This is a genomic window from uncultured Marivirga sp. (genome assembly GCF_963974845.1).
In the GTDB taxonomy this organism is placed as follows: domain Bacteria; phylum Bacteroidota; class Bacteroidia; order Cytophagales; family Cyclobacteriaceae; genus Marivirga; species Marivirga harenae.
The window spans coordinates 1-57,671 of the sequence record NZ_CAXBEQ010000004.1 but is presented as its reverse complement, the minus strand read 5'-3'; the positions used below and the strand labels follow the sequence as shown (position 1 = coordinate 57,671).

52 protein-coding genes and 2 other RNA genes (1 of these 54 running past the window's edge) are annotated in these 57,671 nt (G+C 35.4%); 25 read left to right on the top strand and 29 right to left on the bottom strand.

Annotated elements, in window-relative coordinates; all coding sequences use genetic code 11:
- A protein-coding gene (locus AAC601_RS10205) for a TonB-dependent receptor (protein ID WP_340153183.1) crosses the window boundary here: on the bottom strand, nt 1-1,085 show its 5' end (the start). 1,168 nt of this gene lie to the left of the window's left edge; the window shows 1,085 of its 2,253 coding nt (coding positions 1-1,085); its start codon is at nt 1,083-1,085; its stop codon lies beyond the left edge, outside the window.
- Nucleotides 1,086-1,235: 150 nt separating this feature from the next.
- On the opposite strand from AAC601_RS10205, the gene AAC601_RS10200 reads away from it, so the two are divergent.
- From AAC601_RS10200 to AAC601_RS10185, 4 genes are all read left to right on the top strand, one after another.
- Nucleotides 1,236-2,039, top strand: coding sequence for a transporter (locus AAC601_RS10200; RefSeq protein ID WP_340153182.1), 804 nt, complete (start codon nt 1,236-1,238; stop codon nt 2,037-2,039).
- The gene (locus AAC601_RS10195) at nt 2,036-2,659 is read left to right on the top strand and encodes a ribonuclease HII (protein WP_340153181.1); all 624 of its coding nucleotides are present in this window, start codon (nt 2,036-2,038) and stop codon (nt 2,657-2,659) included. Before AAC601_RS10200 ends, AAC601_RS10195 begins: the two co-directional genes overlap by 4 nt.
- 3 nt (nt 2,660-2,662) lie before the next feature.
- Nucleotides 2,663-3,589 (top strand): carbon-nitrogen hydrolase family protein, encoded by a 927-nt coding sequence (locus AAC601_RS10190; RefSeq protein WP_340153180.1) that lies wholly within the window; start codon nt 2,663-2,665, stop codon nt 3,587-3,589.
- Between the two features lie 200 nt (nt 3,590-3,789).
- Nucleotides 3,790-4,677: a DMT family transporter gene (locus AAC601_RS10185; RefSeq protein WP_340153179.1), complete on the top strand. Its 888-nt coding sequence runs from the start codon at nt 3,790-3,792 to the stop codon at nt 4,675-4,677.
- 20 nt (nt 4,678-4,697) lie between these two features.
- On the opposite strand, the gene pyrE is transcribed toward AAC601_RS10185, so the two are convergent.
- The 7 genes from pyrE to AAC601_RS10150 all read right to left on the bottom strand — a co-directional run bounded on the left by pyrE (nt 4,698) and on the right by AAC601_RS10150 (nt 12,453).
- A complete protein-coding gene (gene pyrE, locus AAC601_RS10180; protein WP_303270100.1) occupies nt 4,698-5,351 on the bottom strand; it encodes an orotate phosphoribosyltransferase in 654 nt (217 codons plus the stop codon).
- 63 nt (nt 5,352-5,414) lie between these two features.
- Complete coding sequence (locus AAC601_RS10175; RefSeq protein WP_303270101.1) at nt 5,415-7,340, bottom strand: ATP-dependent DNA helicase RecQ; 1,926 nt, start codon at nt 7,338-7,340, stop codon at nt 5,415-5,417.
- A 34-nt stretch (nt 7,341-7,374) separates the two neighbouring features.
- On the bottom strand, nt 7,375-8,148 hold the full coding sequence (locus AAC601_RS10170) for an enoyl-CoA hydratase-related protein (RefSeq protein ID WP_303270102.1): 774 nt from the start codon (nt 8,146-8,148) through the stop codon (nt 7,375-7,377).
- A gap of 3 nt (nt 8,149-8,151) precedes the next feature.
- The gene (locus tag AAC601_RS10165; protein WP_303270104.1) at nt 8,152-10,269 is read right to left on the bottom strand and encodes a ComEC/Rec2 family competence protein; all 2,118 of its coding nucleotides are present in this window, start codon (nt 10,267-10,269) and stop codon (nt 8,152-8,154) included.
- A gap of 202 nt (nt 10,270-10,471) precedes the next feature.
- Nucleotides 10,472-10,855, bottom strand: a complete 384-nt coding sequence (locus AAC601_RS10160; protein ID WP_303270105.1) for a MerC domain-containing protein — start codon at nt 10,853-10,855, stop codon at nt 10,472-10,474.
- Nucleotides 10,856-11,044: 189 nt separating this feature from the next.
- Nucleotides 11,045-11,485 (bottom strand): GNAT family N-acetyltransferase, encoded by a 441-nt coding sequence (locus AAC601_RS10155; protein ID WP_340153178.1) that lies wholly within the window; start codon nt 11,483-11,485, stop codon nt 11,045-11,047.
- Entirely contained in the window at nt 11,482-12,453 is a 972-nt protein-coding gene (locus AAC601_RS10150) for a PhoH family protein (protein ID WP_303270107.1), read from the bottom strand. Before AAC601_RS10150 ends, AAC601_RS10155 begins: the two co-directional genes overlap by 4 nt.
- A gap of 92 nt (nt 12,454-12,545) precedes the next feature.
- On the opposite strand from AAC601_RS10150, the gene AAC601_RS10145 reads away from it, so the two are divergent.
- A complete protein-coding gene (locus tag AAC601_RS10145) occupies nt 12,546-13,328 on the top strand; it encodes an SAM-dependent chlorinase/fluorinase (RefSeq protein WP_303270108.1) in 783 nt (260 codons plus the stop codon).
- 249 nt (nt 13,329-13,577) lie between these two features.
- Here AAC601_RS10145 and AAC601_RS10140 read toward each other — a convergent pair whose 3' ends face one another.
- Together AAC601_RS10140 and AAC601_RS10135 are read right to left on the bottom strand one after the other, a co-directional pair.
- Nucleotides 13,578-15,872 (bottom strand): acyl-CoA dehydrogenase, encoded by a 2,295-nt coding sequence (locus AAC601_RS10140; protein WP_303270109.1) that lies wholly within the window; start codon nt 15,870-15,872, stop codon nt 13,578-13,580.
- A 612-nt stretch (nt 15,873-16,484) separates the two neighbouring features.
- The gene (locus AAC601_RS10135) at nt 16,485-21,224 is read right to left on the bottom strand and encodes a tetratricopeptide repeat protein (protein WP_340153177.1); all 4,740 of its coding nucleotides are present in this window, start codon (nt 21,222-21,224) and stop codon (nt 16,485-16,487) included.
- Nucleotides 21,225-21,361: 137 nt separating this feature from the next.
- Here AAC601_RS10135 and AAC601_RS10130 point away from each other — a divergent pair, with 137 nt between their 5' ends.
- Both AAC601_RS10130 and AAC601_RS10125 read left to right on the top strand, forming a co-directional pair.
- The gene (locus AAC601_RS10130) at nt 21,362-22,432 is read left to right on the top strand and encodes an isoaspartyl peptidase/L-asparaginase (RefSeq protein ID WP_303270111.1); all 1,071 of its coding nucleotides are present in this window, start codon (nt 21,362-21,364) and stop codon (nt 22,430-22,432) included.
- Between the two features lie 530 nt (nt 22,433-22,962).
- Nucleotides 22,963-24,105, top strand: a complete 1,143-nt coding sequence (locus tag AAC601_RS10125; protein WP_303270112.1) for an acyl-CoA desaturase — start codon at nt 22,963-22,965, stop codon at nt 24,103-24,105.
- Between the two features lie 8 nt (nt 24,106-24,113).
- Here the strand turns inward: AAC601_RS10125 and AAC601_RS10120 are convergent, their stop codons facing one another.
- From AAC601_RS10120 to AAC601_RS10090, 7 genes are all read right to left on the bottom strand, one after another.
- Nucleotides 24,114-24,683 carry a uracil-DNA glycosylase family protein gene (locus AAC601_RS10120; protein WP_303270113.1) on the bottom strand — a complete coding sequence of 190 codons (570 nt, stop codon included), beginning with the start codon at nt 24,681-24,683 and terminating at the stop codon, nt 24,114-24,116.
- Between the two features lie 3 nt (nt 24,684-24,686).
- Nucleotides 24,687-25,502, bottom strand: coding sequence for an ABC transporter permease (locus tag AAC601_RS10115; RefSeq protein WP_340153176.1), 816 nt, complete (start codon nt 25,500-25,502; stop codon nt 24,687-24,689).
- The gene (locus AAC601_RS10110) at nt 25,499-26,401 is read right to left on the bottom strand and encodes an ATP-binding cassette domain-containing protein (protein WP_303270115.1); all 903 of its coding nucleotides are present in this window, start codon (nt 26,399-26,401) and stop codon (nt 25,499-25,501) included. Before AAC601_RS10110 ends, AAC601_RS10115 begins: the two co-directional genes overlap by 4 nt.
- Nucleotides 26,402-26,405: 4 nt before the next feature.
- Nucleotides 26,406-26,990 (bottom strand): DUF4252 domain-containing protein, encoded by a 585-nt coding sequence (locus AAC601_RS10105; protein WP_303270116.1) that lies wholly within the window; start codon nt 26,988-26,990, stop codon nt 26,406-26,408.
- Between the two features lie 75 nt (nt 26,991-27,065).
- Nucleotides 27,066-27,596 carry a DUF4252 domain-containing protein gene (locus AAC601_RS10100; RefSeq protein WP_303270117.1) on the bottom strand — a complete coding sequence of 177 codons (531 nt, stop codon included), beginning with the start codon at nt 27,594-27,596 and terminating at the stop codon, nt 27,066-27,068.
- A gap of 125 nt (nt 27,597-27,721) precedes the next feature.
- Nucleotides 27,722-28,243 (bottom strand): hypothetical protein, encoded by a 522-nt coding sequence (locus AAC601_RS10095; RefSeq protein WP_340153175.1) that lies wholly within the window; start codon nt 28,241-28,243, stop codon nt 27,722-27,724.
- The gene (locus AAC601_RS10090) at nt 28,212-28,745 is read right to left on the bottom strand and encodes an RNA polymerase sigma factor (protein ID WP_303270119.1); all 534 of its coding nucleotides are present in this window, start codon (nt 28,743-28,745) and stop codon (nt 28,212-28,214) included. The genes AAC601_RS10095 and AAC601_RS10090 overlap by 32 nt, the downstream gene beginning before the upstream one ends.
- A gap of 415 nt (nt 28,746-29,160) precedes the next feature.
- On the opposite strand from AAC601_RS10090, the gene AAC601_RS10085 reads away from it, so the two are divergent.
- From AAC601_RS10085 to AAC601_RS10070, 4 genes are all read left to right on the top strand, one after another.
- Nucleotides 29,161-29,733 carry a hypothetical protein gene (locus AAC601_RS10085; RefSeq protein WP_340153174.1) on the top strand — a complete coding sequence of 191 codons (573 nt, stop codon included), beginning with the start codon at nt 29,161-29,163 and terminating at the stop codon, nt 29,731-29,733.
- Between the two features lie 72 nt (nt 29,734-29,805).
- Nucleotides 29,806-30,687: a pirin family protein gene (locus AAC601_RS10080; protein ID WP_303270121.1), complete on the top strand. Its 882-nt coding sequence runs from the start codon at nt 29,806-29,808 to the stop codon at nt 30,685-30,687.
- An 83-nt stretch (nt 30,688-30,770) separates the two neighbouring features.
- Entirely contained in the window at nt 30,771-31,208 is a 438-nt protein-coding gene (locus AAC601_RS10075; protein WP_340153173.1) for a MarR family transcriptional regulator, read from the top strand.
- 31 nt (nt 31,209-31,239) lie between these two features.
- Entirely contained in the window at nt 31,240-32,349 is a 1,110-nt protein-coding gene (locus AAC601_RS10070) for an alkene reductase (protein ID WP_340153172.1), read from the top strand.
- A 150-nt stretch (nt 32,350-32,499) separates the two neighbouring features.
- Here the strand turns inward: AAC601_RS10070 and ssrA are convergent.
- Nucleotides 32,500-32,901, bottom strand: a transfer-messenger RNA (tmRNA) gene (gene ssrA, locus AAC601_RS10065).
- A gap of 245 nt (nt 32,902-33,146) precedes the next feature.
- On the opposite strand from ssrA, the gene ffs reads away from it, so the two are divergent.
- The 7 genes from ffs to AAC601_RS10030 all read left to right on the top strand — a co-directional run bounded on the left by ffs (nt 33,147) and on the right by AAC601_RS10030 (nt 41,201).
- Nucleotides 33,147-33,244: signal recognition particle sRNA small type (ffs, locus tag AAC601_RS10060), an RNA gene on the top strand.
- A gap of 217 nt (nt 33,245-33,461) precedes the next feature.
- Nucleotides 33,462-34,118, top strand: coding sequence for a fructose-6-phosphate aldolase (gene fsa, locus AAC601_RS10055; protein ID WP_303270140.1), 657 nt, complete (start codon nt 33,462-33,464; stop codon nt 34,116-34,118).
- A gap of 75 nt (nt 34,119-34,193) precedes the next feature.
- Nucleotides 34,194-34,397: a fructose-6-phosphate aldolase gene (locus tag AAC601_RS10050; protein WP_303272127.1), complete on the top strand. Its 204-nt coding sequence runs from the start codon at nt 34,194-34,196 to the stop codon at nt 34,395-34,397.
- A 106-nt stretch (nt 34,398-34,503) separates the two neighbouring features.
- A complete protein-coding gene (locus tag AAC601_RS10045; protein ID WP_340153171.1) occupies nt 34,504-35,217 on the top strand; it encodes an ATP-binding cassette domain-containing protein in 714 nt (237 codons plus the stop codon).
- 48 nt (nt 35,218-35,265) lie between these two features.
- A complete protein-coding gene (locus AAC601_RS10040) occupies nt 35,266-35,652 on the top strand; it encodes a hypothetical protein (protein WP_340153170.1) in 387 nt (128 codons plus the stop codon).
- 281 nt (nt 35,653-35,933) lie between these two features.
- Nucleotides 35,934-37,448 (top strand): tail fiber domain-containing protein, encoded by a 1,515-nt coding sequence (locus AAC601_RS10035; protein WP_340153169.1) that lies wholly within the window; start codon nt 35,934-35,936, stop codon nt 37,446-37,448.
- 33 nt (nt 37,449-37,481) lie between these two features.
- Nucleotides 37,482-41,201: a T9SS type A sorting domain-containing protein gene (locus AAC601_RS10030; protein ID WP_340153168.1), complete on the top strand. Its 3,720-nt coding sequence runs from the start codon at nt 37,482-37,484 to the stop codon at nt 41,199-41,201.
- A gap of 45 nt (nt 41,202-41,246) precedes the next feature.
- On the opposite strand, the gene AAC601_RS10025 is transcribed toward AAC601_RS10030, so the two are convergent.
- The gene (locus AAC601_RS10025; RefSeq protein ID WP_303270146.1) at nt 41,247-41,720 is read right to left on the bottom strand and encodes a cytidine deaminase; all 474 of its coding nucleotides are present in this window, start codon (nt 41,718-41,720) and stop codon (nt 41,247-41,249) included.
- 97 nt (nt 41,721-41,817) lie between these two features.
- Between AAC601_RS10025 and AAC601_RS10020 the strand changes: the two genes are divergently transcribed.
- Both AAC601_RS10020 and AAC601_RS10015 read left to right on the top strand, forming a co-directional pair.
- Nucleotides 41,818-42,213, top strand: a complete 396-nt coding sequence (locus AAC601_RS10020) for a hypothetical protein (RefSeq protein WP_340153167.1) — start codon at nt 41,818-41,820, stop codon at nt 42,211-42,213.
- Nucleotides 42,214-42,284: 71 nt separating this feature from the next.
- A complete protein-coding gene (locus AAC601_RS10015; RefSeq protein WP_340153166.1) occupies nt 42,285-42,788 on the top strand; it encodes a hypothetical protein in 504 nt (167 codons plus the stop codon).
- Here AAC601_RS10015 and deoC read toward each other — a convergent pair whose 3' ends face one another.
- Entirely contained in the window at nt 42,789-43,439 is a 651-nt protein-coding gene (deoC, locus tag AAC601_RS10010) for a deoxyribose-phosphate aldolase (protein WP_340153165.1), read from the bottom strand.
- Between the two features lie 23 nt (nt 43,440-43,462).
- On the opposite strand from deoC, the gene AAC601_RS10005 reads away from it, so the two are divergent.
- Nucleotides 43,463-44,719 carry an aspartyl protease family protein gene (locus AAC601_RS10005; protein ID WP_340153164.1) on the top strand — a complete coding sequence of 419 codons (1,257 nt, stop codon included), beginning with the start codon at nt 43,463-43,465 and terminating at the stop codon, nt 44,717-44,719.
- On the opposite strand, the gene AAC601_RS10000 is transcribed toward AAC601_RS10005, so the two are convergent.
- Nucleotides 44,712-45,191 carry a hypothetical protein gene (locus tag AAC601_RS10000; protein ID WP_340153163.1) on the bottom strand — a complete coding sequence of 160 codons (480 nt, stop codon included), beginning with the start codon at nt 45,189-45,191 and terminating at the stop codon, nt 44,712-44,714. The two genes, AAC601_RS10005 and AAC601_RS10000, sit on opposite strands and share 8 nt — an antisense overlap.
- Before the next feature lie 145 nt (nt 45,192-45,336).
- Here AAC601_RS10000 and AAC601_RS09995 point away from each other — a divergent pair, with 145 nt between their 5' ends.
- Nucleotides 45,337-46,806 (top strand): SDR family oxidoreductase, encoded by a 1,470-nt coding sequence (locus tag AAC601_RS09995; protein WP_340153162.1) that lies wholly within the window; start codon nt 45,337-45,339, stop codon nt 46,804-46,806.
- On the opposite strand, the gene AAC601_RS09990 is transcribed toward AAC601_RS09995, so the two are convergent.
- Nucleotides 46,767-47,795 (bottom strand): glycosyltransferase family protein, encoded by a 1,029-nt coding sequence (locus AAC601_RS09990; RefSeq protein ID WP_340153161.1) that lies wholly within the window; start codon nt 47,793-47,795, stop codon nt 46,767-46,769. The two genes, AAC601_RS09995 and AAC601_RS09990, sit on opposite strands and share 40 nt — an antisense overlap.
- A 233-nt stretch (nt 47,796-48,028) precedes the next feature.
- Here AAC601_RS09990 and AAC601_RS09985 point away from each other — a divergent pair, with 233 nt between their 5' ends.
- From AAC601_RS09985 to AAC601_RS09975, 3 genes are all read left to right on the top strand, one after another.
- Entirely contained in the window at nt 48,029-48,328 is a 300-nt protein-coding gene (locus AAC601_RS09985) for a hypothetical protein (RefSeq protein ID WP_340153160.1), read from the top strand.
- A 112-nt stretch (nt 48,329-48,440) separates the two neighbouring features.
- Nucleotides 48,441-50,018: a SulP family inorganic anion transporter gene (locus tag AAC601_RS09980; RefSeq protein ID WP_303270155.1), complete on the top strand. Its 1,578-nt coding sequence runs from the start codon at nt 48,441-48,443 to the stop codon at nt 50,016-50,018.
- Between the two features lie 8 nt (nt 50,019-50,026).
- Complete coding sequence (locus AAC601_RS09975) at nt 50,027-50,659, top strand: carbonic anhydrase (protein WP_303270156.1); 633 nt, start codon at nt 50,027-50,029, stop codon at nt 50,657-50,659.
- A 60-nt stretch (nt 50,660-50,719) separates the two neighbouring features.
- Here AAC601_RS09975 and AAC601_RS09970 read toward each other — a convergent pair whose 3' ends face one another.
- From AAC601_RS09970 to AAC601_RS09940, 7 genes are all read right to left on the bottom strand, one after another.
- On the bottom strand, nt 50,720-51,367 hold the full coding sequence (locus AAC601_RS09970; protein WP_303270157.1) for a protein-L-isoaspartate(D-aspartate) O-methyltransferase: 648 nt from the start codon (nt 51,365-51,367) through the stop codon (nt 50,720-50,722).
- 117 nt (nt 51,368-51,484) lie between these two features.
- Complete coding sequence (locus AAC601_RS09965; RefSeq protein WP_340153159.1) at nt 51,485-52,222, bottom strand: phenylalanine 4-monooxygenase; 738 nt, start codon at nt 52,220-52,222, stop codon at nt 51,485-51,487.
- A 242-nt stretch (nt 52,223-52,464) separates the two neighbouring features.
- Nucleotides 52,465-52,902 (bottom strand): hypothetical protein, encoded by a 438-nt coding sequence (locus AAC601_RS09960; RefSeq protein WP_303270159.1) that lies wholly within the window; start codon nt 52,900-52,902, stop codon nt 52,465-52,467.
- Nucleotides 52,899-53,867, bottom strand: coding sequence for a hypothetical protein (locus AAC601_RS09955; RefSeq protein ID WP_340153158.1), 969 nt, complete (start codon nt 53,865-53,867; stop codon nt 52,899-52,901). Before AAC601_RS09955 ends, AAC601_RS09960 begins: the two co-directional genes overlap by 4 nt.
- Nucleotides 53,836-55,017 (bottom strand): DUF4221 family protein, encoded by a 1,182-nt coding sequence (locus tag AAC601_RS09950; RefSeq protein ID WP_340153157.1) that lies wholly within the window; start codon nt 55,015-55,017, stop codon nt 53,836-53,838. The genes AAC601_RS09955 and AAC601_RS09950 overlap by 32 nt, the downstream gene beginning before the upstream one ends.
- 148 nt (nt 55,018-55,165) lie before the next feature.
- Nucleotides 55,166-55,360: a hypothetical protein gene (locus AAC601_RS09945; RefSeq protein WP_303270162.1), complete on the bottom strand. Its 195-nt coding sequence runs from the start codon at nt 55,358-55,360 to the stop codon at nt 55,166-55,168.
- 287 nt (nt 55,361-55,647) lie between these two features.
- Nucleotides 55,648-57,441, bottom strand: coding sequence for an SLC13 family permease (locus AAC601_RS09940; protein WP_303270163.1), 1,794 nt, complete (start codon nt 57,439-57,441; stop codon nt 55,648-55,650).
- Between the last annotated feature and the right edge of the window lie 230 nt (nt 57,442-57,671).

The window sequence follows — 57,671 nt, the reverse complement described above, 5'->3', positions numbered from 1 at the left end:
TTTACAAATCTTTTATCGCCAAACAATTCCCAGCGATGGGTATAAATACTTTCTCCATAAATCTGATCACTACCTCTTAATTCTTTATAATTCTTGTCTTTTACATATTCCAAAACCCCATTTCTTCTATCTTCAAAGTAATACTTGCCGCCAATAGAAAACTGCTTACTTTCATTTTCTGAAAAATTGAAGGCTGAAAATCGATCTCTCAAAACTACATCTGAAAACAAATCCCCATTTTGATCTACAAATTGATTGGCCATATCCCAATGCATCCCAGAAAAACTCTTCCACTTTTTCTTCCCATGCTGAGCGATCAGATTTCCTTTCCATTCTCCGAGTTGTGAGAAACTGGAATTAAGACTTAATATATTTTCTTTTGCGTGTGGAGTAATAATATTAATAACTCCTGCCATGGCTTCTGAACCATAAAGTGTAGAGCCTGGCCCTCTGACCACTTCCACTTTTTCCATCATGTCAGTTGGTATGCTGTTCAAACCATAAACTGTGGCCAAATTACCATATATTGGAATCCCATTGATTAAAAGCGAGGTGTAAGCACCCTCCAAACCATTAATACTGATTTCATTGGTATAACATACTCCACAAGCTACATTTTCTTGAATACCATTAATCATAGAGATGCTTTCCATCAAATTTCCAGAACCTTGTGAGAAATCATTCAAAAAACCAGCCCGGAAAACTTCTACTTTTACTGGGGAATTCCTCAAACTTCTGGCTTGTAATTGTCCGCTGACCACTACTTCATTCAAGCCCAATTTATCCGGAATAAGTTGAATAATATGAGTTTCAGACAAATTATAATTTTCTAAAGTTACCTCCTGCTTTTGGTATCCAACATGAGAAACCCATATATGCTTCGTACCTTCTTTGATTTTCAAAGAAAACTCCCCAACATCGTTGGCGGTAGTTCCATATCCACTGTCTTGAGCAAGCGCAGTGGCAAAAGGAAGAAACTTTCCATTTTCATCGGTAACAACAGCTTTAAATATTTGAGCCTTAGAAATATGCACAACCGACAAAAACAATAGAACCTGTACAACTATCAGTAATACGCTTCTCATGATTATATTTTTAGATTAATCTAAATTTATTTTAATGCAAATATATTAATTATAATTAGATTACTAAATTTATTTAAATTGGTTTTTCGAAAAAATCAAGATTATCAACTATTAAAATTTTGTTAACTTGCAAATCTTAACCAACAACTCATGAGATATATTTACCTCTTTACTTTGTCGTTTTTCACATTTAATGCGCTGGCTCAAGAAGACAGTATTCAAATTGGGACCGACAGACCTGGATTTTCAGAATATCCGCAAAGTATTCCTAAAGGGTATTTCCAAATAGAGGCCGGCTTCTCTTTTGACAGTGAAACGGTGAACCCGAGCGACAGAGTACAAATCATTAATTGGAACAATACTTTGGTTAAGTATGGATTAATGAAAGGCATGGAGCTAAGGTTAGGACAAACCTATCAAAGTGAAAGATTACTAGAGGGAGGTCAAAGCCCACAGTTTGTTTGGCAGAGTTTCTCCGGACCTGTGGTAGTGGGTACTAAAATAAACTTATGGAAGGAATCTGGTTTTATACCCCAAACAGCCGTAGTGGCAGAGTACGGATTCAACACACTTGCCCCAGAAACATTCCAAAGAAATAGTTTCTATAGAATTCAATTGACTTCGAAATACCAACTGAATCCAGCATGGTATTTAATGGGAAATTTCGGCTTTGATAAACGTTTCAATGACTTTGGACGGCTTCGGTTTACCGTCAATTCGGGCTATAGTTTAACCGATAAATTATCCGTCTATGCAGAAATCTACGGATTTAGATCTGAAGCTCGAACCCCATTAAATTACTTTGACGGTGGATTTACCTACTTAATAAATCCGAAGTTCCAATTGGATCTGCACGCTGGATTTGACTTAGTTCAACAAACCAATAATTTGGTCGAATATCAGCAAAGCTTTGTTGCCATGGGTCTGGCTTATTTATTTAAAATTCAAAAATGAGTTTAAAAGCTTACTTTAATAAAAAGAATGCCTTTGAAGCAGGCTGTGATGAAGTCGGGAGAGGATGCTTAGCAGGACCGGTAGTGGCATCTGCAGTGATATTGCCGCAAAATTTCACTCATCCATACCTTACTGATTCCAAGCAACTAAGCTCAAAAAAGAGAGGAGAATTAGTAAATATCATTAAGGAAAAATCGATTGCATGGGCAGTTGCAGAATGTAGCCCTGAAGAAATTGATGAAGTCAATATCTTAAATGCCTCATTCTGGGCTATGCACAAAGCCATAGATCGATTAACACAAAAACCTGATTTCCTCTTGATAGATGGAAATCGATTTACTCCTTACCAAGAAATTTCACATGAATGCATTATAAAGGGAGACAGCAAATATTTTTGCATAGCGGCAGCCTCTATTTTAGCAAAAGAGTATCGAGATAACCTCATGCGAGAATTATCGGATATTTATCCTCAATACGGTTGGGAACGAAATGTGGGTTACCCCACCAAGCAACATAGAGAAGGAATAAAAGCATATGGAATCACAGAACATCATCGGAAGTCCTTTCAGCTTTTGCCGAGGCAGTTGGAGATTTTCGGCATGATTAATAAATCATCTTAAAGAATGAAAAAATTCAAAGTTGGCTGCGTACAAGCCACTCCTTCCCTATTTGATAAATCCAAGACATTGGATATTGTATTTAAATGGATTCAAAAAGCAGCAAAGGAGAATGTTAAATTACTAGTCTTTCCTGAAAGCTTCATTCCTGCCTATCCGGCAGGTTTAGGTTTTGGGACAGTAGTGGGTAGCAGAACTGAAGCAGGTCGCGAGCAATTCAGGGAATACTGGGAGAATAGTGTAGAAATTGGAGCAGAAGAAACTCAACAGTTAGCCAAATGGGCTAAAGAGCATGATATGTATATCACTATAGGTGTAACTGAAAAAGACTCGATAAGTAAAACCTTGTACTGCACCATACTATACTTTTCTGCAAAAGGTGAATTAATGGGAAAACATCGAAAACTAAAACCCACTGCAGCAGAACGATTGGTTTGGGGAGAGGGCGATGGAACAACCCTTAGTACTTATGATACGAAAATTGGAAAACTAGGCGGTTTGATTTGTTGGGAAAACTACATGCCACTAGCCAGAGTGGCAATGTATCAAAAAGGTGTAGAAATCTATGTTGCACCAACTGCTGATTCTCGAGATAGCTGGAATAGCAGTTTAATTCATATTGCTTGCGAAGGCAGATGTTATGTAATAGGATCTAATCAATTTATTCGAAAAAGTGATTATCCTGAACATCTGCAAAAACAATTGGCTGAAGATCGACCTGAAATATTATCAAGGGGTGGTAGTGTAATAATTTCTCCATTAGGTAAAGTATTGGCAGGCCCGCTATACAATGAGGAAGGATTATTGACTGCAGAAATCGACCATGATGAAATCATCCGCGCAAAAATGGATTTTGATGTGATTGGTCATTATGCTCGGAATGATGTTTTTGGGTTTGATGTGAATGGTCAGCCGGATATGAAGAAAGATTGAATGATAGAATATGAGTCTAAGCGAGACGCTTAGACTAGTTTGCAAGATAGGTAATTAACTACTCTGGTATAATCCAAGTGAGACGCTTGGACTATATTTATATCTTTTGACTAATCAAGTATTCAAAACTTATATTTCCACTTTCACACCTCATATTTCCAAAAAATCATCATTTTTGCAATCCGAAAAAATTAGATAGAATGTTAAGAGGAGCGATATTAGTATTTTTAGGTGCTTGTAGTTTTGGGGTTTTAACCACCTTGGTAAAGATTTCATATAAGGAAGGATTCACTCTAGCAGAGGTTACTGGAGCACAAGTATTTTTTGGTGCAGTAATTCTCTGGTTAATTTTAGCAGGTAGAGCACTTTTTCAAAATATTAATTTCAAATTCAGCTGGAAAAATAGCTGGAAAGTATTGCTTACTGGAATTAGTACGGGCTTGGTCAGTTTATGCTACTATAAATCAATACAAGAGTTGCCCGCTTCAATTGGCATTCTTCTACTAATGCAGTTCACATGGATTAGTCTTTTATTGGAAATCATAATCCACCGGAAATTCCCGACACGAATGCAATGGATCTCCGTAATCTTTATTCTCTTTGGCACCTACTTGGCAGGAAATGTTTATAGTTTAGATAATATCCCTTTTAGTTTGGAGGGTATTGGTTACGGATTTCTAGCGGGATTTTTCTACGCAGTATTTATCTGGGCAAATGGAAGAGTAGGCAATGCTTTGATTCCTGTTCAGAAAAGTGCCATGATGATCACGGGAGCTTGTCTTTTCATCTTCATTATTTTTCCTCCTGAGTTTTTATGGAACGGTAGTCTATCAGCAGGATTATGGTCGTGGGGTTTGATTTTCGCTTTCTTTGGAACTGTTATTCCTCCACTTTTCTATGCTTATGGTATCCCTTCTACCGGAGTAGGGCTAAGCAGTATTTTAAGTTCCGCAGAATTACCCGTGGCCGTGTTTTTTTCAAGCTGGCTTTTAGCAGAAGAGGTAACCGCTTTGCAATGGGTAGGAGTTGCTACTATTCTTTTTGCCATAGTAGTTGCGAATATTAAGAAGGCTAAAAGCCCTCTTTAATTCCCATAAAGGGGGCTGCCTCAGTGGGCTGGATTCCATCCCGAAGGATTATCCTTCCATTCTTTCAAAGTATCTAATTCGTCATTTTGAATCAATTTCTTGGACAGAGCTTCTTCCAATAAATGCGGATAATCGGACAGACAAACTAATTTAATATTGGCCTTTTCAAAATTCCCTACTGCTACATCGAAGCCATAAGTGAAAATTGCTGCCATCCCTAAAATTTCTGCTCCCGCTGCGTGCAAAGCCTCTGCTGCCTTAATAGAACTACCGCCCGTTGAAACCAGATCTTCAACAAGCACCACCTTTTGTCCTTTTTCTAATTTACCTTCAACCAAATTTTCCATACCATGACCTTTTGGTTTTGAACGAACATACATAAAAGGAAGATCCAAAGACTCTGCAACTAAAACACCCTGTGGAATACCAGCAGTGGCTACACCGGCTATAGCTTCTGCCTCAGGAAATTTCGACCTGATTACGTCAGCCAAATAATGTTTGATTATGCTTCGGGTTTCCGGAAAAGACAATGCTAATCTGTTATCACAATAAATAGGGGATTTCCAACCTGAAGCCCATGTAAATGGTTTAGTAGGTCTGATTTGGATAGCTCCAACATCTAATAACTCAATAGCAATGGCACGTGCAATTTCTGATTTAGCGATGGTAATCATGAAAAAAAGTGATTTAGAATTTATGCGAATTTAGGGGTTTTATTCGCAAGGTTGAAATTAATTTTAATATTTGGAATCAATTTTATCAACTAATGTCAACATCCCCATTTTATCAATTTTCAATTTGCCTTCGTCATCAAGTTTTCTGACAGCCGATATCACTTTTTCTTTGGAATAGCCTTCAATGTTTTCTGCAAGTCGCTCCATATTCAGATGGGAATCTTCTAAGATATTTAAAATCTTCAACTCTAAATCCTTCTCAAAACTACTAGATTTTTTCTTATTGATACAAACATCACAAAAACCACAAGGCTCCGACTTAAACTCACCAAAATACTGCAGTAATTTGAGCGTACGGCACACGACATCATTTTCTACATAATTCTTTACAGCTATCAGTTTTTGATGCTTATTCTTTTTGCGTTCTTCCAATCGCTTTTTGTCGAGAGGCAATTTATTGGCATCATGGCGCGCTTCCAAAAATGTTAATTGCGGAGAGTCAGATTTAGGCGAATAATCAATTACTCCTTCTTTATCTAAATATTTCAATTGCTTTACAACTTCTTGCGGACTCATCTCAGCCAATTTCGCTATCTGCAACTCGTTTATAAAAATCACTTGTTGATACAAATCACCACCATAAATTCTTAAAACCGTCTTAATTATTTTTTCAAATTTGGCATTTGCGATTTCATAAGAATACAAATCCTTGAAGTCTAAATTAATATGCAAACCCGATGGCCGATAAAAGTACTCGTTCATTTGAATGAAGCCTTCTTCCTCTAATACTTTCAAAGCATGAAAAACAGGAAATACCTCATATCTGTAGTGTTGACAAAAATCCTGAATTTCAAAATCAAAACTTTGCATTTCACCAGAACCAATCGCTATTTTAAAGTAATTAGCCAGCGATTGATATAGTTTTTTCAGGAATTCGAATTCGGGATGAGCGATCTCATGCTTCTCCTCCATTTCCTTAAAATCTTGCACATGGTAAAGGGCAACAGCAAAAGCGGGTTTTTCGTCACGCCCTGCCCTTCCAGCTTCTTGATAGTAGGACTCTAAATTATCTGGTATTTCCCAGTGAATTACTGTGCGAACATCAGGTTTATCAATTCCCATACCAAATGCATTTGTAGCAACAATAATTCGAGTCTTATCTGTCAACCATGCATCCTGCTTGGCATTTCTGTCGGCCTGAGAAAGTCCTGCATGATAGAAATCTGCCGAAAACCCGTTCTTTTTCAAGAGTTCGGCTAATTCCTTTGTACGTCTTCTGTTACGGGCATAAACAACTGACGTACCTCCTATTTTTCTCAGAATTTCAAAAAGCTTGGCTTCCTTATTTTCAACCTTTCTCACTGAATAGGATAGATTACCACGGGCAAAACTCTTTTGAAAAAGCTTCCCATTCTTGAAATTCAGTTTTTCCTGGATATCAATTTTAACATCTTCAGTGGCCGTGGCAGTTAAGGCAATACAAGTTACTTTGGGAAACAACTCCCTGAAATTAGCAATCTCCAAGTATGGAGGACGGAAATCATATCCCCATTGGGAAATACAGTGCGCCTCATCTATTGCTAGAAGGTTAAGATTCATTTTCTTGGCTCGTTCCAGAAATAAATCAGTTTTCAATCTTTCGGGTGAAACATACAAAAATTTATAGGCTCCATGAGCGGCATTATCAAGTAGGATATCAATTTCTCGGGAAGTCATTCCTGAATAAACTGCTGCTGCAGGAATTTTTCGTTTCTTTAATTGCTCTACTTGATCTTTCATCAGGGCAATCAAAGGTGAAATCACCAAACATAAGCCCTCACTCATTAAAGCCGGGACTTGAAAGCAAATAGACTTTCCCCCACCGGTAGGTAATAAAGCCAATGTATCATTCCCTGTAGTTACGGAGTTGATAATATCCTCCTGCATACTACGGAAGGCAGCATAGCCCCAGTACTTTTGAAGGATATCAATGGCTTTTATATTTTGCATAGAATATTGAACCGCTATTTATTAAGTCTGTAAATTACCAACTAGGAGTTTTCTTGTTCAAAAAAGCGGCTATCCCTTTCTTACAATCTTCCGAAGCCCTTGCCTTAGCATTTTGCTCCGCAGCATACTGCAAACCCTCCTCTAACCCTTTTTCTTGAACTTCCGCTATCATTTGCTTGGTAAAGGCCATAGATTGACCTGAATTGTTTTGGATTAATTGTTGGGCAAAATCATAAACAGTTCCTGAAAGCTTTTCAGCTTCAACCACTTCATTGACCAAGCCCATTTTTAGAGCATCTTTGGCTTCATACAATTTCCCGGAAAGAAGTAATTCTTTAGATTTCCCTTCTCCTATTTTTCTTAATAAAAATACTTTTACGATGGCTGGAATGAAACCTATTTTCACTTCTGTGTAACCAAATTTAGCATGTGGTACTGTGTAAGAGAAATCACAAACGGTAGCTAATCCGCAGCCCCCTGCTAATGCATGACCCTGAATTTCGGCTATCACTACTTTGGGGTAAGTATAAATCTCATAGAAAAGCTCCTTTAAATGATTGGAATCCTCTAAGTTCTCTTCAAAAGTATTGCCTTGCAGACCTTGAATGTAAGCCAAATCAGCACCTGCACAGAAAGCCTTTCCCTCAGCTCTCAACACGATCACTTTTGCGCTATCATCTTCCTTCAACTGTGCAAAAGCATCCTTCAGTTCACCCACAAAATCGTAACTCAAAGCATTCCTTTTTTCAGGTCGGTTTAAGGTGATGTAACCAATTCTGTCTTTAATTTCAATTTTCGTTAATTCCATAGTTTATAATTTCCATTCAAAAGCACCTTCTTCCGGCACTATGTAATAATCTAAATTTTCCTCCTCAAATTTAGCTTTAAAGTTTTGAATGTTATAATAAGAATTGGATGCATCTAATACAATTTTCTGGGCATTGAAATATTTTTGGAGTTTCGAAGGGTTTCTTAAAGCGTCATTACTTAGAATTAATAAATCAACGTCCAAAGGCTCCTTCAATATCACATTTTTATTTATTTTCTGATGCCAATGGACAATTTTTTGACCGTTCCAGACAGAAACTTCTAACTCTTGAAAATCTTCAAAAATCTCATTCTGATTTTCAGCTTCAAATCGGTCAGGATGAAAATCGGCTATTCCTGCTTGCAGTTGACTAGGGTAAACATGGAATCGAAGTTTATTCTTATCTTGTGCTAGGCTATCTTCTACCTTCAAATATTGAGTAAATCCATTTCTGATTGCTAATGCATGATGCTTTCCGGTGTCATATACGATCAATTTTTTGGCATTGAAGTTTTCATATTGACGCCAACAAATACTAGCACTCATTAAAAACAAACTTAAGACAGTCAATTTTAAATAGTTTAGCTTCTTCTCAGAAATGAATAAGGCAATAAACAAAATACTAATGTAAATCAGCCAGCTTTCAGGAGTAGTAATAAAAACACCATCTATTGTACTATTAGGAAGATAATCAAGCTTAAAAACCAAATAATTTATTAACTGTATAAAATGATCAATCAGAAAACCTATCCCTTCTGCTGCCCATTCCCAAAATGATATCAATAGTAGAAGTAAGCTACTATTTAGAATTACAAAAGCTGACGGGATTACCACCAAGTTTGATAAAAAGAAATAAGTAGGGAATTGGTGAAAATAAAGCAAGGCCAATGGAGCAGTTGCCAATTGCGCTGCAATAGAAACACAAGTGATTGCCCAGATTTTATCCCATAAAACATATTTAAATTGTAAAAGGCTATAGAGTTTTGGCTGAAAGAAAACGATACCTAAAACAGCCAGATAAGACAGTTGAAATCCAACAGAGAACAATAGAAAGGGATTGATACTCAACAAAACAAAAGCCGAAGCAGCCAGAGTATTATATATATTTGTCTGTCTTCGTAAAGCCTGAGCCAAAATTATAAAACTAAACATCATGGCTGCTCTTTGAACTGAAGGCGATAGACCTGTTATAAAAGCATAAGCCCACAACACCGACATACTGATTACGGCAAAATATATTCTACCTCCCCTCCTATTCCGCCATCTTTTTAGTAGCGTAGAAACAATCAAAAAAATGATACCAACGTGCAATCCACTTACTGCCAAAACGTGCATTGCACCAGCCGCTGCATAAGCATTTCTTAAGTCATTATCTAGTTCATCTTTTATCCCTAAGGTTAAGGCTTTGGCAATGGCTAATGATCGCTCAGTATGAATGTTATCATTCATAATTTCTTCCAAATACTGTCCAGTTTCGATGGATGCTGCCATAATTAGATTACCTTTCCCTTTTCCAATCTTCAGCCATTTTCCAGATGTGATATATTGTTGATGATAAACCTGATCAAAGCCCAAAAATCGCTTATAATTAAATTCTAATGGGTTCTTTGGTGTTTCTAATTCGTTTATGCGTGATTTTATTAGTAATTGATCACCATATTTTAACACCTTCGATAAACTATCCTTTTGGAAGTAAATCATAGCGTTTCCCCTATTGTTTCGCCAGTCTCCATTTATTAAAACCTGCTGAATTTCGACTTTAAAACCGTAAGTTTTTTCGGTGCTTTTACCTGCACTGACTAGTATAGCCTCAAAAGCTTGTATTTGTGCTGATTCGATAGTGAGCAAATGGGTCTCGTCATGTTTTTCAGATTGCCAGTAAGCATTAAGATAGCCAAATGAAAAGCAAATCAGGAAAGCTAATAAAGCAAAAGAAATAGATTGAAAAGTAGGAAACTGATAACCCCTAAAAAACTGAGCAGTTATATATATAACGACTATCGCACCAAATAAAAGAAGTACAATTTCAAAAATAGCTGGTAAAAAAGTCCCTGCAACTATTCCTCCAGACATGAATAGCACAAAACGGATGAAGGCGTATCTGTTCCAGGCTTGATGCATGGAAATAAAAGTAAAAAAATATCAATAAAGAAAAAAAGGGGGAGTAAAAAGCTGTGATATAATGTCTAACTAAAATATTACAAAATCATGAGTCGTTGTTATTAATATTGAGCTAACTCATTGGACTTTTTACCTTCCACCTTTCGAAATAACTTTTTATCTAAATCGTAAAAACTATTATTTAAATTTTACCACCTAGTGATTACTTAATGACCAGGGCCCAATTAATTGCATGGGCTGTGGCAATAAACGAAGCACCTGAAACCGTTAAAATGACTTCATCTATTGAAAACAATCCTGACTGACCAAATCCTATGAAAACAAAACCTACGCCAAGTAAAATTAGTGGAGAATACTTTCCATGATGACGTTTAAATGCAGGCAAAAAAGAAACCAACGCTAAAAACAAACTAAGTATAATGACTGAATACTCAATCCAAGGATTAGCCAAAAAATGTAGGCTTGTCAGTGTTGAAAGGCTTAACAACAAAGGCAAGGCCGCACAATGAATGGCACATACTATGGAGGCCATCATACCCAAGGCGTCAATAGGTATTCTTACTGTATTCTTATTTGAAGTTTTCATTTGTATCTGCACTTTTGAAAATTAACAATGTTATTAACGCAATTCTATTGCAAATATAGATACAGATATTTTAAACGCAACTTGTTTGCGTTAAAATTTTTAACAAAACTTAATGATAATAATGCTACCGCATTTATAGTAAGACTGTTGACTTTGATTGGGTTTATCCTCTGGTGATTCCTTGGTGTTTCAACTATTAACCATTTCCATCTGATAATGCATAATATTACATTCCTCGAATTGCTCACCTACTTTTTCAAAACCAAAGCGCGAGTAAAGGGAAACTGCAGGAAGCTGAGCATGCATATACATTTTTTTACCTATCGAATCGGGCGATTCCTTAATGTTGTCAATAATTGCTTTTACTAATGCTTGTCCCACGCCCCTGCCTCTGTGCGATTTGAGAACTGCAAAGCGCTCCAGTTTCATCCCGTTTTCCGTAAATCGCCATCTTGCAGTACCGCAAGGCTTGCCATCTTCATCAGTAGCTATAAAGTGTGTAGAAATTTCTTCAAACTCATCATATTCCTCCTCTCGAGCCACTTTTTGCTCTTTAACAAAAACTTCCTCTCGAATACTAAATATTTGTTTTAACTCTTCTTTATCTTCTACTACTTTTACTGTAATCATTTGTGGTCTTTTTCTATCAGAACGTCATTTTTGTCGTAAGCCTCGATGATTTGCTTCACCAATTTATGTCTCACCACATCTTCACCTTTTAAATGTACAATTCCTATTCCCTTGATATCTTTTAATATTTGTGTGGACTCTATCAAACCTGATTTTTGCTTTTTTGGCAAATCAACCTGACTCATATCACCTGTGATAATGGCTTTGGAATTTGGCCCCATTCTGGTCAAGAACATCTTGATCTGCATAGGAGTAGTATTCTGGGCCTCATCTAATAAGATAAAAGCATTGTGTAAGGTCCTACCTCTCATGTAGGCTAATGGAGCAATTTCTATCACTCTATTTTCTTGGTAGTACTTTAATTTTTCCGCTGGAACCATATCGTCCAATGCATCATAAATCGGTCTTAGGTATGGATCGATCTTTTCTTTTAAATCCCCAGGTAAGAATCCTAAATTTTCACCCGCCTCTACAGCAGGACGCGTAATAATGATTTTGCGGACCTCTTTATTCTTTAAAGCTTGAACCGCCATGGCAACTGAAACATAAGTCTTTCCAGTTCCAGCAGGGCCTATTGCAAAAACCAAATCATTTTTTCGTACAGCCTGGACCAATTTTATTTGATTAGGAGTTTTTGCTTTTATCGCATAACCTTTCGTACCAAAAACTAAGGTTTCATCCGCATTAACATCAAGCTTCCTTTGGCTTTCTTCATGTTCCTCATTCAAGTAAGTTTTGACACTATCTTCTGTTATTTTCCCAAATTTGTGATAGTGGGTAACCAATGAATGTACAATCTGATTGATGCGAATAATTTCGGGTGTACTCCCTTGTATTCTAATTTCATTCCCTCTTGAGATAATTTTTGATTTAGGAAAAGCAGAAGAAAGTTCGTTAATATTCCGATTTTCTACTCCCAAAAAATCCACAAGGGATACATTTTCTAAAGTGATAACTTTTTCTACCAAATGATTTTCTTATTTATGTTCTCTCAATGTGTTAGTACTGAAAATTATGTAGTTTTGTTTTTAACAAATTTAACAATAATTCGACTTTTTGTATGCCTTTGATCACTTTTCTATCAGATTTCGGTTGGCGCGACCATTATGTGGCAGCGGTGAAAGCCAAAATACTGGGTGAAGATTCTAGTCTTCAAGTGATTGACATATCTCACAACATCACCAAGCACGATATCATTCATGCTGCACATGTACTAAAGTCCGTTTATCAAGATTTTCCGGAAGGTAGCGTTCATCTAGTAGCAGTCAATTCCCGTTCTGAACCAAATGAAGCAATGATCGCTGTTGAAATTAAAAAGCGTTTCTTCTTAGGTAGCAATAATGGATTGCTTAGTATTATAAGAGATAAACATCCCGATAAAATTGTGAAAATTGCGTCAACAGATGACTTAAAAGGTAATTTTCCAGCTAAGGATATTTTGGCTCCTGCCGCTGTTAAAATTTTACAATCCAAAAATCTTGACGGAACTGGCGAAGAAATGGAAGTGGATGATTTTAAAAGATATATTGTACCAAAGGTAAAAGCTACCAGGGAGATTATTCAAGGTCATGTAGTACATATTGATGATTATGGAAACCTGATTACTGATATTCAGAAGTACGACTACGATATTTTAAGTAAAGGAAAATCCGTTCAAATAAAATTTAGAAATTATTCTCTCACAGGAGTTCAAGAGCATTATCACGAAAGCCAAGGAGGCGAAGCTTTTGCCATTTTTAATGATCAAGGCGTTTTAGAAATTGGTATCAAACAAGGAAATGCATCAGAATTACTGGGAATGGAATATAACAGTATGGTAAGCGTTAAGTTTGGGGAGTACTAGCCCCTAGCCCCCAAAAGGGGGATTTGACCTCACATTTTAGACCCGCAAAACTTGATCATTGACATTTCAACACAGCACGAGTTAGAAACTTGCGTTGGCTTTGGGGGGAATGTCGGACATTTTCAATTTTGGACATTGGGATTTAAAAAAGCGCTTGTCAGCAAAAGTGTCCGACATTTTCAATGGCATACATTTTTGTATCATATAAAAAAACAACAGAATTTCTGTGCGAAGTTCCTCCTTCGGGGGTTAGGGGGCTGCAATAGGTGCAGCGAGCAAATTATCAGGGATACCGAAAGCATCAGTTAGTGCTACTGCATCCTGTCGAATGTCCCAGCATAATTGATTCACCATTTTTCGAATGGCTTTCGTTTTTACTCCTTCCATATAGCCTTGCTCCAAATACCAGCCCTTATTTTGCTCTATGGTATGTAAAGCGTATAATTGACATAATTGCTTTAACGCTTTTTTACAGGCAGCATTTTGAGTGGTTTCCACCGCCAATTGAAATCTTTCCAGTACTTTTCTTTCAATGTACGACTGCCCAACATTTACCAAATGATGTTGAGCCACATTCACAGCATCGAATGAATCCATTCCAACATCAACCAATTTTTTTATTCGCTGACCGGCTGAAGCAACGATGGCCCTTTCTCTGTATTTGAACGCATTGATATGGAAATCAAAATCTAGCAGATGGGTTTCATCTGTACTTCTGACTACAATCGGATTTTTTTCAGTGAAGGATGTTTTAGCCTGATTACTCAGATAGTTAAAAATGGTGATGAAATTCATATCCCCCATTTCCCTTTTAAATTCAGTCAATCTACTTTTAGCAACCAACTGCATCAGTACGGTATTATCACCTTCAAAAGTGGTGTAAACATCCGTGTCGTTTTTCAGATCGTCAATTCTGTTTTCCGATAGATATCCTTTACCCCCACAAGCTTCTCGGCATTCTTGCAAACTAGCAGTTGTGAACCAAGTCCCATAAGCTTTCATTCCTGCGGCCAATGCTTCAATTTCTTGTCCTTCCTCTTGCGTTCTAGTTAAAAAACGATTGGTTAAATATTTTAAAGCGAAATGAAGCGCATAACTTTTTGCCAATAATGGCATCAATCTTCTTTGATGCATTCTATAATTTAAGATGGGCACCTCTTCTCCTCCCTCAGGACCAAATTGCCTTCGGTTATTTCCGTAACGAATCGCGATGGTCAATCCTGATTTAGCAGCTGAAAGGCCTGAACGAGGTATCCCAATCCTACCACCTACCAAGGTTCCCAGCATAGTGAAGAACCTTTTATTATCACTGGAAATTGAGCTTTGAAATTTGCCTTCTTCATCTACAGACGCAAATTGATCCAACATATCAGCTTTAGGAATCTCAACTTTATTGAAAGCTATCAAACCGTTATCTACTCCATTCAGCCCCATTTTATATCCACAGTCTTCAATTTCAACACCAGGATGCATTTCTCCTTTTTTATCCCTTAGTGGAACCACGAAAGCATTTACTCCGAAATCATCTCCGTCAATAATCAATTTGGCAAATACGGTTGCTTTTTGACCATGTAGAGCTGCATTTCCAATATACTCCTTTCGTGCATTTTGATGAGGGGTATGTATAGTAAAAGTTTGATTCTGATGGTTATATGTGGCAGTAGTTTCTATCCCTCGTACATTGGAACCGTGATTGGTTTCCGTCATAGCAAAGCATCCCGGAAGTTCCAAAGTACCAATATCTTTCAAATATTTTTGATGATGTTTTTCGGTACCCAAGAAGTATATGCTCATGCCCCAAAGCCCGAATTGCACGCCAAATTTGATGACCATGCTCAAATCATGATAACTCAATGTTTCCATGATGGTGAAATAGCCCTCCATATCAGCTCTCCCACCAAATTCTCTTGGAAAGGCCCATGATCCATAACCTTCCTTAGCCAACAATTTGCACCACTCTAATACTTGTTGTCTTTGATCTGCTATTTTTTCGTGATGATGATAGGCAAAATCAGCTTTTGCTAATGTTTCCTTTACTTTTTGAATCAATTCTATTTTGGATCCATCCAGCACTTCTTGCATTAGTTTTGGATCAAAAGAAGATTTGGATTGCTGTTCAGAAGTAATAGTAGAATGGCTGTCCTCAAATCGATAGGCCGCTTCATTGAATATTAGACCCAATTCCTTTTCGGTATTTTGGAATGCTTTTTTATTCTGTTCAGAGATTTTTAATTCATTCCCATTTTGATGAGCAAGAACCAACTGCATTCCTAGAGTAGTCAAATTCTTTAGATTACGAGGCTTAATAAACTGAATCTGATTTTTCCAGCTCTTTAGTTCTTGGGCTGAAGGCTTTTGATTAGGATTAAGATTTTGCTCCAATAATTCGACCTCAGCTTTTTCCAGCCATAATTGAGATTTAATCAATTTCTTCATGATTTGAATATCAGCCTCGCTTAGATTAAAATCTTCCCATAATGTGAAATAGAAAGGAAGAAATATGTAAAGGTTAGGATTTTTGGACAATAAATCAGATTGCAGCATGAGCTTAAAATTTAAATTAAATTCATACTAATAACGTTATGGATAGGGCATAGTTTAAAAGTAGCAAGTCTGAGAATAGAAGTGAGAAGCAGGGAGTTTCAAAAAACGGCCTGACTGCCTTTTGACTTCAAGATTCTACTTAAGTCAGCAGGGAGTCAGGCCAGCAATTGTTTAAAACACTCAATCTACAATACAAAATATTGTTTATTAACCTGTAGCGTTTCCGACCGATCTACATTAATCAAACTGACTTCTCTTCAATTTATACTGCTTAACCCCATAGTTGATGATCAATAAAACTATAAAAATAAAAGAAATTAAAAGGATATAGGGTGTAACAAATCCAATATTATACCCTACTATTTTTCCGAATTCATAAGCTGAAGAACTCTGAAAATTGTATAGAATGGAAAAAATGAAAACGGCTAAATACGCTAATCCAATAAAACTGAATAAAGATTTGAGAAATTTTTTAAAACTAAGGTTAATCATTTTGTCAATTTGAGGTTCAACATTCAAATAAATTTAAAATTGTAAACTTTTACATACTATTCATGTTGAAATTTGATTTTTAAAATCTTAAGTTACCCAAAACTAGACTTTAGTATTCATTTACTCACAATACTGCCTTATGTAATAGTTAACGCTTTCCTCTCCCATATTTTTAGCTCTACTCCAATCTTCACAGGCTTTTATATCATCTTCTAACTGATAGTAAATATTCCCTCTTAATTTATAGAATGAAGCGTCCTCAGAATTAAGTTCAATAGCTTTATTCAAATCTTTTAAGGCCGGTTGATAATTCTCCAGCACAGTCTTAACATTCCCTCTGTAATAGTAGGCTGAAGCATCCTCAGGATTTAACTGCACCACTTTATCATAATCTTCTAATGCACCTTCCCAATTTTCTGTTTCCTCTCGCAAAATGGCTCTATTGTAGTAAGCATCTGTATTTTCTGGTTGTAGAGTAATAGCTTTAGAGTAGTCTTCCGCGGCAAAGCGAACATCTCCTAGATATAGAAAACATTGAGCTCGGTACAAATAAATACTTGGATTAGAAGGATCTACCTCTGCTGCTCGATTCAAATCATCCAATGCTGCTTGATAATCCTCCAGTTCCAAATAAGACCTTCCTCTTTTGAAATATGAATCCGACTTGATCACTTCGCCTTGAATCGCCCTCTCAAAATAGGAAATAGCTCCTACCCAATCCTCTAAAGCATAGTAGGATTCAGCTTTGATATAAAATGCATTGGGATTCCCCTCACCTAAATCCTCTAGCTTATCTACATCCTCAATTACTCCGGCATAATTTTCTTGCTCAAATCTAGCTGAAGCTCTGTTTTCATAAGCCCTACCATATTCACTGTCAGTCTGTATAGCTTTATCGTAATCTTCAACTGCTTCTTCCAATTTTCCCGTAAGTTGCTTCGCTTTTCCCCGGTTATTAAAATATACTGCCTCCACAATTCCTCCCTTGATAGCAGTATTATAATCGCTTATGGCACCAGATAGATCGTCTAATCGGAATTTGGTATTTCCACGCAAAGCATAAGCCTCAAAATTTTCCTTGTCTGAAGCAATGGATGTGTTGAAATCTCCCAAAGCTTCCTTCCAATTATCTAAAGCATAATGAGTTTTCGCTCTTAAGAAATAGAGTTGTTGTGCTTTACTTCCATATTCGTCAGCTTTAACAAAATCAGACAATGCCATTTCATATTCTTCCTTTTGGAAATTGATTTCCCCTCTATGGAAATAAGTTTCTGGATGCTTATCTCCAAAAGTAACTGCTTGATTTAAATCGTAATAAGCATTATCTAATTCACCTAGTTTATAATAGGCATTTCCTCTCCCGTAAAAAACATCTGAAGACTGATTTCCTGTTTGAAAAGCTTGTGTCATCATTTCAATAGTTTGTGGGTAGTTTTCTAAATTGAAGTAGCACAATCCTAACCTCACAAAAGTATCGTTGTCCGTTTGTCCCAATTCAGTGGCTTTATCAAAATCATTTAGGGCTTTCTGATACGCTTCCATTTGGAAATAAGCATTTCCTCTGTTTAAAATGGCTTGTCCATAATTTTGATCCACTGCAAGGGATTTATCATAGTCCAGAATAGCTTCTTCAAACTGTTCTAATTTTGCCTTTGCTTTTCCTCTGTTATTAAAAATTACCTCGTCCCTTTGCCCTAAGCCTATTGCTTCATCATATGATTTTATGGCATCATTAAACCTGTCTTCTCTGAACAGAGTATTCGCATAATGATAATGTGTTTTGGGGTTTTGAGTCCCTGACGCAATTGCTCTCTGTAAAAATTGAGCAGCTTCTTCATATTTCTTTCCTTCATAGAGCGAATTTCCTAAATTCTCAATCACGGACTTCTCAGTCACTCCTTTGTCCACTGCTTTAATCAATTGCTCAGCCGCCTGTCTAAAATTATCTGTTTTGAAGAAAGCATTCCCCATCTTGGCAAATAAATCGCCTTCACTTATCCCGCCCTCTTCAGCTTTTTGAAAATCACTTATCGCTTGCCTATATTCTTCTTTTTCGTATAAAATACTACCCTTGAAATAAAACAGTTCAGGATTTTGAACTCCTCCACCGATTGCCAATTGCATACTTTGTAAAGCCTTATCTGCTTGCTGAGTCTTGTAATAAGCTAAACCCAACATTTCTGCAACTTCAGGACTCTTCTTCTCAGTTTTTTCTAAATCCGAAATTGCTGCAGCATAATTTTCCTGTTGATAATATGCCGTACCTCTATTCAATAAAGCTTGGTCATAATTGGGATTTTGAGCTAAAGCCAAACCATAATCTGTGATAGCTTCGGAAACCTTGTCCTGCAGAAATTTTGCTTTCCCCCTATTATTATAAATGATCGCATCTTTTGCTCCTAAATTAACAGCTTTATCATAGGAGCTAACTGCATTTAGTAAATTCTGTTGACGAAAATAAAGATCTCCAAGCGTCACATAAACATCGATGGATTTGCTTCCCGTTCCCGATGCCTTCTCTAAATCCGAAATAGCAGACTCAGCAGATTTTAATTCGTTATGAGCCAACCCTCTTTTTTCATAAAGAATTAGCGAATTCTCTCCTTGTTCTTCAGCTTTTCTTAGTGCATCTACCGCACTTTTGAAATTCCCTAGTTCAAATTGTGACTGTCCTAATGCAAAAAATACAGATTGATTAGTAATTCCTCCCTGAATAGCAGAATTCAAAGCTCTTGATGCCTCCTGATAATTCTCAAGCATAAAATAAGATTGCCCGATTAATTCGTAATTTTCTGTCGACCCATCGCCTGCTTGTATAGCTTGTTTTAAATTGCCTACAGCTGAATTGAAATCACCTTTCTGGAAATAAGCTTTACCCAATGCCGAATATAGGCCTGCTTCTTTTAATCCACCTTCCTCAGCTTTTTGTAGTGAAGAAATCGCTTGATCCCATTTTTTATCAACAATTGCTAAATACCCCTGATATAAATAAATCCTGTTTCCTTTAGCGCCAGCTGAAAGTGCCCGTTCAATATTGATTTTAGCTTCTTGAGTACTACCTGATTCGTACAAAAGAATAGCATATTGTTGGAATACTTCAGGTGATTTTGCTCCGGCTGCAATGGCTTTTTTGAAATAAGAAATTGCGCCTTCGCTTCTACTTAATTGTTGACTTGCTTTTGCAGCATTTATGAAAAGACTGCTATCCTTGATCTCAAATGAAATCGCTCTTTCTAAATTCTGTAGCGCCTCCTCATAGGTGCCTTTTTCAAACTGTGCTGTTCCAAGCAGTTGGAATATTTTGCCGTCATTCGCACCTCTTTGCACTGCAGCATTGAAATCGGCAATTGCTTTGTCATTATTTCCCTCTCTTAAGTGAGCAGTTCCTCTTTTTCTGTAAACTTCAGCTTCGTTTTTTCCCGAATTGATGGCTTTGTCAAAATTCACTATAGCCGATGAATAATTCTCGGAATTATAGTAAGCTTCCCCTAACTGAAGAAAAATATCTGAAGTATTTGAACCTTGCTGTACGGCTTTTTCAAAATCTTTTATCGCATTTCCCCAAGCTTCAGTCTTATAGTAAGCAGCTCCACGATTCTCCAAAGCCGTTTGATAGTTTGCTTTTAAAGCCAATGAGGTGGTATAATCTTCAATAGCTGCTTCATACTTATCCGTTAAAAATTTTGCTTTCCCTCTATTATTAAAGAGCACTTCTGATCCAAACCCTAATTTTTCAGATTGATCATAAGCGACAATAGCTTTTGCAAAGTCATTATTTTTAAAGTGGGCATTACCCAAATAATAGCTGACTTGTGGATCTTTAGACCCCAACTCAACTGCTTTCGCTAAATCTGGTATAGCTTGATTGATTTGTTCTAATTCATAATGACTAATTCCTTTATAAGCATGCCATTTTGCTGCATCTACCTTTTGATCTTGCGCCTGTGAAAAATCATTAATAGCTTCTGTGTACTTCTTTTGCTCAAAATAGGCAAAAGCCCTAATGGAATAGGCTCTCGGATTAGAGTTTATTTTAAATGCATTGGTTAAATCACTTATGGTCTTATCATAATTCCCAGCTTCAAAAGCAGCAAACCCAGCCATTTTCCATGCAAAATCATCTCTAGGATTATCATTGGCAAATTGTTCAAATGCACTTGATGATTTTGACCATTCTTTATTCGAATATGCATTTAAGGCAGAAAATAAATTGGTAGTTGAATTAATTTTTTGGGAGAAGTTGGAAAAACCGTTCGTGATTGAATTAGCTTTTCCCAATCTACTTAAATCCACAATGACCGCTCCGTTAACGCCTTCGGCTTTATCTAAAATTATCCCTTCAATACTATTACCAGAAACCACAACAGCCCCTGTAGCGGACTTACTCAGATTATCAGGTATTACAGCAAAGTATCCATAGCCCTCAATTTCAGAGGATTTAGAAATCTTGGCATCCTTACTTTCTGTTTTTTGTATACCAGTAGCATGTATAAATTTTATTGAACCGCCTTCCTTGAATTTTCCATTGGTAATATTTGCTTTTTGAAATTTGGTGCTCAAGTTATTATCAACTGCAAATTTCACTAAACCAGTGGCAGGATCATGAGCATTGAATGTAGAAATATTATGTATTGTGCTATCCTGAGTAAAAACCTTTGCACTTGTAGCCCCAATAAACAAATTCTGATGCGTGGCTCCTGTTCCCTGTCCATCTAAAATGATAGCCGTTCCTTTTTGTAAGGGTTGGCCAGCATTATCATAAGTCTGTACGAAATACAAACTTTTCTCTGCTTGAGAAAAGGAAGCAAATGAGCCGAACGAAAAAATTATTACGAATATAATTTTATAAATTTTTATCATAAATCAATGATTTAAAAAGATTGACGAAAATTATTGAATTTTTGGCGCTTATGGAAGAAAATAACCGCTTTAGTTATTCATCTTGGTAAAAGAAATTCAGTTAAGTATATTGGATTCACAAAATAAATAATCAAAATATGAAAAAGACATACCAATACTACTTCAGCATTTTTGTTTTTCTTTTAATAATGGCTTGCGACCCTACCACAAGAAAGTCGCCACAGGAGAGAGATATCAAAACGGAGGAAAAGGAAGTAAAACAAGGTCCTATCAGTTTAGTGATTCACGGTGGAGCGGGCACAATAAAACGTGAAAACATGACCGAAGAGCAGGATGCGGAATATAGAGCAAAACTGGAAGAAGCACTTGAAGCAGGATATGCAAAATTAGAATCAGGAGCACCAGCAATGCAAGCTGTGATAGCGGCTATACAGATCATGGAGGCATCTCCCTTATTCAATGCTGGAGTAGGAGCCGTTTTCACCAATGAAGGTAAAAATGAACTAGACGCAGCCGTAATGGATGGGAAAACAAGAAATGCTGGCGCAGTAGCAGGCGTTTCTACTATAAAGAGCCCAATTTTAGCAGCTCTTTCAGTTATGGACGACAGCCCACACGTGATGATGTCTGGAAAAGGAGCAGAACAATTTGCAGCAGAACAGGGCTTGGAAATTGTAGATCCTGAGTATTTCTTTACACAAAGTAGATTTGATGCATTACAAAGAGTAAAGAAAAGAGAAGTGGAAAAAGATAGAAGTGCTGCTTTATTGGATTTTCCTGATAGCAAATTCGGAACAGTGGGTTGTGTAGCCTTAGATAAAGATGGGAATATTGCTGCTGGAACTTCAACTGGCGGGATGACAAACAAAAGATATGGGAGAATTGGGGATGCGCCAATAATTGCAGCTGGAACTTATGCAGATAATGCAACTTGTGGAGTTTCCGCTACTGGTCATGGAGAATACTTTATTCGTTCTGTCGTAGCTTATGATGTTGCAGCTAAAATGAAGTATGCCGGCATGAGTCTAGACGCTGCTGCCAATAAAATTGTTTATGAAGAATTAGTGGAGTTTGGTGGGTCAGGAGGCTTTATTGCTTTAGATAAAGCTGGAAATATATCAATGCCATTTAATACATCTGGTATGTATCGTGGATATATGAATGAAAAAAATATGCCGAAAGTCTTCATTTATAAAGATGAGGAATAAATAGCATATTAAATTCAATTTAAAGCCATACTCAATAAAACCGAGTATGGCTTTTTAAATGCCAATAAACTATTGTTGCTTTTATCTAAAACAAATACGTTTGTATATTAGAAGGATCGCCCCCTTTTTTGTTCAAATCATGTTTACTTCAAGGCTTCAATAATTAAACAAAAATGTATTTTTCAAAGATATCCATACAGTAATTTGGCAAGTTGAATAAACTAGCTTAAGTTCATGATCAATAAGAAAAAGGTAAGTCATTTTCAATAAGAACAAGCTGTATTTTAAGTAAATATGTATTCTTGAATACTGAAGAGATTGTTTAGGAAGAACATTAACAGAATTAAGTCCCCATAATTTTTGATTTTTGAACAATTTTCATAGTTCAAGAAATGTATTTATCTTAGAAATATAGTAAGTCAAAGATCTCAATCTGATGGTATCATGCATTCGTCTAAAAAATTCGAATCAGTAACAGATTTCATTGATTTAAGGCTATCTTGTGACTTTAGTAGTATTAATAGTTATTTATGAATAAGAACACCGTAAAATTTAACACCACCGATAACCCCGAATTTGTAAGCATCTTAAGAAAAAGAGTAAATCAATACTTCAAAGATCATAATGTCTCAAAGTATGCTAATACTCGAATGAGAATAAAAACCGCTTTTATGCTTTTGCTTTATTTCATCCCCTTAGCATTTTTACTTAGTGGATTGATCACTAGCTTTTCCTTGGCCTTCCCAATGTTTATAATTATGGGATTTGGAATGGCTGGAATTGGACTTTGCGTAATGCATGACGCTAATCATGGAGTTTATTCCAAGAACAACAACGTTAATAAAATGTTAGGATTTACCGCAAATTTTCTGGGTGCGTATCATATCAATTGGAAAATCCAGCATAATGTCTTACATCATTCTTTCACTAATATTGATGAGTATGATGAAGACATTGACAAAAAAGGTATAATTAGATTTTCCCCACATCAAGAGCGTAAAAGTATTTTCAAGTTTCAAGCTTTTTATGCCCCATTACTTTATGGATTTATGACATTCTATTGGTTGATAGCCAAAGATATTGACCAACTCATCAGATACAATAAAAGAAATCTATTAAAGGGACAAGGGCTTAATTTCAAAAAAGCATTAGGCCTAATGTTGTTCAACAAGACCTGGTACATTGCTTTAACGCTCGTGGCTCCCATTATGATAACAGGTATTGTGTGGTGGCAGGTTGTCTTAGCATTTTTGCTTATGCAATTTATCAGTGGCTTGGTGTTAGCGCTGGTATTTCAACCGGCACATGTAATCACTGAAACTGATTTCTATAAGGTCGATGAAAAAGGTAGCGTAGAAAACAATTGGGCGATCCACCAAATGCGAACTACTTCCAATTTCGCGAATTCTTCCTCATGGTTTACTTGGATTGTTGGTGGATTAAATCATCAAATTGAGCACCATTTATTTCCTAATATTTGCCATGTCCATTACGATAAAATTGCGCCAATAGTGCAAAAAACTGCTGAAGAATTTGGTATTCCTTATCACCATCATAAATCTTTTGGAGTGGCATTGAAAAGTCATTTCACTTTATTAAATCAATTAGGAACTGGCAGCTATGATAAGAAAGTAAAGGAATTAAAAACAGCTCCTATTCCCGCAGTAGCTTAATAATATTCTTAAATTATATCTGAAATCCGTGATTTTAAGTAAGGCAAGACCTCTGCTTTGAACCACGGATTTTTACTTTGCCATATATTATTTCTTGGTGAAGGATGAGGTAAAGGAAAATATTCAGGCAAGTAATCTGTATAGGATTGGACGGTCAAGGTCAAAGTTTCTTTCCTTTCTTTTTTCAAATAATATCTCTGTGCATATTGACCCACTAATAATGTGACTTTCACATTCAGCATTCTTTGAAATAACTTTTGATGCCACATAAGAGCACAAATTTTCATAGGAGGAAAATCACCTGACTTGCCTGTACCAGGATAACAAAACCCCATAGGAATCAATGCAAAACTATGCTTATCGTAGAATTCCTCTTTACCCACACCGAGCCAATTCCTTAAATTATCACCACTTTTATCGTCCCACGGAATTCCAGATTGATGCACTTTTACACCAGGAGCTTGCCCAATAATGGCTATTTTGCTTTCTGAAGAAGCTTGAACTACCGGATTAGCACCAAGAGGAAGTTCATTTTGACAAAGTTGACACTCCTTTATTTCAGAAATCAAATCATCCATAAATTAATTAACGTCCCTTTTGGCAATTAAAAAGTAATTCAACCCAATACTTACAATCAACCAAGCTAGAGCTATTAATGCACTACTGACTTTTACAAAATCCTGAATCTCCATAAATACATATCTCTGAAAAGGAATCTCAACTAAATTATTGACTGCATGAATTGGGAAAAGCGTAATTAACCAATGATCATCAAATTTGTAATTTAAAATACCAACTATTGCTGGTTCTAAAAAGATAGCATAAAAACACAACCCAATAATAGCAAAACCTGCTTTTTTCATCAAAACAGATATCAACATGGCCAGATTCAAAAAGGTAATCAGTTCGAGAAAATGAGCCAGTAAGAATTCCATGTCAGTCATATAGAGACCAAAATTAAATTCTGAACCATAAATTACACCCATAAGCGTACCCGATATCCAGATAACCAACATATTGAAAAGGCTAAAGCCAAAAATTAAGCTTTGTTTTGCCCATAAGAATTCTGAAGGTGACATCCCATCAATAATATTCTGGCGAATAGTCCTATAAGAATACTCATTGGTAACTGATATGATCACTATAAAGGCTAAGAAAAACTTCAAGTAAGAAGCTAAATATGTTAAATTCTGCCAAACATCAGGAAAATCATAGAAAGGAATGATATCGGGACTAATCCCTTGAAACTCCATGCCCGAACTGGCCATCCAAGATAAGAGCATTTTAACACTGCTTAAGACTAGTAATAAAAGCAAAAAATAAAGAGAGGCTAGGCGTATAAATGTCTTATAATTTTTAAGTTTTAACCATTCTATACGTAAAAATTTCAATATCATGACTTTTCGGATAAAAGTTGTAAAAATTGTTTCTCCAAGGATTTATTGATGTAGGTTAAATAGGTCAAGACAACTCCTTTCTCAATTAAGAACCGATGAAAATCCTGAATTGGGGTCTCTTTTGATAATTGCACCTCCAATCTTCCCAAATTATTGATTTTCATATCAACAAAGGCAGGAAAAGTCCTTACTGTGTTTTTAAGACTTTCGATATCATCAGCTAACAACTCCACTCCTTCATTTCCCATTAAACTTTCTGCTACTGTACCTTGAAAGATTTTCTCGCCCTGCTTCAAAACAGCAAAGTGAGTACAAACTTTTTGCACCTCATCCAATAAATGGCTTGCTAAAATGATGGTTTTTCCTTGCCCGGCAATATTAACGATTAGCTCTCTGATTTCTGCAATTCCTTGTGGATCTAATCCGTTAGTCGGCTCATCTAAAATCAAGATTTCTGGGTCGGATAGCAATGCAGAAGCAATGGCTAATCGCTGTTTCATTCCTAATGAATAAGTTTTGAAAGGAGATTTAGCTCTTTGAGCCAGTCCCACCTGCTCCAAAACTTCCATTATTCTGCTTTCGGGTACTTCCTTAATTTTGCAGACTATCTTTAAGTTTTGAATTCCTGAGAGATAGGGATAGAAAGTAGGGCTTTCTAAAATGGCTCCTAACCTTTTTCTTTGCGCTGCAGTCGGTTCCTCCCCAAACCATTGGAACATTCCAGAATCCTTCTGAACAACCCCCAGTAAAATTCCGAGGGTTGTACTTTTACCACTCCCATTGGGACCCAGCAATCCAAAAACAGTTCCCTTTTCAACTTTTAATTCGAGATTATTAACTGCCTGAATATTTCCATATTGCTTATTCAGCCCTGAAATTTCTAATACATTTTCTGCCATAAATTTATTCGTCAGTGCTTTCAGACTGTTTCTCAGTGGAATCACCCTTCATTTCCTTCTGCATCTTTCTTACCCTCTTCCTATGTTCCTTTTGCTTTTCTTTGTCTTGAATAAAGTCGCCAATCGGACCCAAATCCAAATCAGCTTTCATTAAAGCTGGAACTTGTGAAATATCGAATGTTCCTTCCAGAAAACCAACAAAAAGACCGTCCTTAGTGTCAGCAGAAGCAAAGAGGATATCTTCTCTACCTTCTGGTGCTTTAATTTCGATATCCGCATTTTCCATTCTAGCAGAAAATATAGATTCCCAATCGTTGAAATCTTGCTGGCTTTTCCATTCAGCATAATCAGCTTTTTTAGATTCCTTATCCCATTTTATCTGCAATACATGCAGTTTTTGTATACCTTTCGTTGCCTCAGCAAAATTAGGATCATTTTTGGTATTGATCATTTTCAAATTGCTGGGATAAAGATTTATATTTAATGTATGAATTTCTTTTTCTTGGAGACTTTTCAATGGGTCTTCAATTTTTTTCTCGCAGGCTGAGAAAATAGATAAGGTAAATAAAAATAAAATTAATAGTCTCATATGCTCAATAATTTAAATAGAAAAAGCAAGGTAAGCCTAAGCTCACCTCGCTAAAATTAGTTTATTTTTTGGTAATTACTTTTGGTCATCTTCCATATTGTCCAATTGTTCGAGATTTTCCATACCCGATATATTCAGACCTTTTGCCATTTTCGACATTTGTTTAAGGTCTATTTCACCGAAGATACTAGCCGCTACAAAACTGCTGTCACTTCCTACCAACATCACGAGTTCACTTACCTTACCGCCTTTTTCTTGAATTAAAAATCGAATATCTGAATCGCCATCTCTAACGGTCATCAACTCATCATATCCTCTAGCAAATGCAGAATTCGCTTCTGAAAAAAGTGCTGCACCATTGCTAGTTTTACTATTAGCAATTAGTTTTATTCCCTTTAATCCAGATACCGCCTTTTTCATGGCTTCCTCTTCTTCTCCTTCTACTTCAAAATTAGAGAACAATTCAATCATTCGTTGATTCACTGAAACAATAGTAAAAGTCTCATCTGATGAGTATTTATTATAAAATTTCATGAATTCTGTGTTCTGTGCTTGTGCTGCTAAACTTACTAAAGCTAATGCAACTATTAATCCTATCTTTTTCATTTTTTTTCGAGTTTTAAGTATTAAGTAATAAGTATTAGGTACTTAGATTTAAGATGTAAGAGTTTAAGATTTAAGATCCTATCTCCTGTCTAGATTCTAGACTCTAGACTCTTGATTCTATCTATTCATCCATCTTGCCCTTCTTTTTTCTTTTCTTTTCTATCCGGTTGAAAAGTGTTTTTCACTTTCTCTTGTGCCGTATTAATCATTTCAAGAGAGCTTAGATGCTTTTTTCCGTGATTCATCATGGAAGCCATCAGCTCTAAAGTAGCTTTTGCTTCTTTATAGGCTTTTTCTTCTTGTTGAGCCAGTTGTTTTTGCTCTTGTTGCTGTGGCATCCACCACGCGAAGAAACCTAATGCAAATACTACCAAGATAGAGGCTGCAACCTTCATCCAATTCCAGCTGTCTTTTGGCTTGGATTTTTGATGAATTTCCTTCATGATTCTATTATCAAAATCATCATCCAGCACGAGCTCTTGCTTGACTTCTTCATGGCTTCCAAACCAATCTGCCAATTTCTTTAATTCGCCAGTAAGCTTATCTTTATTGGCTTTGAGTTCGTTTTTAAACTCCATTTCTTCTACTTGACTGAGCTCGCCCAGCCAGTACTTTTCAAGCCATTGTTCGAGTTTTCTTAATGCCATGGTCATTTATTTTTTGCATACTTGCTTTCAAAAATTTTCTGGAGCGAAAGAGGTCAGATTTCACTTGTGCCTCAGATATTTCCAAAGTTTCAGCAATTTCCTGATAACTATTCCCTTCCACTTCTCTTAAAATGAATACCGTTTTTTGCTTGTCACTCAACTGCTCCATCACTTCCTGCATAATTTTCCATTGGTCTTGCCAAAGGGAGATTGTACCAGGATCTTGTCCAAAAGTCTTCTCTAATTTGAGCGAATCATGATGCTTTTGGACTGTTTTTCTCTTCCTCAATCTATCCAAGCAAATATTCTTAACTATTTGCATACCCCAAGCCTCTGGATTTTCTACTGCTTCCCAGTCGGCTCTTTTGTCCCAAATCTTAATCATAGCTTCTTGGGTCGCGTCTTTAGCCTCCTCTTCGTCTTTTAGAAAGTAGTAGCCAAAGCGGAAGAGCTTATTCTTTTGACTTAGGTAGATATTTTTAAAGTAGTTTTCTTCGCTCATTACAATAGGTAGATGCACAAGAGGAGTGAAAGTTACAGAGAATTTGAAATTATTTTAATAAAATTGATTCATATGAATTATTTAACTGAATATCAGTCAAATAAGTATTATTTCAATTAGCTGATATTTCTATCAACACCCCTATGATCCCCTCAAGGGGATAGTTCTCACCGATTTTATTTTAGTAGAAAGCAATAGGGTTCATCACTATTTATTAAATAATACCTTTTGATAATATTTTATTACAGTGATACAAATCAAATTAAAAAATAAAAAGTAACTCTGTGCGTCTCCCCCCTTGAGGGGGGCTACGGGGGGGGTGTTTTATTAGCTATGATCATTTTTTAAATCAACATAAGTATGGGAAAAATAAGCCAAAGAAGTATCTTTCGAACATTACTATAAAACTCTCAATATGAAAATCCTATTTAGTCTTTCGGTATTATTATTCTCTTACACTTCCTTTTCTATCGCCCAAGAAGAAAAATCCAATCATCTCCAATTTTGGGAATCATTAGAACAACATTGCGGAAAAGCATATGCCGGTAAAGTGATTACGGCCCCAGTGCCAAAGGATTTTCAGCAGCAAGATTTGGTCATGCATTTTCTATCTTGCGGGGAAGGTCAAATAAGAATCCCTTTTGTGGTGGGAGAAAACCGGTCCAGAACATGGATGTTTACTTTGAACGAAAATAGTATCCAGTTAAAACATGACCACAGACACGAAGATGGAAGTCCGGACGATATTACGATGTACGGAGGCACAAGTCCCAACACTGGATTTGCGAAATTACAATATTTCCCAGCCGACCAAGAAACGGTTGATTTAATCCCTTACGCTGCTGGAAATGTTTGGTGGGTCAGTATCACGGATTCTACCTTTACCTATAACTTAAGGAGAGTAAGTAGCGATAAACCTATTAGAGTTGAATTTGATTTAACTGAAGAAGTGGAAGCACCTGCTGCTCCTTGGGGTTGGGAAAATTAGAAAAAGCTTTCAGTTTTTTGAAAACCTAGCGTTGTATATGAGAGTTTAAAGATGAATAAATAATCTAGTGCAATGTCTAATATCTCCTTAATAATAGAAGAACGTGCTGCCGATATAGGCGGTTTTATGGTTGGTCGTTTACTTCCGTTCAAACAGAAAAGAAGTGTTGGGCCATTTGTTTTTATCGATCACATGGGCCCAGCTGCATTGAGTGATCATGAAAACTTAGATGTTCCTCCACATCCTCATATTGGACTTTCTACCCTGACCTATTTATTTGAAGGTTCTATTTTGCATAAAGATAGTATCGGTAGCGAGGTAGAAATTAAACCAGGGGCTGTTAATTGGATGACTGCTGGAAAAGGTGTTGTGCATTCGGAGCGAACACCAGAATATTTAAGAAATTCTGATAAGAAGCTTCATGGCTTACAAATTTGGGTAGCATTACCTAAGCATTTAGAAGATTCCGCTCCCACCTTTGCACATATTGAAGCAAATAAGATTCCGCAGTGGAATGAAAACGGCTTAGAAATAAAACTGATAGCAGGACAAGCATTTGAAAAAGAGTCTCCTGTGCCAGTGCATAGCAACTTGTTTTTCATTGAGATTAAAAGTAAAAAGGCTCAAAAAGTGAATATAGGTAATGATCTTTTTGGTGAAAGTGCCCTATATATTCTAGAAGGACATATAAAAAGCGAGGGAAATCAATTTGATCCAAAGCAAATACTAATAGCTAAAGAAAGCTCTTTGTGCGAATTTGAAATGGGAGAAAACAGCACAGTCTATATTTTTGGTGGAGATCCTTTTCCTGAAGAGCGCTATATTAATTGGAATTTTGTTTCATCTGATAAGGAAGTTTTACGGCAAGCCAGGCAAGACTGGATAGACAAAAAATTCCCAAAAGTGCCAGGTGATGATGGTTATGTGCCTTATCCAAATATCAGAATAAAATAATTTGATTTTTTTCTTTAAAAACTTAACCTATAATTTAAGCTCCCGTATTTATATTCCATGGAACATAATTCCATGGAATGCTTATGGAAATAGAAAAAGTCATCAATCATCAGTTTCAAAATGAAAGTCAAAAACTTATCGCTGAATTACTGTATTCAGCGAATTGGCTTGAAAATCTGATCGCTAAAGCATTAAGCCCTTTGGATATTTCTTTCCAGCAGCTAAACGTATTGCGCATCATTCATGGGCAAGAAGCAAATAAAGCCAATGTACAAGTCATCAAGGATAGAATGATTGATGACCGCTCCAATGTTTCCCGATTGCTGAATAAGCTATGCGAAAAGGGATTTACTCTCAAAGATAGATGTACACGCGATCAAAGAGTAGTGTATATAGCGCTAACTGAAAAAGGTATAGAGGTGATGAAGCAGGGAAAAGCGAAGATGGAGCAAATTCAATTTTCATTAAACAACAAAAAACTACAAAATCTAAACAATCTATTAGAAGAACTTAGATCATAAATTCAATCAAGCAAAATTTAATTACATAAAAATGAATACAAATCAAGCACTATTAAAACCTATTAAATTAGGAGATTTAACACTAAAAAATAGAGTCATTATGGCTCCAATGACCAGAAGTAGAGCAGATAATCCTGAAAAAATAGCTACTGCAGCTTTACAGGGGACCTATTATCAGCAAAGATCTTCTGCTGGTTTAATCATCACCGAAGGTTCTCAAATTTCAGAAAAAGCTGTAGGCTATATTAATACTCCCGGCATTCACACTAAAGCACAAACGGAAGCTTGGGAAGAGGTGACCAAAATGGTGCACGATGAGGGTGGTAAAATTTTTATCCAGCTTTGGCATGTAGGCAGAATATCACATCCTGATTTTCATAATGGAGAACTACCACATGCTCCTTCAGCGCTTAATCCTGAAGCAAAATCTTTTACTCCTGAGGGATTCAAAGACACGGTGGTACCAAAGGAAATGAGCCTTGAGGACATCCAGCAGACCATCCAAGATTTCAAGAATGCAGCAGCAAATGCATGGGAAGCAGGTTTCGATGGTGTTGAAATCCATTCATCAAATGGTTATTTATTACATCAATTCTTCAGTTCCACTTCAAATATTCGCGAAGATGAATATGGTGGCTCCATTGAAAACAGAGCCAGAATACTTTTTGAAATTATAGATGAGATTAAAAAAGTGATGCCTGAAAACAGAATTGGGTTAAGATTAAATCCTTCACTGCATGGTATTTTCGGAATGACTTTAAATGAAGACACCATTCCAACTTTCGACTACATTATTGAAAAGTTAAATGATTATGATTTAGCTTATTTACACTTATCAGAACCTTTTAATGATGTATCAGATGTAGAAGACGCAGAGACACAAATTGCCAAAAGATACAGACCAATTTACAAAGGCAATTTAATGATTAATGCTAATTTCGATCAAGAAAAAGGTAATAAGGTTATTGAAGATGGAGATGCTGATATGGTAGCTTATGGAAAGCCTTACATCTCAAACCCTGATTTAGTAGAGCGTTTTGAGAACGGGGCTGAGCTAGCAGAATTTGATACTGATACTTTCTATACGCCTGGTCATAAAGGCTATACCGATTACCCGAAACTTCAAGAGGTAGAAAATTAAAGTTTAATAGTTTAGTATATGGTTGAGCCACCTAGATGAGAATTCGGGTGGCTTTTTTATTTTGCAAATTTACTTTTTGTGAAACGCTATTTCAGGACTAGACAGATTTAAATTAAAAAAAGCCTCTTCAAACTAATGAAAAGGCTTTTATAGTGGAGTTGGAGGGATTCGAACCCTCGTCCGGATAAGGAAACGATGCATCTTCTACATGCTTAGTTACTAATTAGGTTTTCGAGCCTGTTATGGAAAGCAACAGTCCTGTTGCAGGCCTTAGCTATTTGAGTTTCGCAACGGCTTAATAGCATCACCACGCTAGTTTCTCCTTTCGACACTCCTTGACCGCTCCCGGAAAAACGAAGGAACGAGGAATGTGGCTGGGGAATCCTTTTGGGGACTCAACCCTTAAAGCTTTATCTTAATAAATTAAGATTATGCAGCCATGGCGTAATTAGATTCGCCAATTATAGTTGGAATGAATTACTTAAGGATGTACATTCTCCACCCTGCATGCTAATACATAATTCACACTTACCGTCAATACCGGTCAACCCCATATATCAATTTATTAATCCTTCCGTTTGAAGGGCTACAAATGTACGATATTACATTCGATTCTAAATCCGAATTATCTAATTCTTTCACACGGGCTTGTCAATTAAAAGTTTATTAAAATCTCCAAAAATATAGTTTTGACTATTTTTAAACAACAACACCCTGCGCTTCAATCTTTTAAAAATTCCCAAAATATTTTTCTCCTTTCCCTATTTACATTTCCAATCATTCTTCCTACCTTTGCATCGGCAAATCGGCACGACCAGCTCCTGCTGAATTCCCCCAGGACCGGAAGGTAGCAAGGGTAGGCGGTCGTAGCGGTGCGATGTTGGTTTGCCATTTTTCTTTTCCCTCCTTTTTCCCAATAATACTACATCTATTCATCAATCAAACTGGGGCAGCCTTAAACCTGTCTGGTTTGCACTCGATATTTATGATGTAAACGCTCTAGTATTGACACTATTAATTCTATAAAGCTGACAGGTTTCTAATAAGACATTTTCAGATTAATATCCTACCTTTGCACAAGATTACTTGAACTCATTAAAATAACTTTACCAATGAAATTTTTTATTGATACCGCTAATTTAGACGAAATCAGAGAAGCCTACGATATGGGCGTTCTAGATGGCGTAACCACCAACCCTAGCCTTATGGCTAAAGAAGGCATCACTGGAGATGCGAACATCAAAGCTCACTACAAAGCGATATGTGATATCGTTGATAATAATGTTAGTGCAGAAGTAATTGCTACTGACTACGAAACCATGATGAAAGAAGGCCGAGAGCTTGCTAAAATCGATGACAAAATCGTAGTCAAAGTGCCTATGATCAAAGATGGCGTGAAAGCGATCAAGCAATTCTCAGCTGAAGGCATCAGAACCAATTGCACTTTGGTATTTTCTTCTGGTCAGGCTTTATTGGCTGCCAAAGCTGGGGCTTCTTATGTATCCCCTTTTATCGGAAGATTAGACGATATTTCCACTGATGGGTTGACCTTAATTGAAGATATCATTCGTATCTATGACAATTATGCTTACGATACTGAGGTTTTAGCAGCTTCTGTTAGACACACTATGCACTTAATAGAATGTGCCAATATGGGTGCTGATGTTGTGACTTGTCCGTTGAAAGTAATTACAGGATTATTGAAACATCCACTAACAGATTCTGGTTTAGCTCAATTCCTTGCTGATCATAAAAAAGGAAATAAATAAAAGTAGACATGAGAAATTGGAAATATGATAACCACTTTTCCTATTTCCAATTTCAAATCTCATATTGATCAAGAAATGTATATCATAAAAGTAAAAGGCAAAGCAAAAATACCAGATTATATCCAACTAAGAGATAACGATTTTGTATTAATTGCCTACTTCAGAGCTGACCGTCCGTTAAAAAATATGGACAAATATGGACTAGAGGGCAAGGAAGAAGCCTTAGAAAAAGTCATAAATGAACTACCTTTTGGTAAAATTCAAGCTTTAGACATATGATGTACCCTCATTTGACAATTTTATGAAGATGGTATAATCTTTAGATTGTTCATGAGCCCATGATATTTTTTTTGTATAATTAAGTTTTAGAATTCATAAAACCGAAATGTCCTCATTTTCCAACGATCCAGTAATCCGAATTGAAAACGCTACAATCTTCCAAGAAGATAAGGCTATTTTAAGTGATATATCTTTAAGTATCGGCAAAGGTGAATTTGTCTATCTTATTGGCAGAACAGGAAGTGGAAAAAGTTCTTTAATGAAGACAATTTATGCAGATCTAGATCTACGTTTGGGTCAAATGGAAGTGGGGGGATTTAAAATAAATGGAATTAAATCAAAACAGATTGCACAACTCCGAAGGAAAATTAGTGTGATTTTTCAAGATTTTCAGCTTCTGGCTGACCGGACTGTAGCCGAAAATCTGTATTTCGTCATGAAAGCCACTGGATGGACAGAAAAATCCAAAATGAAAGCTCGCATGGCGGATGTATTGATGAGAGTGGGTTTGGGTGCTGTAGATTCAAAAATGCCTCATCAGCTTTCTGGCGGTGAACAACAAAGAGTGGTAATTGCAAGAGCCTTAATAAATGAACCCGTTTTATTAATTGCAGATGAACCTACTGGAAACTTAGACCCTGAAGTTTCTGAGGGCATTTTTAAATTATTTACAGACATCAACAAAAGTGGTACAGCTATACTTATGGGCACACATGACCATAGCTTTTTAGATACGCACCCTTCCAGAGTCTTAAAATGCCAACAGGGTAAATTATTGGATTCTGAACAAGAAGATTTTGATTTTAAGAGTAACTATTAAAAGCATTAATGCATCTGAACAATTTACGTCCTTTTTGCTTTTTTAAAGATGCATAATTTTGATTCAAGACCAATAATTCCATCTTCTGAAGTAAAAACTGGTACCAAAGAAATTGAAGCCTTTCAAAACAATACTTTACGGCCTATCATTAAACAGCTTCATTCCATTCTACTCAATCATTTTTCTTTACTACTTTCCAGTAAAAAGGGGCAATACTTTAAATTCTCAGAAGATCAAAAGCCCAGTTATATTCATAGGCTTTTTCAAAAAGAAACTAGATACAAATCCGAATTAAAGGGGATGATTATTGGTAATCTAACTTCTGAAGAGTTCGGAATTTACAGGTTAAACTACAAAGTTATTGACAAGAGAATTTACTCTATCGTGGAAGAACGAATAGTAACCAATCAAGAAGAGCTTCAGGATTGGAATTAAATTTCTACATTAAATAGCAACTAATACCCAACAAAGAAAGATTGAAACTTCATATTCTTAAATCCTCTAAGAATAAAAAGGCTTACAATCTCCTTACGGACACCGTTAAATAATGGTGATTTTCTTTATCAGGAATAATGTGGGTTTTATCGAAAAAGGTAAAAAATATAATACCTACATATAGGTATATCTCTATCCATCAATAGCATATCAATTTTCATTTTTGTACTTTGAATAATATTAAAAGTTAAAAATAGCTTCTATTTAAAAGATACTGCAAAATGAAAAAAATCAATATCACCATCGCATTAATTCTACTTTTTAGCATCAGTCTTGTAGCTCAGAAATTACCTTTCCAAGGCTATCTGGAAGAATCAGGTGTCCCAGTGGAAGGAAACCGAGATTTTCAGTTTGATTTAGCAGATTTCGGTTGGACAGAAAGTTTCAGTGCAATTCCTGTAACTAAGGGAATATATAATGTGGTATTGGGCACAAACTCGCCACTACCATCCAATATTTTTAACGGTATAGCTGAAACACCACTTACAATCACAGTTGATGGAACTGAAATTGGAATAATTACTCTTTACAAGCCTTTAATCTCCACGAACTCATTGTTGAATGACGAAGGTAATCTTAAAATAATTGGTATCAATGACAGTGTCAATATCACAATTGGAAGCACCAATGATCAATTTTTCGGTAATATCGGTATTTTTGATTCACTAGGAGTTTCAAATGGATTTCTAAGAGCTAGAAATAATGGAGGCTATCTTCAACTTCAAAAACTTGATCCATCTGGGAATTTTTCTAGCGCCATAACCGCAAGTACTTCTAATGCTACAAGTAGTTTAAACTTGTTTGGTCAAAACACTGCTGCAGATAATGCCTCCTTAATGATTAATAATTACATTACTGGAAACGAGATAGAAAATGGTCCGGCTATGAGCGGAAATTACAAGCGAGCAGGTACTGATTGGTCGGATAATGAAGGCACTCTGCTTGCGGCAATTGGAAATGCAAGGGATGAATCAGGTCCCGACCCAAGTGGGAAATCAGGCTATTTGACATTATGGGGCACAAATTCAATAAATGTTTCACTAACAGGAAAAAGATGGGACAATAATAATTTACCTATACTGGAATTATTTGGAAATAACGATGATGGAGATACTTTTTTTCAATCAAATTTTAGTGCTGAAATTTTGCGAGGTGAAGGAACGAGCAGCTATGCTGATTTAAAAATGAAGCGCACAGATAATGGAGGATTGAACTACGAAGGAGTTTTAGTGACTTCCGATTATGGTGCAGCTGGACTTGGAGGAGGTATAGAAATCAGAAATAGTTCTGGTATCAATACCGTAGTTTTGAATGGTCAAAATGGAGAATTGACTGCAACAGCATACAATAATCCATCAGATAGAAGATTAAAAAAAGAAATTTCTCCCCTTGAAAATGCTTTGCAAAACACTTTGCAATTGAGAGCCACGACCTACTATTGGAAAGATAAAAATAAATCAACTCAACGGCAAATAGGAGTGATTGCCCAAGAACTCGAAAAAGTATATCCTGAGTTTGTACATACTAGTAGTGAAGGATTAAAATCAGTTAATTATGCTCAAATGACTGCCGTATTAATAGAAGCGGTTAAAGAGCTAAACACAAAAATAGAAAAACTTAAGACAGAAAATGATAATTTAGCTACTGCATTAAACCAGCAAAAAGACCTTACTGAAAGGATTTCTAAGCTGGAAAAAATGCTAATGGAAAATATTAGTATTACAAGCAATGATTAATAATAAATGGTTTTAATCTTAAACAGAATCATTATGAAAAAAATAATATCATTAATCATTTTTCTGATCGCTGGTTCAGCTTTCGCATTTACCCAATCACTGCAAAACAATAGCTACACGGTTAGCGCTGCACGAATAGTAAATGGTAACACGAGCATGACTGTTAGTAGTTCTTCATTTAGTACTAGCCCCATCGCTAGCGGTGAGCAGTCTTTATCCCCTGGTTTTCAGTCATTATATAATGCAATAAACAGCGCATCCTTAGCTACTGAAATTGATTCGCTAGCACTAGTGGATTTGTATAATGCAACCAATTCTGGGGATACTACCTGGAACAATGCGAGCGGCTGGCTTACAGATCCTTTGGATCAATGGCAAGGAGTTGGTTTAAATGCGGAAAGAAGGGTAAATTTTTTGGATCTTAGCAATAATAACCTGACAGGAGCTTTACCTGAAAGTTTTAAAAACTTGGATGCACTGCAACAATTATATTTCTACATCAATCCAAATTTAGAAGGAGAACTCTTTGATTTTTTAAGAAACTTCCCTGCATTAGAGAGAGTTTCTGCACATGATTGTAATTTCACTGGTCTAATTAACCCAGAGGCTTTTCAAATAAACCTGGTGGAGCTAAGAGTACATAATAACGCGATTTCGGATAGCATTCCAATTGAAATTACTAACTCCCCCAATTTGGATGACCTCACTTTAAATGGTAACAACATCACCGGTTCCATCCCAGCTGAAATCGGCCAGCTTCGAAAGCTTCGTAGCTTAGACTTGAGTGCTAATCCCTTGGAAGGCAATCTTCCAACTGAAATAGGCCTGATGGATAGTTTAAAATTTCTTTACATTGAACAAATTGGTTTAACAGGAGAAGTGCCTCCCGAAATACTAAATTGTATGAACCTACAGGAATTTTGGTTCAGTGAAAATAATTTTTCTGGTACCTTACCTGACGTATTTAATCTACCGAATTTTAGAGCCTTGCAAGCAGGTGGTAATGTCAATCTTTTGGTGGATCTACCTGACAATATTGGCGATTTGACGCAGCTGGAATTCCTCTCTATTTGGAATACAAGACCAAATGGAGGTGCTTTCCCCGAAGGAGTATATAATTTAACGAATCTTTATGGTCTTGATTTATCAGAGCAATTCTTTACTGGAACCATAGATGAAAGAATCGGTAATTTAGTTAATCTTGAACAGCTTTATTTGAGAAATAATCTTTTGGAGGGTGCTTTTCCAATTGAAATTATGTCAGCTTCCGGTTTGCATACTTTTGATATCAGTTCTAATAATTTTGATTTTATGCCTGATATCAGTGGGATGGCCAATTTACAGAGCGTAAATCTGATCCAAAATCGCTTTCAATTTGAAAGTTTAATACCATATTTAGGCATAAGTGAATATTTCTTCATGCCTCAAAGGATAATTGGCAACTCCCAAGACCTAGAAGTTTCAATTGGGTCAACACAAGAAATAAGTTCTGCTATAAATGAATTTGAAAATGTTAATTATCAATGGATATTAAATGGTGACTCCCTAGCGAATGCTTCTGCTAGTTCATTTACGATTGAGAACTTCACAACTAGCACATCAGGTAGATACTTTATGCAGGCTACGCACCCAGATTTACCGGAGCTTATATTGAATTCAGCACCAATAAATTTAAAAATTGCAGGAGGAAAAACAAACTGGTACATTGACAACAGACCTGGTACAATTGCTGATTTTAGAGATTTAAGCCAAGCAATCAACGCCACTAAATCTGGGGACACATTATACATTGCTGGGTCTAATCAACTCTATACAGGCGGTATTATAGAAGGTGCAAGGATAATTATAGGCCCTGGGTACTTCTTAGAAGAAAATCCGAATACCCAATTCAATACCCAAGCGGCAGAGATTGATTTTCTTGACCTATCCAATAGTGCAGACGGAAGTGAAGTCTACGGTATTTCAACGCAAACTTTGAGACTTAACAACCAATCTTCATCTGCGCCTGATACTTTGAAAAACGTTATCGTTGCCGGCAATAGAGTAAAATCACTGAGTTTTACGGACAAAAACATTAACATAACTGTTCGAGGGAATATTATAAATGAATTACAATTCGCATCTACATCCGTTCAAAATGTTAATCGATCATATAATGGCTTTACAATTAGCAATAACATAATCGATACAGTGAATACTTTTTTTGATGTTATTTCGACTGAAAAAAGTAGTCTAGATAATATGATTTTTGATTTTAATAACATTCGGTACATTTCTGACAGTATTAATGATTTAAGCTTTTCAAACAGTATTATTGGAGAGCAAGGAATCGGAACCAATACTTTTGAAAATAATATTGACTACGATGAAGGGCTGTTCACGAATTCTAGTGGGGATTTTACTGTTGATAATGATTATACTCCAATTAATAGTGATCTACCGCAAGGTGCCTTTGCAGGGGACCATCCATACAAACTGAGCGGACTTCCACCTATTCCTTCTATTTACAATATTGAGATTGGAGACCGCCTATCTGCAAAATTAAATGTCAAATCTAACAATGATACTAATATTGCAAATATTAGATACTTGTACAGGCGGAACAATCAATCCTCAAGCCCCTATAATGTAAATGGATTTGAAATTTCCCAAGATTTGGAGGTAGAGTTTTTACCTAACCGATCATCTATACAAGCTAATGAATCTTACGACTTGATATTCGTGGCCATTGATGAATCTGGCAAGAGAAGTCATAGAACATATGTCACGTATGAAGCCATATCAGCAAATTTATCAGGAGACGTAGTAGATATCGACAATATTAATGTAACAGAAGGCACTGTTAGGTTATTTGCTATAAATCCATTTGCCAACAAATATGATACTGCAGCTATTCAAAGTTTAAATGGCTCTAACACTTTTAATTTTGAAAATCTTATTTTAGGTGACTATATAATTTTAGCTGACCCTGATGAAACAGAATACCCCAACCTAATCCCAACATACCTTGGTAATACATTAGATTGGCAAGTGGCTGATACCTTATTCTTGCAAGGAAATATTAGCAATGTCACTATTGAGGTTGAAAAAGAGCCAGAACCCTTAACAGAACGCGGTTCAGAAATCTCAGGAACTATTCAAGAAGAATTCTCAGATGCTGACACCACCTTAAGAGTACTGCCGAGAAAGCGAGTAAGCGGTGTTGGAGTGAGCGTCAGGGTCTTAACAGGCTCTTCAAGACCTGAAAAAAGTTTAAGATTATTGGACGATGATTATGAATTGGTCGCTTATATCAAAACAGATGAAAATGGAGAATTCACGCTCCCAAATTTACCTAGTGGTAATTACCGAATAAGAATAGAATATCCTGGGGTCGAAATGGATGAAACTTCTGACATCAATTTTAATTTAACAGGTGAGCAAGGGGAAGTTGTGACTTTAGAGGCTCTAGTTGAAGACGGCCTTGTCACAGTTACTGAAACGGGAAGAGTTACTTCCAATAATCCTGAAAACCCTATACTTTTCAAATTTTACCCCAATCCAGTCAAAAATGAATTACACTTGATGCTGGAAAGCGAAACAATTTCAACTGAATTAATTGTGTTTGACATCAAGGGAGTGATTCAAAAGCGTATCAAGTTGAACAGCGGACAAAATACGCTAGATACAAAAGATTTGAGCACAGGTACTTATATTTTACGACTACAAGATACTGATGGAAATTATATAATGAAAAAGATGATTAAGATCTAAATTACCACCTACTCGTTCTTTAGCATTTTCTAAAGAACGGGTAGGTCAAAATACAAAAGAGAAAGGGAACAAATCAGTAGGTTTGTCAATCAAAACAAATTCTCCTTCCGAATTCATGAACAAAATTTCAAAAGCTTGTTGATGTCTCTTTTCAAATTCCAACATGACTTGCCTGCATCCACCACAAGGCGGGGCACTTGATAACTGATCGGCATTCTTTCTGCTTGCAGCAATCGCTATCCGTTTGAACTTTTGATCTGGTGCCTGAATACCTGCTCGATACATCGCAGTTCTTTCGGCACACAGTCCGGCTGGAAAGGATGCATTTTCTTGATTGGTTCCTGTAATAATTTCACCATTTTCTAATTCTATAGCTGCTCCAACTGTAAAACTGGAATATGGAGAATGCGAAAATTGTCGAGCCTCTAGTGCTGCACTCCACAATTTTTGATATTCAATTGGTAAATCCTCTGCGTTACTAAAGGTTTTGTATCCTATTTCAATTAGTTCTTTCTTCACAATAAGTCTAAATTATAATGGATTACAATATACTATTTCCGTAAAATTAAGTTCATTAATTTTACACAATAATTTTTAAGACTTGCGTTTCTAAAGTATGAATAAAGTTTGTTTTGTATTTATTGCCTGTGGTTTACTCCTTGCTTCATGTCAAAAGCAAGCCATAAACCAATCCCAACCATCTTACAGTAAGCAAAGTCCTTCTAGCTTGAATCCAGAAGCTAGAGAAAATTACGGACAAAGACCTATACCTAAGCAAGATACTTGGTTTTTCGGGCTTTTTAAAAAGAAGCAACAAGTCAGTTGGGGAGACCAGTTGGTGGAAGAATATGAGGAAAGAATGAAGCGGAATGCAAAAGCAAAGCGCAAGAAAGCCAAAGAAATGGAAAAACCCCAATACTCAGACTGGACATACTTTGGACATAAAAAAAAGCCTAAAAAGCGAGCTCCGGAAAAAATGAAGTATTGTGAAGAATGTGGTATTAGACATTAATTTGCCCACTAATGCTCAAAAAACCTTCTGTTTTTATGGATTTGGTTATATATTTGTAAAAATATAATTGAATGAAGCGCAGATTTTTTCCTTTTGATAAAAATTACTTGTTAGAGAATGTTCAGATGGAACATAAAAAAGTTTTAATGAATCAATTGGTTGAAATCGTCAAGGAAATCTATCTTTTACGTTATAATCCTCTTGGTCTTAAAGACAGTTCTATCAATAAAATTCTTAGCACAAAGAACTATAATTTCGAGGAACTCTCCGTTTTTTACGATGAACTTGCTGGATACTATCGATACAAGTATAGTTCAAATCAACTTGAACTTCTATTTGATGGTAGAGACCACCAAGAGAAATATATAGAGGATTGGTCACTAGCTTACAAAAAATGGATTGTTGAATTTTCCAAGTCTAAATATTTTCTAAAGGCTATTTTGGAAACCACTATTTTCTATCCAGATGACAAGCAATCACAATTGGCTTATTCCAGATTAAAAAATTATATCTCCGATTATTTCGGAATTAAGATATATAAATACAAAGGAATTGTGCCCATGAAAATAGCTTAGTTATTTCATTTTACATATTTCCGGGCCTGAAGATGTGCCGATTCTTTCTGCCCCAGCCTCAATAAACTGTAAAGCCTGCTCATAGGATTTTATCCCTCCGCTTGCCTTAATACCTACATGATCAGGTAAAACTGAACGCATTAATTGAACATGCTCCAGCTTAGCTCCCTCTGCTGCAAAACCTGTTGAAGTCTTTACAAAATCAGCACCGGCATCAGCACAAATCTTACAAGCCTCCTTAATTTCGCCATCATTCAGATAGGCTGTTTCTATAATCACTTTTAATATTTTCCCATTTTCATGAACCAGCTTCCCTATTTTTGCTATCTCAATTTTGGGCCACATCATTTGAGATTTAACAGCAGATATATTTAACACCATATCAATTTCATCCGCGCCATCTTTAATAGCCTGAATAGTTTCAGCTTCTTTGGTTTGACTCATCTGATAGCCTAAAGGAAACCCTATCACAGTAATTAAACTAATATTTGACTTACCAATGTCTCTTTTAACCTTTTTCACCCAAAATGGGGGGACACATATTCCAAAAATATTATTTTCTTGCACTTCATTTAATAACATTTCAATTTCATTTGAAGTTATTGTGGGTTTAAGGTTAGTATGCTCAATGTAATTTTGTATATTTCTCATATTCATCTAATTATTATCAAACTATGACCAAAAAGTGTATCCTCTATACTTTTTTAACTATACTACTATTAACCAATGAAATTAAAAAAGTTTCGGGTCAAAATTTAAAATTTGGATTTGAAATAAATGACAATAAGAGAAGTACTACTATCCCATTTGAATTAAATAGTAATCTTATAATCGTAAATGTACTTTTTGAAGGAGTAATCCCATTAAAGTTTATCGTGGATACTGGAGTCACCAATACCGTATTAATCGATAAGACTTATAGTGATATTTTAGATATAGAACCAGACCGAAAATTAATTCTAGTAGGTGCAGCAGGGATTAAGGAAGTTGAAGCCTACATTGTCAACCGAACAAATATCAAAGTCCAAAATATAACAGGTACAAACATCCCATTATTAATCTTAAAAGAAGATTACTTGAACCTTCAAAAAAACTTAGGCATAAAAATCCATGGAATTTTAGGATATGACTTCTTTAAAAATTTTATCGTCAGGGTTGATTACAAAAATGAGTTAATGAAATTTTATAGACCGGAGTATTTTAATAGACCAATGCTGTTTTACAAATGGATTGACATGAAAATAGAGCAAAGTAAACCTTATATTTTTCAAAAACTTCAAGTAAATGACAGCACGGAAATACTAAGTAAACTCATGATTGATACAGGAGCTTCACATCCATTAATGCTCCATAAAAATAGCAGTGAATACATTCAACTGCCAGAAAAAAATGTACGGGATATCTTGGGTGCAGGAATTGCGGGAACGATTGAAGGTCATGCGGCTAGAATCCCATTACTGACTATTGATAAATACACACTGGAAAATGTGGTTACAAATTATCCTGATTCTGGAGTTTATCAAGATATTATCCGAAGTACTGGCAGAAATGGAACTATCGGTGGTGGAGTACTAAAAAGATTCAAGCTATTTTTCGATTATGGAAATGAAAAATTATATCTCAGGAGAAATAGTCTAATTAGGGAAGACTTTGATCATGATATGAGCGGAATGACCGTAGTAGCCAAAGGAGAATATTTTTTAGAACCTTATTATGAAGTGGAAAAAGTACGAGAAGGTACACCTGCGTATACATCGGGAGTAAGAAAGGAAGATAAAATTATCAGTTTAAATGGAAACTCGGGCAAAGACCTAAGTTTGCAAAGAATTAATGAAACATTAAGCAAAAAGGAAGGAAAAAAAATAAAGCTTAAAGTAAAGAGAGCTGAGGAAATATTAACATTCACCTTTTACTTACAAGCTTTTATATAAACATCCTTTTAATGTTTCTTTTTCCTGAATAATACTTTATTCTAAAAAACTGTTGTGTTTTTTTGAATTTAAGTGCATTTCTTAAAGCATTATATATCCGATTACTATCTATGCCATCCTTGAGAATATACTCCTGAACTCCTGAGGTTACTTCCTGCTTATTATATGTTTTTAAAAGTATAATAGATATTGCTTCTTTGCTTAATTCATTAATATTCCTAATTATAGCCTTTAATGGATTTAGGCCTAAATTATCATCTAAGATAATACAGTTGGGATGCGTTAAATGAATTTTATTTAACATATCTGCTTGAGAGAAAGCAGTTTCTATTCTCTTTATTTTACCTTGTAAATCAAACAGTTTTTCATAGACAATGCTCATTTCAATGGGATTATTACCGACAAGAAGCACATTAATCTCATTTTCAACTAGTGAAGGACTTTTCCGGGATTTAATAACGAGCTTTGACATATACACTTTATTTAATACAATAAAATATTACTTAAATTAAAAATAGCAAAGAAGAATTATAATAGCTAAACATATTCTACAATAGGTCAGATTTATTCGATAAACGCTAGTTGTAACATTTTAGATTGCGAGAAGTTTTATAATTATGAAGATTCTACTTACAGGAGCAAATGGGTATATCGGAAGAAGGCTACTTCCTATTTTAGTGATGCAAGGACATGAGCTTGTTTGTTTAGTAAGAGATAAGAGAAGAATTGAACTTGAGGAAAAACTCATAGATAAAGTCCAATTTTTTGAAGCGGATCTGCTTAAACCAGAACAACTCCAAGATTTACCTAAAGACATTGAAGCTTCCTACTACTTAGTTCATTCGCTGGGTAGTTCTTCCAATGAATTCCAGCAAATGGAAAAAGATACTGCTAGTAATTATGTTGAAGCCCTCAATACAACTAATTGTAAGCAAATAATTTACTTAAGTGGGATTTCTAATGATCACTCACTATCCAAACACCTATCATCAAGAAAAAATGCAGAAGGTATATTAGCTTCAGCTAAAGCAGAATTAACCGTTTTAAGGGCAGCTATTATTATCGGGTCAGGTGGGGCCTCATTCGAAATCATCCGTGATTTGGTAGAAAAACTCCCAGTAATGGTAGCTCCAAAATGGCTCCGAACTCGTTGTCAGCCCATTGCCGTTAGAAATGTTATCAATTATCTATCTGGAATTATTGGGAAAAATGAATCTTATGGTAAAACTTACGATATAGGAGGCCCTGATATTTTGACCTACAAAGAGATGCTTCTCATCTTTGCCAAAGTACGAGGCCTAAAAAGATATATCATCACACTTCCAGTACTGACTCCTAGATTAAGTTCATATTGGCTTCATTTTGTAACAGCAACGAGTTATAAAATTGCAAGCAGCTTAGTGTCAAGCATGAAAAATGAAGTGATAGTTCAAAACAAAGGAATCGAAAACATTGTACCACAAGAACTCATTCCTTATAGCGAAGCGGTGAAAATGGCTTTTGATAGAATTGCTCAAAATGAGGTGGTTTCCAGCTGGAAAGATGCATTTGCTAGTTCGAAAATCAATACCGAATTAATGGAATTTGTCCAAGTCCCTACATACGGATGCTTTGTTGATAAAAGGACGGCCACATTTCGCAGGCAGCGATCCGAAGTACTGCAGAATATTTGGGAAATTGGTGGTGATCGTGGGTGGTATTACTGGAATTTCTTATGGAAAATTAGGGGCTACCTTGACAAGGCTGTCGGAGGGGTTGGACTACGTAGAGGCAGAAGAAGCCCTGACCAATTAGTGGTCGGTGATTCATTGGATTTTTGGCGAGTCTTAGTGGCTGATAAACAAGAAGGGAGATTATTGTTATATGCTGAAATGCGATTACCTGGTGAAGCGTGGTTAGAATTTAAAATCACTAAGGACAATGAAGAGAATAAACTCACACAAACTGCCACTTTCAGACCACACGGTTTATTTGGAAGATTATATTGGTACAGTGTCTTTATTTTTCATGAATTTATTTTCAAGGGAATGATGAATAGAATTATTAATCACGGAGAAAATGAAAAAGATTCGGCAGTAGTAGTATAATAAGGATCTACATTTTCACAGACTAGTCTTCTGACAATTGCATCCGTTTGATTTGGGTAATTGATATTGATAACATTTGCTTCAGTAATGAAAAGCTTTAAGGTATCTAATTGTGACAATTTCAAAGAGTTAATCACTCTTACACCCATTTTTTGTAAAGCAACGGCATTGCACTGTTGTTCATATTGCCCTCTCATCGGAATTACGAGTAACTTCTTTTGAAGAAACAATGCCTCCGCAGGACCTTCAAAACCAGCGCCACAAATAAGACCCTCACATGCTGCAAGACTCTGAAGATACAATTGATTATCAATAGGAATAATCTCAATATTCCCCACCTTTTTTGCTGCAGTGCAATGCTTTGAAAACACTTTGCAGGACACTTCCAGTACTGATAAAACTTTGACTATTCTTTCGTCACTATATGCAGGTAAATAAACAGTATAAAAATCACCTTCCTTCGTCTTTAGATCTCGGATTTCCTGTCTAATAATAGGGAGATAGATTTTATCCGCATAAGTTTTAAAATGAAAACCATAAGATTGATTGACAGGAGCGTAATATTTCAGTATCAAATAACCTAGCCAATCTGTTTTCATTGGTTTTGGAGAAAAAGGATGAATAACGGCTGATTGATGGCTTAATCCGACACATTTCTTTGCTTTCAATAAACACGCCCAAGCAGAAATAGCTTCAAAGTCATTAATGATTAAATCATATTGGTGCACATCTAAATTCCATATTTCCTGTATAAAGCGGAAGAGGTTCATCCTTTTTAATGTTTTAAAAATATCGACACCTCCCCTTTTGCCAAAAATGAAGCTAACACCAAATAATTGATATCGCACTGGATAATTCAATTTAACGTCCGCTTGTGTCCCACTGATCAGTATATCAAGCTCCCCATATTGCTGCAATAAAGGAATAACATCCCTAGCTCTACTGATATGTCCATTTCCAGTACCTTGAATCGCATATAAAATTTTCATCCTTTTTTTTTAGAAAGATATATGTGGGAAATGAACTGATTATAAAGTAGAAATAAAGAAATTATGAATTTTTGAAATTGATATAATTTGAATGTTAAAGTTCATTTTTACCATTTAAGTATTTTATATTATTTATTTAAAAATTTAATACTTAATTTTGATGTATAGAGAGCTTTTTAGTGAAACCGATACAAATCACCATATCAATATTCTTTTTTGTTTGTCTCTTCAATGTGGCTTTCATACCGCAAATATGTCTAAATGCTATCGAAGATTTACAGCACAAAGAGGTGACCAATAACATTTTAGGAGAAGAATCAACAAACGGCTTGAATATTTTTGAGGAAGAAAGCAAAGAATCTTCTAAAGAAAATAATGAGGATGAAAATAATAATCTGAATCTGAAAGCAATGGCTTTATTTAGAGCGTCTGTTCATAATTTCATTCATGAATCGCTTGTTAATAGTTTTTTTCATTCCAATCACTACCAATCAGTTTCGGTGTTAAACACCACACCACCCCCTAAACTATAATTCACATAGTTTTTAACCTTACATTTTTTAAGGTAAATACACAGTATACTTATTATCACTGTTGTACATTTTTCACAATTACGATTTTACAAAAAACTTCAATTGATTAACAATGAGTGAATCAAAATTTACAAAATATACAGGAATCACCTTTAATCATTTAAAAAGTGATTCTCTTTCTAGTTTAGTAGTATTTCTAGTGGCTATGCCGCTATGTTTAGGGATTGCCTTGGCATCAGGTGCGCCATTATTCTCTGGTTTAGTAACAGGTATAGTTGGTGGTGTGGTGGTTGCCTTACTGAGTGGTAGTCAATTAGCCGTTTCAGGTCCTGCAGCAGGATTAGCTGTAATTGTTTATAACGGAATTGAAGATATAGGATTTTTTGAAGGATTCTTAGTTGCCGTAGTTTTAGCCGGTGTTATCCAATTACTTTTAGGATATCTAAAAGCTGGAACAATTGGTAATTATTTTCCTTCTTCTGTAATTAAAGGAATGTTGGCGGCCATTGGTATATTACTGATCATAAAACAAATACCTCACATCTTCGGATATGATGAAGATTATTTAGGGGATTTGGATTTTTGGCAAAATAATGATGAAAATGCATTATCTGCCCTAGTTTCTGCATTTGAAAATATAGATCCTACAGCTTTCATAATTTCAATAATATCATTGGTGATTTTAATTGGCTGGAATTACATTAAAAATAACAGCATAAAATCTATACCTGCCCCTTTAATAGTTGTTTTTGTAGGGGTCGGAATAAATGCCATTTTCCTTGCATTAGATAACGGGATGGCTCTGTCTCAAAAGCACCTAGTAACTATCCCTGTCTTAGGTGAAGATACTTCCTTTGAAAATTTATTTGTATTTCCTGACTGGTCAATCTTAACAGAACCAGTAGTTTATACGGTAGCCATTACAATCGCAATCGTTGCAAGTTTAGAGACTCTTTTAAGTGTTGATGCTGTAGATAAATTAGATCCGCAGAAAAGAAGAACTCCTTTAAACCGAGAAATGAAAGCACAAGGAGTGGGTAATATTATTGCAGGTTTTCTAGGAGGACTACCCATGACTGCTGTTATTATTAGAGGGACAGTTAATATAAATTCTGGTGCTAAAACTAAATTATCGGCATTTTTTCACGGTATTTTATTAATTGTTGCCATCCTATTAATTCCTACGATTATCAATATGATACCATATGCGAGTTTGGCTGCTATACTCTTGGTAACAGGTTATAAACTAGCCAATATTTCACTCTGGAAAAGAATGTATAAAATCGGCCCTACTCAATTCTATCCATTTGTGGTTACAATTGTGGCAATTGTATTCACAGATCTATTAATAGGTATTGTAATAGGATTACTAGTGGGACTGTTAAATATTCTGATTAAGAATATGAAAAACACTTATTCATTTGATGCCAAGAAACATCAGGAAGGTGATCCGATTGTTTTAAAATTATCTGATGAAGTATCTTTCTTAAATAAGGCAAGTATGGTTAAAACTTTAGACAGTGTACCTAAGGACTCCAAAGTTATAATCGATGCTCAAAAATCATCATTCATCGATTTTGATGTGATCGAAGCCATTGAATTGTTCACAAATGAAGGTGCCAAATACAAAAATATAGAAGTAGAGCTACAAGGCTTTGAAAAATTTCATGAAAAATATAGTGTAAAATAAATACAATTATGGAACAACAAAAATATTCTAAGTTATTCGAAAACAACAAAAAATGGGTTGAAGAAAAGTTAAATATTGACCCACAGTATTTTGAAAATCATGCAAAAGGACAAAGTCCTAAATATCTATATATAGGCTGTGCTGATAGCCGTTTACCCGTAAATGAGATGACGGGGACGTCTTCTGGAGAATTATTTATTCATAGAAATGTAGCCAATATGGTGGTTCATACAGATAACAACTTAATGTCTGTTTTACAGTATGCTGTCCAAGTTTTGAAAGTTGAACATGTAGTTGTATGCGGACATTATGGTTGTGGTGGTGTAGCAGCAGCTCTTGAAAATAAGAGCTTAGGGCTTATTGATTCGTGGTTGATGAATATTAAAGAAAGTTATCAAAAAAATAGAAACTTTGTAGATAGTGCTGAAACTAAGGAAGCTAAAGTTAACCGATTGGTCGAAAGTAATGTAAAGGAACAAGTTTACAATCTATATAAAACGAGCTATGTTCAAGAAGGAATCAAATCACATGACTTGCAAATCCATGGCTGGGTTTATGATCTAAAAGAAGGACTTCTTAAGGACTTGGAAATAAATGCAGAGAAAGATTTCAAAGAAATGACTCTTTATACATTTAACTGATTTTTTTTCTAGACATGCAGGAACGACTTAACCCAGGGATAAGTCGTTCTTTTTTTATGCTTATTTCCAACCATCCTCTCCTTTCAAGGGTACAAAACTAAAATTAGAAAATACTTCCTTTGAAATCTTGCGTTCAGTGTTTTTCGTCAAACGTAACATTTGCTGGACATTATCATCACCCACTGGAATAACTAGACAACCACCAATGGACAATTGTTCTATTAGAGAATTTGGGACGGTTGGAGCACCTGCTGTTACTATAATCTTATCAAACGGGGCATGTTTAGACAAGCCTTTGGAACCGTCTCCACTAAAGAAAAGTGGTTTATATCCCATTTCTGGTAAAAATCTTCTGGTGCGTTCATACAAATCTCTTTGATACTCTATGGTATACACCTTTGTTCCCAACTCACATAATACGCATGCCTGATAGCCTGAACCTGTTCCGATTTCCAATACCTTATCTCCTGCTTTTACATTTAATAATTCGGTTTGAAACGCTACAGTATACGGTTGCGAAATGGTTTGACCGTGCCCAATAGGAAAGGCTTTATCTTGATAAGCATGCTCGAGGAAGGCATTCTCGAAAAATACATGACGAGGTACTTTTCCCATAGCAGATAAAACACTTTCATCTTCTATCCCTTTTTCGCGCAGCTTTTGAATTAATCTCCTACGCATTCCCTGATGTTTATAACTGTCTACCATTGCTTATCAAACTTAGGAAAAATTCAGGAATGGAAGAGTAGAAAAGGTAAAAATTACAAACTTAGATATATGAAAACCTTCCAGCTTTGAAAAAAGCCAGAAGGCCGACTTAAATCATCAAGGAATACTTATTGGCTCTTTCTGCAATCTATCCTCAATTACTTTATCGATATGACCTAAAGAACTATATAGTTGTTCATAATCATCAATGATAAAGTATTTTGTTTGAAACTTGTCCTTTCTATAACTACTGTCAATAATAGCTTCTACATTATAATCGAAGTGTTCAGGTTCATTTGAAATGGAGAATTTGGTTTCTCCAGGCGATGAAATAATTCCAGCACCATAAATTCTTAAATCGCCTTCTTCCCTGATTAAACCGAACTCGATAGTAAACCAGTAAATTCTACTCAAGAGGTGAATTGCCCAGTCATTATCTAAATGTTTGAGACCAATTTTTGCAAGACCTTGTAAGAAATCAACAAATGGCTGATTTGTCAATAATGGGATGTGCCCAAATACATCATGAAACATATCTGGCTCTTCCAGGTAATCCAACTGCTCTCGAGTTCTCAGCCAGGTAGTAGCTGGAAAAATTCTATTGCTCAAGAGTTCAAAGAACTTATCATCATCTACAATTCCTGGAACCGCTGCCACTTGCCACCCGGTCAATTCTTTAAGGTACTTATTAGTTTCCTTAAAATTGGGTATAGCTTTTTCTGTAAAATGAATCTTATCGATTCCATCTACAAACTCTTTAGTTGCTACTTTTTTGATGTTTTGAAATTGTCTCCCGAAAAGGATTCCCCAAACCTCTTGGTCTTCGGTGGTGTAATTGTCATAAATTTGCTCCATGCTACTATTAATTAATTTTTAATGTTAGTGTTTAAAATTTGGACATAAAAAAAGCCCGATTCCATTGGAACCGGGCTTGGTATATTTTCAATTTGAAATATGTCTTACATCATATGCATAACACTACCATTACCGATTCCTGTCGGGGCTAGATAATAGTAATAATATGTGTTGCGCTTAAAATTCATCTTGCCAAAGATAATAGTGGAATAATTAAAAACAAATGAAATTTGTAATATTATTTATATTTCAAGTAAACTATCTAAGATTCTAATTTCATCAACCTTAATGTTTTGATGCGAATAAGTATTTCCATCTCCATCAAATTGCAAAAAAAGAGGATCATGGCTATAAATATCATAAGGAAAGAAATCTTTTTCCTTTACCTCATATATATTCCAATTATCTGATTCATATTCGGCTCGATCAAAGTAGCCCCCTCTTTCCATATTGCCAATAAAAACAAGATTGAGACGATTAATTTCATTCTTCAAAAGGAAGCTATTATTGATTTCTAAACAACCACTACAAGATTTCATATCAATAACGTAAAATTGCTGATTGCTTCTTTGAGTTTCATTTAAATTTAATTCTTCCTCAATAAATTTTTCAAACTTATCTGATTTGTCACACGATAGATTAAGAAGTATAATAAGTAACAATAAAGTAAATCTTTTCATAATTTATGTAAATCTTCAATTGGCACTAAATAAAATCCATAACCTCCTTTAAATTTATCTCTGAGCATGATTTTCCCATTAAAAAAGCCACCATTTAATTTGTTTAGGGTTACATTGAAATCATTTAGAACTTCCGACTCGAAATCATCTTCATTAAAATTATATATTCTTAATTTAGTTTGCTCTCCTTCTAGAGGATAATATTTCACCAAATAATATTGACTATCTACCTTATTGTAAAAAATTTCAATGCTCTGATCTGACTCTACTTCCTTAGATAAATCAAGAACGCTCACTTTAAAATCATCCAAATCAAGCTTAGTAAATGAATTTGAAATTTTATCAGAGAAACATAATTCTCCATTATTATTCATATAATAATTATGAGGATAACTTATGCTTTTATAACTAAAATCATTTCGTTCAGTATTATTCAATCTTACTTTTTTGGAATTAATTAAATTAAAAGATTTGTCATAATATTGAAATTCGTAATCCGTATGCTTCCTTTTATTTTTAATATCTATACCTAAATAAGCATTTGATAAAAATAGAAAATTAGTTGCTTTTATATCGTTCTGTCTGAGATCTCTATTATCCAATCTTTCAATGGTTTCAAAACGATTGTTTTTGAAGGATATTAAAGCAAACTCCTTCATAAATGAAATCGAAAACAAGCTATCATTCAAAACTGTAATATTTTGAACAATGCCGGCATTTGACCAGTCTTCCAATTCCAGTGTATCTTGATGTAAATTATTGCTATCAAGTAATAATAACCTTTGCGAATTGGAAAACATCCTGCTATTTTCACTTAGAATGGTAAGACTACCCATTTGCTCATCGGATGGGCTATAAAAAATATAAGATTCAGGTATTTCCTGTGCATAATGGGTTGAACTAACAACCAATAATTGAAGCAATAACAGATGTCTAAAAATTAATCTTAACCAAATCAAATTCATATTTTTCTTCATTATTTTCTGTAGACCAAGCACTTTCTTTACTAATCAAAAGTCCATCCTGAGTAGGTAATATATGCAAGAAGTTATAAATTGAAGCTGGAAATTCCACCTCGCCTAAAACTTCAAATTCGGGAGTAAATGCTATAAGAAACCAGTTAGCTTTCATTTTATGAACATTCTCTTCACTATTATGTGTACTACTTTTAAAAATTCGGTAATAAACATTTTGATATTTATCATAAATAAGATTTACATAACCTTCGTCATTATTAAAAGCATCTAATTCTTCCTCTGTGCTATATCCTTTTTTATTTTCAATATCGAATAAGGTAACATCCCCTTTCGCACTATTGCTTTCTACATTGAAAAACTCATCTTCTTTCACACTAAAAACCTCACTTGAATTATAAAAATTTATCAGTAAATCCTCAGTATCTGTATTCAAGCAAAAAGTATTGAATGGGTTGTTCGGTGCATTCTTTTGATCATAAATTTCAGGCCATCTTCCGGAAAATTGACTGAACTCTAAAGTTTCAAAATCGAATTTAGAAATCAATGGAGCACTATAGAAGGTTTTTCTATCATTGAAACCATCTAGATACGAATTTGGAACAGTATTGATAATTAATTCTTTACTCTGATTATTATATGAAAAGGGAATATAGAAATTGCCATTTTGTGTTATAGAAAATGGGAAAAATTGACTGTCAGAACCCGTAATATCATTAAATAGTTTAGAGGGATATTGATTATCTACCATTCTAAAACTATTCATCACTTCACCTTCCTGATTAATTAATTGAAATGAACTAGCATCAAGCGAAAATAGAAAAATAGAGTCCATATTATGGTAACAAAATGAGCTTACCGGATAAATTCTATTTGGTCCCTCGCTTTCCAATTGAGTTGAAAAGAGAAACTTATTTTCTTTCAAACTGAAGAAATCCAATTTGCTGAAATTACGATCAAGTCCTACAAATTCATCCTCACCTACTAACTGAATTTGACTATGTTCATATTGTACATCAGCATTTATCGGTATTTCAATTGATTTTAAAACTGAAAAGTCTAATGTATTATTTTCTACTTCTTTTAATTTGGAACATGAACAAATAATAAAAAATATAAGATATAAACCTTTAAATTTCATGTCTATAATATTGTTTTTTACGGCCACATGGAATCTTTGATTAAAAATTCATCTTCGGTTAGTGTGTAATTCGCAGCTAAGTTTTTAATGTCGATTTCATATAAGTCCTTTAAAGGTTGACTAATTAAAGTCAACCCTTTAAGTTAAATTAAATTGATTCTGCAAAAATTCTACACCGATGACAATCAGTTCCGAAGCCATAACAAACTCCTAAAGTTTGGTTACCTCGTTCAACACCGTTTTTGCAATGTGGAGGTCTTGCTTCTGAATAATTGTTCATCCCGAACAATAATGCTGCTGAGAAAATGCCTATAGACATTAAATACATTACTTTCTTTCTCATAATTTCTTTGTTAAAAAAGTTGAAAATTTATTTAATATCAAAACTCAACCTTAACTCACGCCTAAATCAAAAAAACTAGCTAGCATTTGTAATCCATCAATTGGGGTTTTCTGTAAGGTTTTATTTCGAAACTTCACAAATGAAGAAAAAAAAAAAACGTAAACACAAAATAAATTACAATAAGTATTCAATAATTAGTTCAATGTTACTACAATAGGCAGGAAAAATAGTTACTGATTCGAATAACTATATTTTTAATAGATTGAACCTTTTTATAAAAATTACACCTAAAAAGAATAAAAAATAGGTATTAGTAAAGAGGCAATGATCCAGAAGATAATTCCTAGTGGTGCTCCAATTTTAAAGAAATCTTTAAAATCATAATTACCAGCACTATAGACCATGGTATTGGTTTGGTATCCTATTGGGGTCATGAAGCTCGCACTTCCAGCCATCATCACTGCAATTAAAAAGGGTAATGGACTAAAACTTAAAGCCTCTGCTATTGACATGGCAAGTGGCGCCATTAAAGCCGCAGCAGCATTATTGGATATTATTTCAGTAAACAGCATAGTAATCAAATAAATTCCGGCTATCATAATGAACGGGGCTGTCTGATTTTCTGTAAATGCTAAAAAATTAGTGACCAACCAGTCATTCAAGCCACTTTTTTCCATAGCAGTACCGAAACTTAATGAACCTGCTAGCAAAAAAATCACTTGCCAGTCTATCGAGCGATAAGCATCCGTCATACTTATGATCCTGAAAATACCCAATAAAAACACACCAGCCCACGCGGAAGCGACAATAGGGAGAATATTAAAAGTAGCAGCAACAATTACTAAAGCTAAAACAATAGAAGATATATAAAGCTTTCGTTTGTCGGGTATATCTAAATCGCTTTCCCTGACAGACAAAAAAGGTGCATTAGGGTTGCTTTCCGCCTTTTGTAATAATTCATGACCTTTTTGACTAGTTTGTAATAATAGAATATCCCCCACCTTCAATCGGATGTTTTCCATATCTTTGAATTGACGTTTACCTCTATGTCTGATGGCCAATAGATGAGAATGATAATTTTTCAAGAAATTGATATTCTTCAATTTCTTATCCACCAAGTGTGTCCCTGGCATTATAATCACTTCAACTACTTTAGTCTCTTCTTCTGGGAAATATTTATCAGTAATCGATTTCACGATGGACAGATGCTGATCGGCTACCACTTTTTTTACTTTATCGAGCTCCCCTTTAATCAACATCACATCTCCAGCTTGCAGGCGAGTATTCATTTTTGGATTTTTAATGGAACTGTCTTCCCTTCTCAATTCCTGTACCTCAAATGTTAAATCCTTTCTTTTGAATAACCCTTCAATACTAATACCCGTTTTTTCATCAGGTAATTCTTTTATTTTAACCTCTGTTAGAAATTTTGTGATCTGACTATCATCTTGCAAAGGTTTAACCTGAGATTCCTTCGGCAGTAAGTACTTTCCCGCAAACATTAAATACAATAAACCTACTACTAGAAATACCAAGCCCATAGGAGCCATTGTAAACAAACCGATACCTTCGAAGCCTTTATCTTTAGCAATACCTGCTACTAGCAAATTGGTAGAAGTTCCTATTAAAGTACATGTCCCTCCTAAAATAGCACCATACGACAATGGAATTAAAAATTTAGAAGGGTGCAAAGACAATTTTTTAGCCGCTTTCGAAACAATTGGAATAAATGTTGCTACCACTGGTGTGTTATTTATGAATGCCGATAACAAGCCGACTCCTGAACTCATTCCTAAAATAGCTCCACCGTAAGTTTTGCTGAATAACCGAGTAACCAAAGGAGCTAGTAGCTTTATTACACCTGCCCTGATCATCGCACTACTTAAGATGAACATGGCCGTTACAGTGAGTGTAGCACTATTAGCAAATCCTCTAAAGCTTTCTTCGGGTTCTAAAATTCCAAAAACAATCCAAACTACCATAACCCCAATTGCCACTAAATCTACTCGCACTGCTTCTGTAGCGAATAACACAATCGCTGACAATATGACTACAATAGTGATTATAAAGGATAGTTCCATATATTTCTAATATATGTGCCTTCATCTTGGAAAACAAGAATTAGGATTGATTTTAAAGCATGGAATATCAGAATAAATAAGAATAGGTTTATCAAGCAATCTAATCCCGACTTTGATAAAAGTTTAATATTCAACCAACCTTTACATTTTAGGCATAAAAAAACCCTGATAGAATCATCTATCAGGGTTAAAATAAAAGTTGGCAACGACTTACTCTCCCACCTTTTACG

Coding starts and splice junctions, on each gene's coding strand:
- AAC601_RS10200 (WP_340153182.1), top strand. CDS start 1,236: ATGAGATATATTTACCTCTTTACTTTGTCGTTTTTCACATTTAATGCG.
- AAC601_RS10195 (WP_340153181.1), top strand. CDS start 2,036: ATGAGTTTAAAAGCTTACTTTAATAAAAAGAATGCCTTTGAAGCAGGC.
- AAC601_RS10190 (WP_340153180.1), top strand. CDS start 2,663: ATGAAAAAATTCAAAGTTGGCTGCGTACAAGCCACTCCTTCCCTATTT.
- AAC601_RS10185 (WP_340153179.1), top strand. CDS start 3,790: ATGTTAAGAGGAGCGATATTAGTATTTTTAGGTGCTTGTAGTTTTGGG.
- pyrE (WP_303270100.1), bottom strand. CDS start 5,351: ATGATTACCATCGCTAAATCAGAAATTGCACGTGCCATTGCTATTGAG.
- AAC601_RS10175 (WP_303270101.1), bottom strand. CDS start 7,340: ATGCAAAATATAAAAGCCATTGATATCCTTCAAAAGTACTGGGGCTAT.
- AAC601_RS10170 (WP_303270102.1), bottom strand. CDS start 8,148: ATGGAATTAACGAAAATTGAAATTAAAGACAGAATTGGTTACATCACC.
- AAC601_RS10165 (WP_303270104.1), bottom strand. CDS start 10,269: ATGCATCAAGCCTGGAACAGATACGCCTTCATCCGTTTTGTGCTATTC.
- AAC601_RS10160 (WP_303270105.1), bottom strand. CDS start 10,855: ATGAAAACTTCAAATAAGAATACAGTAAGAATACCTATTGACGCCTTG.
- AAC601_RS10155 (WP_340153178.1), bottom strand. CDS start 11,485: ATGATTACAGTAAAAGTAGTAGAAGATAAAGAAGAGTTAAAACAAATA.
- AAC601_RS10145 (WP_303270108.1), top strand. CDS start 12,546: ATGCCTTTGATCACTTTTCTATCAGATTTCGGTTGGCGCGACCATTAT.
- AAC601_RS10140 (WP_303270109.1), bottom strand. CDS start 15,872: ATGCTGCAATCTGATTTATTGTCCAAAAATCCTAACCTTTACATATTT.
- AAC601_RS10135 (WP_340153177.1), bottom strand. CDS start 21,224: ATGATAAAAATTTATAAAATTATATTCGTAATAATTTTTTCGTTCGGC.
- AAC601_RS10130 (WP_303270111.1), top strand. CDS start 21,362: ATGAAAAAGACATACCAATACTACTTCAGCATTTTTGTTTTTCTTTTA.
- AAC601_RS10125 (WP_303270112.1), top strand. CDS start 22,963: ATGAATAAGAACACCGTAAAATTTAACACCACCGATAACCCCGAATTT.
- AAC601_RS10120 (WP_303270113.1), bottom strand. CDS start 24,683: ATGGATGATTTGATTTCTGAAATAAAGGAGTGTCAACTTTGTCAAAAT.
- AAC601_RS10115 (WP_340153176.1), bottom strand. CDS start 25,502: ATGATATTGAAATTTTTACGTATAGAATGGTTAAAACTTAAAAATTAT.
- AAC601_RS10110 (WP_303270115.1), bottom strand. CDS start 26,401: ATGGCAGAAAATGTATTAGAAATTTCAGGGCTGAATAAGCAATATGGA.
- AAC601_RS10105 (WP_303270116.1), bottom strand. CDS start 26,990: ATGAGACTATTAATTTTATTTTTATTTACCTTATCTATTTTCTCAGCC.
- AAC601_RS10100 (WP_303270117.1), bottom strand. CDS start 27,596: ATGAAAAAGATAGGATTAATAGTTGCATTAGCTTTAGTAAGTTTAGCA.
- AAC601_RS10095 (WP_340153175.1), bottom strand. CDS start 28,243: ATGGCATTAAGAAAACTCGAACAATGGCTTGAAAAGTACTGGCTGGGC.
- AAC601_RS10090 (WP_303270119.1), bottom strand. CDS start 28,745: ATGAGCGAAGAAAACTACTTTAAAAATATCTACCTAAGTCAAAAGAAT.
- AAC601_RS10085 (WP_340153174.1), top strand. CDS start 29,161: ATGAAAATCCTATTTAGTCTTTCGGTATTATTATTCTCTTACACTTCC.
- AAC601_RS10080 (WP_303270121.1), top strand. CDS start 29,806: ATGTCTAATATCTCCTTAATAATAGAAGAACGTGCTGCCGATATAGGC.
- AAC601_RS10075 (WP_340153173.1), top strand. CDS start 30,771: ATGGAAATAGAAAAAGTCATCAATCATCAGTTTCAAAATGAAAGTCAA.
- AAC601_RS10070 (WP_340153172.1), top strand. CDS start 31,240: ATGAATACAAATCAAGCACTATTAAAACCTATTAAATTAGGAGATTTA.
- fsa (WP_303270140.1), top strand. CDS start 33,462: ATGAAATTTTTTATTGATACCGCTAATTTAGACGAAATCAGAGAAGCC.
- AAC601_RS10050 (WP_303272127.1), top strand. CDS start 34,194: ATGTATATCATAAAAGTAAAAGGCAAAGCAAAAATACCAGATTATATC.
- AAC601_RS10045 (WP_340153171.1), top strand. CDS start 34,504: ATGTCCTCATTTTCCAACGATCCAGTAATCCGAATTGAAAACGCTACA.
- AAC601_RS10040 (WP_340153170.1), top strand. CDS start 35,266: ATGCATAATTTTGATTCAAGACCAATAATTCCATCTTCTGAAGTAAAA.
- AAC601_RS10035 (WP_340153169.1), top strand. CDS start 35,934: ATGAAAAAAATCAATATCACCATCGCATTAATTCTACTTTTTAGCATC.
- AAC601_RS10030 (WP_340153168.1), top strand. CDS start 37,482: ATGAAAAAAATAATATCATTAATCATTTTTCTGATCGCTGGTTCAGCT.
- AAC601_RS10020 (WP_340153167.1), top strand. CDS start 41,818: ATGAATAAAGTTTGTTTTGTATTTATTGCCTGTGGTTTACTCCTTGCT.
- AAC601_RS10015 (WP_340153166.1), top strand. CDS start 42,285: ATGAAGCGCAGATTTTTTCCTTTTGATAAAAATTACTTGTTAGAGAAT.
- deoC (WP_340153165.1), bottom strand. CDS start 43,439: ATGAGAAATATACAAAATTACATTGAGCATACTAACCTTAAACCCACA.
- AAC601_RS10005 (WP_340153164.1), top strand. CDS start 43,463: ATGACCAAAAAGTGTATCCTCTATACTTTTTTAACTATACTACTATTA.
- AAC601_RS10000 (WP_340153163.1), bottom strand. CDS start 45,191: ATGTCAAAGCTCGTTATTAAATCCCGGAAAAGTCCTTCACTAGTTGAA.
- AAC601_RS09995 (WP_340153162.1), top strand. CDS start 45,337: ATGAAGATTCTACTTACAGGAGCAAATGGGTATATCGGAAGAAGGCTA.
- AAC601_RS09990 (WP_340153161.1), bottom strand. CDS start 47,795: ATGAAAATTTTATATGCGATTCAAGGTACTGGAAATGGACATATCAGT.
- AAC601_RS09980 (WP_303270155.1), top strand. CDS start 48,441: ATGAGTGAATCAAAATTTACAAAATATACAGGAATCACCTTTAATCAT.
- AAC601_RS09975 (WP_303270156.1), top strand. CDS start 50,027: ATGGAACAACAAAAATATTCTAAGTTATTCGAAAACAACAAAAAATGG.
- AAC601_RS09970 (WP_303270157.1), bottom strand. CDS start 51,367: ATGGTAGACAGTTATAAACATCAGGGAATGCGTAGGAGATTAATTCAA.
- AAC601_RS09965 (WP_340153159.1), bottom strand. CDS start 52,222: ATGGAGCAAATTTATGACAATTACACCACCGAAGACCAAGAGGTTTGG.
- AAC601_RS09960 (WP_303270159.1), bottom strand. CDS start 52,902: ATGAAAAGATTTACTTTATTGTTACTTATTATACTTCTTAATCTATCG.
- AAC601_RS09955 (WP_340153158.1), bottom strand. CDS start 53,867: ATGAATTTGATTTGGTTAAGATTAATTTTTAGACATCTGTTATTGCTT.
- AAC601_RS09950 (WP_340153157.1), bottom strand. CDS start 55,017: ATGAAATTTAAAGGTTTATATCTTATATTTTTTATTATTTGTTCATGT.
- AAC601_RS09945 (WP_303270162.1), bottom strand. CDS start 55,360: ATGAGAAAGAAAGTAATGTATTTAATGTCTATAGGCATTTTCTCAGCA.
- AAC601_RS09940 (WP_303270163.1), bottom strand. CDS start 57,441: ATGGAACTATCCTTTATAATCACTATTGTAGTCATATTGTCAGCGATT.